At 54.9% G+C, this 57,671-nt stretch carries 52 protein-coding genes, 3 pseudogenes and 1 other annotated feature (1 of these 56 running past the window's edge); of the genes and pseudogenes, 34 read left to right on the top strand and 21 right to left on the bottom strand.

From position 1 onward, the window contains the following. The 4 genes and pseudogenes from purE to JJB97_RS10500 all read left to right on the top strand — a co-directional run. Positions 1 to 110 carry the 3' portion of a 5-(carboxyamino)imidazole ribonucleotide mutase gene (purE, locus tag JJB97_RS10515; protein ID WP_238713967.1) on the top strand. The gene continues 397 nt to the left of window position 1, outside the view, so 110 of the gene's 507 nt are visible here — the last part of the coding sequence; its start codon lies off the left edge, out of view; its stop codon occupies positions 108 to 110. Beyond that, positions 107 to 1,177: a 5-(carboxyamino)imidazole ribonucleotide synthase gene (gene purK, locus JJB97_RS10510; RefSeq protein ID WP_238713978.1), complete on the top strand. Its 1,071-nt coding sequence runs from the start codon at positions 107 to 109 to the stop codon at positions 1,175 to 1,177. Before purE ends, purK begins: the two co-directional genes overlap by 4 nt. A 180-nt stretch (positions 1,178 to 1,357) precedes the next feature. Next, entirely contained in the window at positions 1,358 to 2,563 is a 1,206-nt protein-coding gene (gene mnmH, locus JJB97_RS10505; RefSeq protein WP_238713966.1) for a tRNA 2-selenouridine(34) synthase MnmH, read from the top strand. Between the two features lie 236 nt (positions 2,564 to 2,799). Continuing rightward, positions 2,800 to 2,925: pseudogene (locus JJB97_RS10500) on the top strand (hypothetical protein); the annotation flags it as partial. 78 nt (positions 2,926 to 3,003) lie between these two features. Here JJB97_RS10500 and ybbP read toward each other — a convergent pair. Further along, positions 3,004 to 5,418: a putative ABC transporter permease subunit YbbP gene (gene ybbP, locus JJB97_RS10495; protein WP_238713965.1), complete on the bottom strand. Its 2,415-nt coding sequence runs from the start codon at positions 5,416 to 5,418 to the stop codon at positions 3,004 to 3,006. Continuing rightward, on the bottom strand, positions 5,418 to 6,101 hold the full coding sequence (ybbA, locus tag JJB97_RS10490) for a putative ABC transporter ATP-binding protein YbbA (protein WP_238713964.1): 684 nt from the start codon (positions 6,099 to 6,101) through the stop codon (positions 5,418 to 5,420). The genes ybbP and ybbA overlap by 1 nt, the downstream gene beginning before the upstream one ends. Between ybbA and tesA the strand changes: the two genes are divergently transcribed. From tesA to JJB97_RS10465, 5 genes are all read left to right on the top strand, one after another. Beyond that, positions 6,069 to 6,695 carry a multifunctional acyl-CoA thioesterase I/protease I/lysophospholipase L1 gene (gene tesA, locus JJB97_RS10485; RefSeq protein ID WP_238713963.1) on the top strand — a complete coding sequence of 209 codons (627 nt, stop codon included), beginning with the start codon at positions 6,069 to 6,071 and terminating at the stop codon, positions 6,693 to 6,695. The two genes, ybbA and tesA, sit on opposite strands and share 33 nt — an antisense overlap. Before the next feature lie 28 nt (positions 6,696 to 6,723). Continuing rightward, complete coding sequence (locus tag JJB97_RS10480; RefSeq protein ID WP_238713962.1) at positions 6,724 to 7,494, top strand: SDR family oxidoreductase; 771 nt, start codon at positions 6,724 to 6,726, stop codon at positions 7,492 to 7,494. 66 nt (positions 7,495 to 7,560) lie between these two features. After that, the gene (locus tag JJB97_RS10475) at positions 7,561 to 8,415 is read left to right on the top strand and encodes a co-chaperone YbbN (RefSeq protein ID WP_238713961.1); all 855 of its coding nucleotides are present in this window, start codon (positions 7,561 to 7,563) and stop codon (positions 8,413 to 8,415) included. Positions 8,416 to 8,517: 102 nt separating this feature from the next. Next, positions 8,518 to 9,435 carry an SPFH domain-containing protein gene (locus JJB97_RS10470; RefSeq protein WP_238713960.1) on the top strand — a complete coding sequence of 306 codons (918 nt, stop codon included), beginning with the start codon at positions 8,518 to 8,520 and terminating at the stop codon, positions 9,433 to 9,435. Next, the gene (locus tag JJB97_RS10465) at positions 9,432 to 9,881 is read left to right on the top strand and encodes an NfeD family protein (protein ID WP_238713959.1); all 450 of its coding nucleotides are present in this window, start codon (positions 9,432 to 9,434) and stop codon (positions 9,879 to 9,881) included. Before JJB97_RS10470 ends, JJB97_RS10465 begins: the two co-directional genes overlap by 4 nt. Before the next feature lie 147 nt (positions 9,882 to 10,028). Here JJB97_RS10465 and JJB97_RS10460 read toward each other — a convergent pair whose 3' ends face one another. Together JJB97_RS10460 and JJB97_RS10455 are read right to left on the bottom strand one after the other, a co-directional pair. Then, positions 10,029 to 10,655, bottom strand: a complete 627-nt coding sequence (locus JJB97_RS10460; RefSeq protein WP_238713958.1) for a zinc-dependent alcohol dehydrogenase family protein — start codon at positions 10,653 to 10,655, stop codon at positions 10,029 to 10,031. 105 nt (positions 10,656 to 10,760) lie between these two features. After that, on the bottom strand, positions 10,761 to 11,036 hold the full coding sequence (locus JJB97_RS10455; protein WP_238713957.1) for an alcohol dehydrogenase catalytic domain-containing protein: 276 nt from the start codon (positions 11,034 to 11,036) through the stop codon (positions 10,761 to 10,763). Between the two features lie 75 nt (positions 11,037 to 11,111). On the opposite strand from JJB97_RS10455, the gene JJB97_RS10450 reads away from it, so the two are divergent. After that, entirely contained in the window at positions 11,112 to 11,504 is a 393-nt protein-coding gene (locus JJB97_RS10450; RefSeq protein WP_238713956.1) for a winged helix-turn-helix transcriptional regulator, read from the top strand. A 466-nt stretch (positions 11,505 to 11,970) separates the two neighbouring features. Here JJB97_RS10450 and cueR read toward each other — a convergent pair whose 3' ends face one another. Next, entirely contained in the window at positions 11,971 to 12,375 is a 405-nt protein-coding gene (gene cueR / locus JJB97_RS10445; RefSeq protein WP_238713977.1) for a Cu(I)-responsive transcriptional regulator, read from the bottom strand. Positions 12,376 to 12,683: 308 nt separating this feature from the next. Between cueR and JJB97_RS10440 the strand changes: the two genes are divergently transcribed. Together JJB97_RS10440 and JJB97_RS10435 are read left to right on the top strand one after the other, a co-directional pair. Further along, positions 12,684 to 12,899, top strand: a complete 216-nt coding sequence (locus tag JJB97_RS10440) for a transport protein (RefSeq protein ID WP_238713955.1) — start codon at positions 12,684 to 12,686, stop codon at positions 12,897 to 12,899. Positions 12,900 to 12,934: 35 nt separating this feature from the next. Further along, positions 12,935 to 13,260 (top strand): annotated as a pseudogene (locus JJB97_RS10435) (heavy-metal-associated domain-containing protein). A gap of 1 nt (position 13,261) precedes the next feature. On the opposite strand, the gene JJB97_RS10430 reads toward JJB97_RS10435, so the two are convergent. Continuing rightward, positions 13,262 to 14,149: an aldo/keto reductase gene (locus JJB97_RS10430; RefSeq protein WP_238713953.1), complete on the bottom strand. Its 888-nt coding sequence runs from the start codon at positions 14,147 to 14,149 to the stop codon at positions 13,262 to 13,264. 227 nt (positions 14,150 to 14,376) lie between these two features. On the opposite strand from JJB97_RS10430, the gene copA reads away from it, so the two are divergent. Then, positions 14,377 to 16,878 (top strand): copper-exporting P-type ATPase CopA, encoded by a 2,502-nt coding sequence (copA, locus tag JJB97_RS10425; RefSeq protein WP_238713952.1) that lies wholly within the window; start codon positions 14,377 to 14,379, stop codon positions 16,876 to 16,878. A gap of 778 nt (positions 16,879 to 17,656) precedes the next feature. On the opposite strand, the gene JJB97_RS10420 is transcribed toward copA, so the two are convergent. Continuing rightward, a complete protein-coding gene (locus tag JJB97_RS10420) occupies positions 17,657 to 18,034 on the bottom strand; it encodes a nitrogen fixation protein NifS (protein WP_238713951.1) in 378 nt (125 codons plus the stop codon). A 677-nt stretch (positions 18,035 to 18,711) separates the two neighbouring features. On the opposite strand from JJB97_RS10420, the gene JJB97_RS10415 reads away from it, so the two are divergent. Both JJB97_RS10415 and ybaK read left to right on the top strand, forming a co-directional pair. After that, positions 18,712 to 19,512, top strand: coding sequence for a TraB/GumN family protein (locus JJB97_RS10415; RefSeq protein WP_238713950.1), 801 nt, complete (start codon positions 18,712 to 18,714; stop codon positions 19,510 to 19,512). 193 nt (positions 19,513 to 19,705) lie between these two features. After that, positions 19,706 to 20,185 carry a Cys-tRNA(Pro)/Cys-tRNA(Cys) deacylase YbaK gene (gene ybaK / locus JJB97_RS10410; protein WP_238713948.1) on the top strand — a complete coding sequence of 160 codons (480 nt, stop codon included), beginning with the start codon at positions 19,706 to 19,708 and terminating at the stop codon, positions 20,183 to 20,185. Between the two features lies 1 nt (position 20,186). Here ybaK and ushA read toward each other — a convergent pair whose 3' ends face one another. Next, entirely contained in the window at positions 20,187 to 21,839 is a 1,653-nt protein-coding gene (gene ushA / locus JJB97_RS10405; RefSeq protein WP_238713947.1) for a bifunctional UDP-sugar hydrolase/5'-nucleotidase UshA, read from the bottom strand. 205 nt (positions 21,840 to 22,044) lie between these two features. Here ushA and JJB97_RS10400 point away from each other — a divergent pair, with 205 nt between their 5' ends. Beyond that, positions 22,045 to 23,262, top strand: a complete 1,218-nt coding sequence (locus JJB97_RS10400; protein WP_238713946.1) for an MFS transporter — start codon at positions 22,045 to 22,047, stop codon at positions 23,260 to 23,262. 240 nt (positions 23,263 to 23,502) lie between these two features. Then, on the top strand, positions 23,503 to 25,182 hold the full coding sequence (gene ybaL, locus JJB97_RS10395) for a YbaL family putative K(+) efflux transporter (protein WP_238713945.1): 1,680 nt from the start codon (positions 23,503 to 23,505) through the stop codon (positions 25,180 to 25,182). A gap of 410 nt (positions 25,183 to 25,592) precedes the next feature. Here the strand turns inward: ybaL and hemH are convergent, their stop codons facing one another. From hemH to JJB97_RS10355, 8 genes are all read right to left on the bottom strand, one after another. Beyond that, positions 25,593 to 26,555, bottom strand: coding sequence for a ferrochelatase (gene hemH / locus JJB97_RS10390; RefSeq protein ID WP_238713976.1), 963 nt, complete (start codon positions 26,553 to 26,555; stop codon positions 25,593 to 25,595). A gap of 190 nt (positions 26,556 to 26,745) precedes the next feature. Continuing rightward, on the bottom strand, positions 26,746 to 27,390 hold the full coding sequence (adk, locus tag JJB97_RS10385) for an adenylate kinase (RefSeq protein ID WP_238713944.1): 645 nt from the start codon (positions 27,388 to 27,390) through the stop codon (positions 26,746 to 26,748). A 438-nt stretch (positions 27,391 to 27,828) separates the two neighbouring features. Further along, complete coding sequence (htpG, locus tag JJB97_RS10380; protein ID WP_238713943.1) at positions 27,829 to 29,703, bottom strand: molecular chaperone HtpG; 1,875 nt, start codon at positions 29,701 to 29,703, stop codon at positions 27,829 to 27,831. A gap of 146 nt (positions 29,704 to 29,849) precedes the next feature. Further along, complete coding sequence (gene recR / locus JJB97_RS10375; RefSeq protein ID WP_238713942.1) at positions 29,850 to 30,455, bottom strand: recombination mediator RecR; 606 nt, start codon at positions 30,453 to 30,455, stop codon at positions 29,850 to 29,852. Then, positions 30,455 to 30,784 carry a YbaB/EbfC family nucleoid-associated protein gene (locus tag JJB97_RS10370; protein ID WP_238713941.1) on the bottom strand — a complete coding sequence of 110 codons (330 nt, stop codon included), beginning with the start codon at positions 30,782 to 30,784 and terminating at the stop codon, positions 30,455 to 30,457. The genes recR and JJB97_RS10370 overlap by 1 nt, the downstream gene beginning before the upstream one ends. Before the next feature lie 89 nt (positions 30,785 to 30,873). After that, a complete protein-coding gene (gene dnaX, locus JJB97_RS10365; protein WP_238713940.1) occupies positions 30,874 to 32,862 on the bottom strand; it encodes a DNA polymerase III subunit gamma/tau in 1,989 nt (662 codons plus the stop codon). Continuing rightward, positions 31,477 to 31,541, bottom strand: a sequence feature (DnaX frameshifting element). Its footprint overlaps the gene before it by 65 nt. Positions 32,863 to 32,950: 88 nt before the next feature. Beyond that, positions 32,951 to 33,502, bottom strand: coding sequence for an adenine phosphoribosyltransferase (apt, locus tag JJB97_RS10360; RefSeq protein WP_238713939.1), 552 nt, complete (start codon positions 33,500 to 33,502; stop codon positions 32,951 to 32,953). 147 nt (positions 33,503 to 33,649) lie between these two features. Further along, the gene (locus tag JJB97_RS10355; protein ID WP_238713938.1) at positions 33,650 to 34,027 is read right to left on the bottom strand and encodes a DUF454 family protein; all 378 of its coding nucleotides are present in this window, start codon (positions 34,025 to 34,027) and stop codon (positions 33,650 to 33,652) included. A gap of 66 nt (positions 34,028 to 34,093) precedes the next feature. Between JJB97_RS10355 and priC the strand changes: the two genes are divergently transcribed. Both priC and rsmS read left to right on the top strand, forming a co-directional pair. After that, positions 34,094 to 34,621: a primosomal replication protein PriC gene (gene priC / locus JJB97_RS10350; RefSeq protein ID WP_238713937.1), complete on the top strand. Its 528-nt coding sequence runs from the start codon at positions 34,094 to 34,096 to the stop codon at positions 34,619 to 34,621. 14 nt (positions 34,622 to 34,635) lie between these two features. Then, entirely contained in the window at positions 34,636 to 34,791 is a 156-nt protein-coding gene (gene rsmS / locus JJB97_RS10345) for a pleiotropic regulatory protein RsmS (protein WP_238713936.1), read from the top strand. Here rsmS and mscK read toward each other — a convergent pair. Beyond that, a complete protein-coding gene (gene mscK, locus JJB97_RS10340) occupies positions 34,783 to 38,157 on the bottom strand; it encodes a mechanosensitive channel MscK (RefSeq protein WP_238713935.1) in 3,375 nt (1,124 codons plus the stop codon). The genes rsmS and mscK overlap by 9 nt on opposite strands. Positions 38,158 to 38,272: 115 nt before the next feature. After that, positions 38,273 to 38,914: a multidrug efflux transporter transcriptional repressor AcrR gene (gene acrR, locus JJB97_RS10335; RefSeq protein ID WP_238713934.1), complete on the bottom strand. Its 642-nt coding sequence runs from the start codon at positions 38,912 to 38,914 to the stop codon at positions 38,273 to 38,275. Between the two features lie 143 nt (positions 38,915 to 39,057). Here acrR and JJB97_RS10330 point away from each other — a divergent pair, with 143 nt between their 5' ends. From JJB97_RS10330 to JJB97_RS10310, 5 genes are all read left to right on the top strand, one after another. Beyond that, positions 39,058 to 40,251 (top strand): efflux RND transporter periplasmic adaptor subunit, encoded by a 1,194-nt coding sequence (locus tag JJB97_RS10330; protein ID WP_238713933.1) that lies wholly within the window; start codon positions 39,058 to 39,060, stop codon positions 40,249 to 40,251. A 22-nt stretch (positions 40,252 to 40,273) separates the two neighbouring features. Next, positions 40,274 to 43,423, top strand: coding sequence for a multidrug efflux RND transporter permease subunit AcrB (acrB, locus tag JJB97_RS10325; protein WP_238713932.1), 3,150 nt, complete (start codon positions 40,274 to 40,276; stop codon positions 43,421 to 43,423). Between the two features lie 702 nt (positions 43,424 to 44,125). Beyond that, a complete protein-coding gene (gene tomB, locus JJB97_RS10320) occupies positions 44,126 to 44,500 on the top strand; it encodes an Hha toxicity modulator TomB (protein WP_238713931.1) in 375 nt (124 codons plus the stop codon). A 27-nt stretch (positions 44,501 to 44,527) separates the two neighbouring features. Further along, positions 44,528 to 44,746, top strand: a complete 219-nt coding sequence (locus JJB97_RS10315; RefSeq protein ID WP_017371453.1) for an HHA domain-containing protein — start codon at positions 44,528 to 44,530, stop codon at positions 44,744 to 44,746. 667 nt (positions 44,747 to 45,413) lie between these two features. Next, entirely contained in the window at positions 45,414 to 45,923 is a 510-nt protein-coding gene (locus JJB97_RS10310; RefSeq protein ID WP_238713930.1) for a YlaC family protein, read from the top strand. A gap of 247 nt (positions 45,924 to 46,170) precedes the next feature. On the opposite strand, the gene JJB97_RS10305 is transcribed toward JJB97_RS10310, so the two are convergent. Further along, complete coding sequence (locus JJB97_RS10305) at positions 46,171 to 46,449, bottom strand: hypothetical protein (RefSeq protein ID WP_238713929.1); 279 nt, start codon at positions 46,447 to 46,449, stop codon at positions 46,171 to 46,173. Here JJB97_RS10305 and JJB97_RS10300 point away from each other — a divergent pair. Together JJB97_RS10300 and JJB97_RS10295 are read left to right on the top strand one after the other, a co-directional pair. Continuing rightward, positions 46,337 to 46,654, top strand: a complete 318-nt coding sequence (locus JJB97_RS10300; RefSeq protein ID WP_317981144.1) for a flavin reductase family protein — start codon at positions 46,337 to 46,339, stop codon at positions 46,652 to 46,654. The two genes, JJB97_RS10305 and JJB97_RS10300, sit on opposite strands and share 113 nt — an antisense overlap. 147 nt (positions 46,655 to 46,801) lie before the next feature. After that, positions 46,802 to 47,068, top strand: a complete 267-nt coding sequence (locus tag JJB97_RS10295; protein ID WP_238713928.1) for a hypothetical protein — start codon at positions 46,802 to 46,804, stop codon at positions 47,066 to 47,068. 200 nt (positions 47,069 to 47,268) lie between these two features. On the opposite strand, the gene JJB97_RS10290 is transcribed toward JJB97_RS10295, so the two are convergent. After that, positions 47,269 to 48,762 (bottom strand): SmvA family efflux MFS transporter, encoded by a 1,494-nt coding sequence (locus tag JJB97_RS10290; protein WP_238713927.1) that lies wholly within the window; start codon positions 48,760 to 48,762, stop codon positions 47,269 to 47,271. Positions 48,763 to 48,882: 120 nt separating this feature from the next. On the opposite strand from JJB97_RS10290, the gene JJB97_RS10285 reads away from it, so the two are divergent. After that, positions 48,883 to 49,479 (top strand): TetR family transcriptional regulator, encoded by a 597-nt coding sequence (locus tag JJB97_RS10285; protein WP_238713926.1) that lies wholly within the window; start codon positions 48,883 to 48,885, stop codon positions 49,477 to 49,479. A gap of 83 nt (positions 49,480 to 49,562) precedes the next feature. On the opposite strand, the gene JJB97_RS10280 is transcribed toward JJB97_RS10285, so the two are convergent. After that, entirely contained in the window at positions 49,563 to 50,333 is a 771-nt protein-coding gene (locus tag JJB97_RS10280) for an IclR family transcriptional regulator (RefSeq protein WP_238713925.1), read from the bottom strand. A 250-nt stretch (positions 50,334 to 50,583) separates the two neighbouring features. On the opposite strand from JJB97_RS10280, the gene JJB97_RS10275 reads away from it, so the two are divergent. The 7 genes and pseudogenes from JJB97_RS10275 to JJB97_RS10245 form a co-directional block, all read left to right on the top strand. Further along, entirely contained in the window at positions 50,584 to 51,621 is a 1,038-nt protein-coding gene (locus tag JJB97_RS10275; RefSeq protein WP_238713924.1) for a 2-dehydro-3-deoxygalactonokinase, read from the top strand. Next, positions 51,618 to 52,259, top strand: coding sequence for a 2-dehydro-3-deoxy-6-phosphogalactonate aldolase (locus JJB97_RS10270; protein WP_238713923.1), 642 nt, complete (start codon positions 51,618 to 51,620; stop codon positions 52,257 to 52,259). The genes JJB97_RS10275 and JJB97_RS10270 overlap by 4 nt, the downstream gene beginning before the upstream one ends. Continuing rightward, a complete protein-coding gene (locus JJB97_RS10265) occupies positions 52,256 to 53,695 on the top strand; it encodes an N-acyl-D-amino-acid deacylase family protein (RefSeq protein ID WP_238713922.1) in 1,440 nt (479 codons plus the stop codon). The genes JJB97_RS10270 and JJB97_RS10265 overlap by 4 nt, the downstream gene beginning before the upstream one ends. 13 nt (positions 53,696 to 53,708) lie before the next feature. Then, positions 53,709 to 54,101 carry a RidA family protein gene (locus JJB97_RS10260; protein ID WP_238713921.1) on the top strand — a complete coding sequence of 131 codons (393 nt, stop codon included), beginning with the start codon at positions 53,709 to 53,711 and terminating at the stop codon, positions 54,099 to 54,101. A gap of 35 nt (positions 54,102 to 54,136) precedes the next feature. Further along, on the top strand, positions 54,137 to 55,621 hold the full coding sequence (locus JJB97_RS10255; RefSeq protein ID WP_238713920.1) for a sodium:solute symporter family protein: 1,485 nt from the start codon (positions 54,137 to 54,139) through the stop codon (positions 55,619 to 55,621). Then, positions 55,618 to 56,835 carry an amino acid deaminase gene (locus tag JJB97_RS10250; RefSeq protein ID WP_238713919.1) on the top strand — a complete coding sequence of 406 codons (1,218 nt, stop codon included), beginning with the start codon at positions 55,618 to 55,620 and terminating at the stop codon, positions 56,833 to 56,835. Before JJB97_RS10255 ends, JJB97_RS10250 begins: the two co-directional genes overlap by 4 nt. Before the next feature lie 161 nt (positions 56,836 to 56,996). Then, positions 56,997 to 57,671, top strand: a pseudogene (locus JJB97_RS10245) (transposase); the annotation flags it as partial.

Raw genomic sequence — 57,671 nt, 5'->3', positions numbered from 1 at the left:
CACAGATCCTCGCACAGCATGACGCGGCGCTACGCCAGCGTCTGGTAACCTGGCGTCAGCGGCAAACCGATGACGTACTGAACAACCCCGACCCGCGGGAGGGCGCCTGATGCAGGTTTGCGTACTGGGCAACGGCCAGCTCGGACGTATGCTGCGCCAGGCTGGGGAACCGCTGGGTATTGCAGTCTATCCCGTTGGGCTGGACGCACAGCCGCAAGATGTCCCTTTTCAGCAAAGCGTGATCACCGCCGAAATCGAACGCTGGCCGGAAACCGCCCTTACCCGGGAACTGGCAGGCCATTGCGCTTTCGTAAACCGCGATGTCTTCCCCATTATCGCCGACCGCCTCACTCAGAAACAGCTATTCGACACGCTCGGCCTCGCCACAGCGCCGTGGCAACTGCTGGAAACCCCACAGCAGTGGCCGGAGATTTTTTCACGCCTGGGCGAGCCTGTCATCGTAAAACGCCGTACTGGCGGCTACGACGGCCGCGGTCAGTGGCGCCTGCGCCCCACAGAAGAAGCGCAACTGCCTGACAACGGCTATGGGGAAAGTATTGTCGAACAATGCATTAATTTCTCAGGTGAAGTATCGCTTATTGGCGCGCGCGGCTACGATGGGCGCTGCGTATTTTATCCACTCACTCACAACCTGCATCAGGACGGCATTTTGCGCGCAAGCGTTGCCTTCCCGCAGGCGGACGTCGGATTGCAACACCAGGCTGAAGCGATGTTAAGCGCCATTATGCAGGCGCTGAACTACACTGGCGTCATGGCAATGGAGTGCTTTGTCACGCCTGGCGGCCTGCTGATAAACGAGCTGGCGCCGCGCGTACACAACAGCGGCCACTGGACGCAAAACGGCGCCTCCGTCAGCCAGTTCGAAATGCACCTGCGCGCCATACTTAACCTGCCGCTGCCAGGGCCGGTAGTTAACAGCCCGTCGATTATGGTGAATTTGATCGGTACGGAACTTAGCTACGACTGGCTCAGGCTGCCGCTGGTGCGCCTGCACTGGTATGACAAAGCGGTGCGCCCCGGGCGTAAAGTCGGCCATCTGAATATCAACGATAGCGATACCGACCGACTGTCGGCAACGCTGGAAACGCTGGCGCCGCTGCTGACGCCGGACTACGTTAACGGTATCGCCTGGGCCCAGATGCGCCTCGGGGCCTGATTCTGGCAGGCGGCGAGCGCCGCCTGCGCGCATTTTTCGTCCTCTGGCGCGCTGCCTGCCCCGGCGCCCGCGTTTAATCGCGCCTGAAAGATTGCGCTGCGCCGCATACAGCCCGTAAAATTTCCCCCTCTTTCTGTAAAGCCATGCGGTTAAACAACTGTACGGCGACAAGGTTTAAACATGGCGACGTTTTCTTATCGTCCCGATAGCCGGGATTATTCATCTTTGCTGCTGGCAGGAGTTCCATTACTCGATGTCCGCGCGCCGGTAGAGTTCGCTCAGGGCGCACTGCCTGCGGCCAGCAACCTGCCGCTGATGAATAATCAGGAGCGCGCCGCAGTAGGCGCCTGCTATAAAGCGTCCGGCCAACCGGCGGCGCTGGCGTTAGGTCACAGCCTGGTCAGCGGTAGCGTACGGGAAGCGCGTCTGGCGGCCTGGCAGACGTGGTGCGAAGCCAACCCCAACGGCTATCTTTACTGCGCGCGCGGCGGGCTGCGTTCGCACCTTGTTCAGCAGTGGCTCAGGGAGCGCCACATTAATTTTCCGCTGGTGGAAGGCGGCTATCGCGCCCTGCGCCAGTACGCGCTGCGGGAAATGGACGCGCTGGCCAAACGCCCAATGTTTATTATCAGCGGCAATACCGGCTGCGGTAAAACCCTTCTGGTGCGAGAACTGGCATACGGTGTGGATCTGGAAGGCATTGCCCGCCACCGCGGATCTTCATTCGGACGCACGCTGTCTCCGCAACCCTCGCAAGCCAGTTTTGAAAATCAGCTTGCCGTTACGCTACTTCAGAAAGCGACGGCATTTGGCGACAGGCCCGGGTTTCGCTGGATCCTGGAAGATGAGGGCGCGTCCATCGGCTCGCGCCATCTTCCACTGTCGCTGCGCGAGGGGATGCAGCGCGCGGATATTGTGGTTATTAACGATCCTTTTGAACGTCGCCTTGCCCGGCTGGAAGAGGAGTATTTCCGCCATATGGCCGCCGCATTTATCAGCCGCCTGGGCGAAGAAAACGGATGGCAGGCGTTTTCCGGTTATCTGCGTCAGGGATTATACGCCATACGCCGCAGGCTGGGGCTGGAAAACGCTCTGCGCCTGAATGCGCTGCTGGAGCAGGCGCTGTTACGCCATCGCAGCCACAACGATCCCGGCGCTCACCTGAGCTGGCTGGCGCCTCTGTTGCGTGATTATTATGACCCGATGTATCGCTATCAATTGTCTAAAAAGATACAGAGCGTTTGTTTTGAAGGCACTTTCGAGGAGGTTACGGCCTGGCTTTTAGAGCAGGGCGTACACCGAATCGATGCTACCCTGGCTGCGCCCGGTCAACCTAAAGCCCAAAGATGCGCTTTCCCCGTTACGCGTAAAAAGCTGCCTTCATAAAGGCAGCCTGAGACTGCTGATAAACCCTATCCAGTCGCAGACAGGATGGTTGGAACACAATAAAAAACCAGGAAAATCAACGTATTGATTTTTGCCTGCTTACTACAAAGAAGGGAAAAATTTTTTTACCTTCTTTGTCAACAACCTGAAGCTGCCTTCATAGATGGCTGCTTTGGCAAAAGCCGTAGCCCGAACGCGCGCATATGCCTATAAGGAATCGTAGCAAACGCATCAGTTACTTTGCCGGAAGTTGTAGCGGCGCGCCAGTATCTATCCTTCGTCAGCATATTGAGCAGCAGCAAACGCCAGGCCAGACAGAAAACCGCGCCCTTTCGTTAACGATTTATACGCTTAACCACTAAAGCAAACATGAAAAAATGTTTCGATAATGTGGCATACGCGCCGTCCTGTGACGGCGCATGCCCTGCAAGCAGGCCGACTTATTCCTGAAAACGGCGAAACAGCGCCTGCCCTTTCAGCAATCCCGCCCCCACCCCGCCTGCGCATACCAGCAACAGCGCCGCGCCGCATAACGGCAGCGCAAGCCACAGCCGCCAGTCCGGCTGCCACGCAAAGTCAAAGACGCGCGTTTGCAAAAGCGCCAGCGCAGTCTCAGCGCCAATGGCCGCCACCAGCCCGGCAACCGCTCCCAGAGCGGCAAACTCGCACCACAGCGTCCGACGCAGCAGCATTTTACTCGCGCCCAATGTGCGGCAAACCGCCATCTCCTGATGACGCTGGCGCATGCCCACCTGCACCTGGGCAAACAGCAACAGCAAACCGCAAACGGTAACCAGCATTACCATTACCTCCAGCGCCCGGCTTACCTGCCCAAGCACCTGGCCTATCTGTTGCAAAATGGCGCCAATATCCAGCAAAGTCACGGTTGGAAATTCGCGGTTAAGCTGCGTCAGCATAGCCATATCGCCATCCCAGCGCAGGCTGGTAAGCCAGCTCTGCGGTTGCCCATCAAGCGCCCCCGGCGGGAAGATAAAGTAAAAATTAGGCCGCAGGCTTTCCCAGTCTACTTTGCGCAGGCTGGACACAGTAGCGCTGAAAGTTTGCGTATCGCCGGTAAATGTGAGGCGCTGCCCCGGGTGAATGTTCAGTCGCTTAGCCAGCCCCTCCTCTATTGACACCTCGCCTTCACGCGGCGGCCAGCTTCCAGCCACAATTGGGTTATGGGCCGGTTTACTGCTCTGCCATGTCAGGTTCAACTCGCGATTGAGCGCTTCGTCGCGGTTGCCTTCGGTAGACCGGGCGCCAATTTGCGTCAGACGGGCGCGCACCACCGGATACCAGGCATCCGGGATTATCTGATACTCAGCCAGAAACGCCTTCAGCGGCGCTACCTGCGCAGGCAATATATTAACCAAAAAATAGTTCGGGCTTTCTGGCGGCAACTGCTGGCGCCAGCGGTCGAGCAAATCGCCGCGCAGCATCAGCAACAGCGCCAGCAGCATAAAGGACAGAGAAAACGCCGCCAGTTGGCTCAGGGTAACCCACGGCTGGCGCAGCAGGCGGTTAACGGCCAGGCGCAGCGGCAGCCAGTCGATAGCTGCGCGCTTAAGCAGGCTTAGCAACAGCCAACCGATCGCGCCGCACAGCGCCGCCAGCATCAGCACGCCAGCCAGCACCGCCCACAGAAGCGTTCTGTTCCCTGGCAGGCACGTCAGCAGCGCAACCACGACAAAGGTCGCCAGCGGCAGCCAGAGCTTCAGCGGCCAGACGTTTGCTACCGCATCGCGGCGCAACACACGCACCGGCTGCGTTGCCAGCAGCCGCCGCCAGGGCCTCAGCCCTACCAGCAACGAAATCATTACCATACCGCCAACGGACCACAGCCAGGGCCACAGGCTGGCTGCAGGCAGATCAGCGGGCAGCACAGGCCTGAGCAGATAGATTAACGCCGCCTCGAAGCCCAGCCCCGCCAGCCCGCCGGTAACGGCAGCCAGCGCCAGCACCAGCAACCACTGACCAGGGATAAGCCTACGCAGCGCCTTACGCCCGGCGCCCAGGGTTTTTAGCAACGCCACCAAATCGTAACGGCTATGGCAGTAATGGCTCATCGCCACGGCAACGGCAGCGCCGGACAATAGCAGCGTCAGCAGCGCGCTCAATAGCAGAAACTGTTGCGAACGCGCAAGGGATTTGCCCAGCGCGCCGTTATCCTGCGCCGCGCCCGTCCAGCGCTGCCCCGCCTTAAGCCGCGCCAGCAGCCAGGATTCGTAGCTCGCCAACTGCGCTTCGCCGCCGCCAAATTTATAGCGCCACGTCAGGCGGCTGCCGGGCTGTACTGCGCCGGTTTTTTCCACATCCGCCATATTCATCAGAAGGCGCGGCGCCATACGAAATGGGTTAAAACCGCTGTCCGGTTCCCGGAGCAGTTCACCGGCAATGCGCAATGTTGCATCGCCAACCTCAATCTTATCGCCAGGCTTTAATGCCAGCAGCGCCAACAGCCCTGGCTCCGCCAGCACCGCGCCCGGCTGCGGCTTCAGCCCCGGCGGGCGCGTAACCAACTCGCCGTATAGCGGATAGAGAGAATCCACCGCCTTCACGCTCGCCAACTGTGGTCTGTCGCCGGCAAAAGTCATAGTGGAAAAAGTAAGCTGACGCCCCACTTTCAGCCCCTCCTGTCGCGCCTTATTCAGCCAGGCCTCCGGTACCGCGCGCGCGGCGCGCAGTGTGCGATCGCCTGCCATGAGTTCACGCGTTTGTTGGCTCAGGCCCTGCGCCATACGATCGCTAATGTTGCCCAGCGCCAGTACGCAGGCCACCGCAAGGCTCAGGGCCAGCCAGACAATGAGCAGCGAAGGCGAACGCCATTCGCGCCAGAACCAGCGAGCAATCATTATTCCTCCCAAAGCCTGCCATCAACCAGGCGCAGCCGCCGATCGCAGCGCGCCGCCAGTTGTTCGTCATGCGTCACCAGTATCAGGGTTGTGGCGTAGTTGCGGTTAAGAGAAAAGAGCAAATCGGCAATGCGCTCGCCAGTCTGGCGGTCGAGATTGCCGGTAGGTTCATCGGCAAACAAAATCGCCGGACGGCCGTTAAACGCGCGCGCCAGCGCCACGCGCTGCTGCTCGCCGCCGGAAAGTTGGGCAGGCAGATGAGCAAGACGCAGGCCAAGGCCAAGCTCTTCCAGCAGCGCCCGTGCCTGAACGCGGCTATCGGCATCCCGTTCGCCGCGCAACAACGCAGGCAATTGCACATTTTCCAGCGCATTAAGCGTCGGAACCAGCATAAACGACTGGAAAACGAAGCCGACATGCTTCGCTCGCAGCGCGGCCCGGGCTTCTTCGTCCATTGCGTGAAGCGGCTGGCCCAGCAGTTTTACTTCTCCGCTGGTGCCATCATCCAGACCTGCCAGGATAGAGAGCAAGGTGGATTTTCCCGAGCCGGACTCGCCAATCAGGGCAATTGTCTGCGCCGGTTTGACAAGCAGTTCAACTCCGGTAAGGATGGACAGTTCATGTTCTCCCTCACCGACGGATTTCTTAAGATGATGAACTTCAACTATGTTTTCCGCTGGCATTTTCCTTTCCTGTTGCTGGCGTTGCTAACCTGTCGCGCCGCAGCGGCGGACACATTGTTAATTCTGGGTGACAGTCTCAGCGCAGGTTACCGCATGTCCGCCAGTGTTGCCTGGCCGGCGCTGCTTAATGAGAAATGGCAGCCGGGTACGCGCGTTGTCAATGGAAGCATCAGCGGCGATACCACAGCCCAGGCGTTGGCTCGCCTGCCGGGATTGCTCAAACAACATCGGCCTCGCTGGGTACTGATTGAGCTGGGCGGCAACGACGGCCTGCGCGGTTTTCCGCCTGCCGATATTGAAGCGACGCTGCGCAAAACCATTGATGCGGTCAAAGCAGCCGGCGCTCGGCCGCTGCTCATGCAGATTAAACTGCCTGCAAACTATGGTCGGCGTTACAACACGGCGTTTAACGCCATCTATCCTCAGCTTTCCGGGCGCTATGCTATTCCTCTGCTGCCTTTTTTTATGGAAGAGATCTATCTCAAGCCGGAATGGATGCAGGAGGATGGGATTCACCCAGGCCCGGCCGCTCAGCCGTTTATCGCCGACTGGATGGCCGAAAAACTGGCTCCGTTAGTTAACCACGACTCCTGATAAAACAGGGAATATCTGGCGTAAAGTTATGCAAAAAAGCATTTTAATTACAGGCTGTTCCAGCGGAATTGGCCTTGCCAGCGCACAGGCGCTGCGCGATCGCGGCTGGCGAGTGCTGGCCGCCTGCCGCAGACCCGAAGACGTAGCGCGCATGAACGCGCAGGGTTTTACCGGCATAGAGCTGGATCTCGACGCCCCCGAAAGCGTAGCACGCGCCGCCGCACGCGTAATTGAACTGACCAATAACCGTCTTTATGGGCTGTTCAACAATGCAGGCTACGGCGTTTACGGCCCGCTTGTTAACGTCAGCCGCCAGCAGATGGAGCAGCAGTTTGCCACTAATTTTTTCGGCGCGCACCAGCTCACCCTGCTGCTACTGCCCGCCATGCTACCACACCGCGAAGGGCGAATTATCATGACCAGCTCGGTCATGGGGCTGGTTTCCACACCGGGTCGAGGCGCGTACGCAGCAAGTAAGTATGCGCTTGAGGCCTGGTCGGACGCGCTACGCATGGAGTTGCGCCACAGCGGTATCCGCGTAAGCCTGATTGAACCCGGGCCGATTCATACCCGCTTTAGCGAAAATGTTGACCAGACGCGCAGCGACAGGCCAGTGGAAAATCCCGGTATCGCCGCGCGCTTTACCCTCGGGCCGCAAGCCGTCGTGGCGAAAGTGCGCCACGCGCTGGAAAGCCCCAGACCGCGCCTGCGCTATCCGGTCACGCTGGTGACCCACGTCGTTGGCGCGCTCAAACGCCTGCTACCTGCGCGCCTGATGGATAAAATATTACAGGCCTGAGTTGAAGCCGCACGCACAAGCCCCTATATAACAGGCATATGCCCAAAAACAGACAGAGAGTGACTCATGTCCGCACAGAATATTATTGATATTAGCGAAGCGAACCTGCCCCAGGTGCTGGATCAGTCCATGACTGTGCCAGTTCTGTTCTATTTCTGGTCCACGCGCAGCCAGCACTGTGAGCAGCTCACGCCAGTGCTCGAAGGGCTGGCAAGTCAGTACAACGGGCAGTTTATCCTGGCGAAGGTGGACTGTGATGCCGAACAAATGGTGGCCGCCCAGTTTGGCCTGCGCGCTATCCCCACGGTGTACCTGTTTCACAATGGGCAGCCGGTAGACGGCTTCCAGGGGCCGCAGCCGGAAGAAGCTGTTCGCGCCCTTCTTGATAAAGTGCTGCCGCGCGAAGAAGAGCTTAAAGCCCAGCAGGCAAAGCAGCTTATGCAGGAAGGTAAACACGCCGAGGCGTTAGCGCTGCTCAAGGACGCCTGGCAGATATCGAACCAGGACAGCGAAATCGGGCTTATGCTGGCGGAAACCCAAATCGCCCTGAACCGACCCGACGACGCCGAAGCGGTGCTAAAAACCATTCCATTACAGGATCAGGATACCCGTTATCAGGGGCTGGTGGCGCAAATCGATTTGCTGCGCCAGGCGGCCGATACGCCGGAAATTCAGCAACTGCTGGAGCAGGTGGAGCGGAACCCACAGGACGCGGCGCTGGCCGTACAGCTCGCGCTGCAACTGCATCAGGTGGGGCGTAACGAAGAAGCGCTGGAAAAACTGTTCAGCCATCTGCGTCAGGATCTGGGCGCCGCCGACGGGCAGGCGCGCAAAACCTTCCAGGAGATTCTCTCTGCGTTGGGGACTGGCGATGCGCTGGCCTCCAAATACCGCCGTCAGCTCTACTCGCTGCTCTATTGATTGCGGTAAAAATCCGGGAGCGTGTTCTCAACAAAGCGTGGAAAGACGAGCTTCTTTCCACGTTCACCGCTAAGATAGCCGCCAAAAACGCAAGGAGATGTTATGTTAGTGGTGATTGCCGTTCTTATTGTCGTTGCGCTGGTTATCGTCAGCGCAGGCGTCAAAATTGTTCCCCAGGGTTATCAGTGGACCGTTGAACGCTTCGGGCGTTACACCCGTACGCTGCAGCCGGGCCTTAATATTGTTGTGCCGTTTATGGATCGCATCGGCCGCAAGATTAATATGATGGAACAAGTGCTTGATATCCCATCTCAGGAAGTTATCTCTAAAGATAACGCCAATGTCACCATAGACGCGGTGTGCTTTATTCAGGTTATCGATTCAGCGAAAGCCGCCTATGAGGTCAGTAACCTCGAGCTGGCTATCGTTAACCTTACTATGACGAATATTCGTACCGTGCTTGGCTCAATGGAGCTTGACGAGATGCTCTCACAGCGTGACCGCATCAACAGCCGCCTGCTGCACATCGTCGATGAAGCCACCAATCCGTGGGGCGTAAAAGTGACGCGTATTGAAATTCGCGACGTGCGCCCGCCGGAAGAGCTAATCAATTCAATGAACGCGCAGATGAAGGCTGAGCGTACTAAGCGCGCCTACATACTGGAAGCAGAAGGCGTACGCCAGGCTGAAATACTTAAGGCTGAAGGGGAGAAACAGTCGCAGATCCTCAAGGCCGAAGGTGAACGGCAGTCCGCATTTTTGCAGGCCGAAGCGCGCGAGCGCTCCGCCGAAGCCGAAGCGCAGGCGACCAAAATGGTGTCTGAGGCCATCGCCGCAGGCGATATCCAGGCCGTGAACTACTTTGTAGCCCAGAAATATACCGACGCGCTACAGCAAATCGGCGCAGCCAATAACAGCAAAGTAGTGCTGATGCCGCTGGATGCCAGCAGCCTGATGGGATCGATTGCGGGCATCAGCGAACTGATTGGCGAAAGCAAAAGCGGGCGTAAACTTACATGATTGCCGCTATTTCCGCCCACCCATACCTTTTCTGGCTTACTCTGGGCGGGGTGTTGCTGGTAGCTGAAATGCTCGGTACCGGCGGCTGGCTTCTGTGGTGCGCCGTGGCGGCGGTTATAACGGGCGTGGCGTCCTGGGTTGCGCCGCTGTCCATCGAGTGGCAGGGCGTCTGTTTTGCCGTACTAACGGTGCTAAGCGCGTTCCTGTGGTGGCGCTGGCTAACGCGCCGCAACAGCGTGAACCGCCCCGCTAACGCGCTCAACCAGCGCGGCCAGGCGTTAATTGGCCGCGAACTGGTGCTTGATGAAGCGCTGGTGGACGGCCGGGGCAACGCCCGCGTGGGCGACAGCCGCTGGCCTGTGGTAGCTGATACCAGTCTCCCTGCAGGCAGCCGCGTGGTGGTTATCGCAATTGAAGGCATTACGCTTAGAGTGAAAGCGCGCTAAAAAGCCTGTCTGCTTCTCTGCGGCCCGGCGCCTGTTACGCTTTCGCCTGCCGGGCGAAGCGATACGCCCGGCAACGCCGTTTGTCATACGCGCCCGGCAGGCGCGAGTATTTGCCCCTGTCTGCTAACGCTAAATACGTTACGTTAGCTATAATTCAAGGCAAATTTTACCAATATGGCGATTGCCAATTTGGTGTTCAAAAGCGGCGGTAATCTCTTCAAACGGGAAGATACAGTCAATAACAGGGCGAATGTTCGTTGCGTTCAATGCCTTGATCATATCGCACTGATGAGCGCGGTTTCCGACTGCAACGCCCTTTATCTTCAACTGCTTAGCAATAATTTCGCCGGTAGGGACATCGCCTGTTACTCCGGTAAATACGCCTATCAGCGAAATATGGCCGCCAATACGCGCAGCAGCAATGGACTGAGAAAGCGTACCCGGGCCGCCGATTTCGATAACGTGATCAACGCCACGCCCGCCCGTCATGTCGAAGATTTTTTTCCCCCACTCCGCCTCGGTACGGTAATTAACGACGCCGGCGACGCCCTTTTTGAGCAGCCACTGCGCTTTTTCATCACTGGATGTCGTCGCCCATACCCGGGCGCCAGCCATAAGAGCAAACTGTAGGGCAAAAATAGATACCCCGCCCGTACCGAGTATCAGAACATCATCGCCTGCTTTGATTTTCCCGTTTACCACAAGCGCGCGCCATGCCGTCAGCCCGGCGGTAGGGAGCGTGGCGGCTTCACTGTGCGTCCAGCCTTTGGGCATGTGAGTAAACCAGCCCGCAGGGCGTACAACCCGGCTTACGGCATAGCCATCAATCCCGTCGCCCGGCGTACGGCTGAAGTTTGCAACGGTCGCCTCGCCCTCGCGTCAGTCAGGAAAGAAAAGCGAAACAACATTATCCCCTGGCGCGAATTCGGTCACGCCTTCGCCCACTTCCTCAACCACGCCCGCGCCATCAGACAGCAAAATACGGCCAGCCGCTGCAGGCAGAACGCCTACTGCAACGTTAAAATCGTGAAAATTAAGCGAGTTGCTGGCTATTCTTACGCGTATTTCCCCGTAAGCAGGTTTACCCGGATCTGAAATAACCACTCGTTGAATATGATTTATTCCCGGCATTGCGCCAAGTATCGCTGCTTTCATTATTTTCACCTGATTTTAGGACTCAATGTTGTAGACTGTAACCTTTACTGAGCTTCCCGATAAGTACGAACAAAAATGTCAGTATCCCAAATACCCGGTAAGAAAAAGCACCAGAAGCATATACTCTTTGCCTTGCTCAACGGCGAAAAACCCATCGATCCGTCGTGCCGCTCCCGACAATTGCTCAGTCATATCACCAGCCGCTGGGGCGTATTAACGCTGATAGCGCTGCAGCGCGGTACGCTACGGTTTGGCGAGATGAGACAGTTGCTCAACGGCGTCAGCGAACGCATGCTGATAAAAGTGCTTAAAGATTTTGAAAAAGATGGGCTTGTTTTGCGTAAATCCTTCCCCGTTATTCCTCCCCATACGGAATATTCGCTAACGCCCGCAGGCTTGCAGGCGGCCGATTTGGTGACTCAGTTAACCGACTGGGTGAGTAATTACCAGTCGGCGCGTGAGCCGTAACATGCCATATTGTTGCTCTGCAACACCGCATAATTTAGACAGACGCCTGACAAGCTATATACGCCAGCTCACGGCTATTCAACAAAACAATTCGCTATTATTACTTAATATTACGATGCAAATTTTTATTAAATTTAACGGGCGATGAAACATACACAATACAGAGGCCTGAATAAAAACATTAACGCTAAAGACGAATTTACCTGCCGCTTTACGCCAGCGACTTCACCTATACCGCACAGCGCTGCCTGCGCTACTTACGCAGCCTCGCGGGTGGGCAGAGGCAGGGGATAGCGTACCGGTATTTAAGACTGCTGACAAACCCCATCCTGTCGCGGACAAGATGAATGAAATACAATAAAAAAATAAGTAAAATCAAGGCATAGATTTTCACCTGCTTACCACAAAGAAGGAAAAACCCCATTTTTTCCTTCTTTGTCAACAATCCGGGATACCGTACCGGTATTTATTTCCCGCCATAGCAGCAGCCCGAAAGATTATTAATGATAGGACAGTCCGCGCTGTCATCCCCAGGGCAGCTTTCTGCCAGCGACATTAGCTTCTCACGCATCTTCCTGAGTTCGGCAATATGGCGCTCGATATCCGCCACTTTTTTCAGCGTGCGCGCCTTCACGTCAGCGCTATGGCGAGCCGGGTTGTTAAACAGCGCCACCAGCTCACCGCACTCTTCAAGGGTAAACCCCACCTGCCGGGCCTGGCGCAACAGCGTTAGCTCTTCCAGATGCTTTTGCCCGTAGCTACGATAGCCGTTTTCCGCTCGCAGCGGCGGCGTTACCAGCCCTTTTTCTTCATAAAAACGTATCGCCTTACGGGTAAGGCCGGTACGCTTCGCCACATCGCTGATATTCATCATCCCTCCTGCACGGCGATAGACGCCGGTGAATAGCCCTATTTTACCCTGCCGCCACAAAAAGGGGACGAAAGATTGGCGCCTTTGCAAGACAGACACATAATACGTCCCGATGTCCGCAGTTGCGGCGTTAAGCTCCTGCTTTCTCTGGACATAAGGTAAGACGCCAATTCCTTAGAGGCGTAGCCGCGTTATCCGCCCCGGGGCTGGTCACGCCCGCCCTGGCACAGAACAGCGCTAAAGGGCCGCTTATAACGCTGGCTGCGGCGCTGGCCTCGTCTTTTTACTGTATCGGCCCGCTGCTTTATTTGCTGTTCGGCCTGTCCGCCGCCGGGCTAACCAACCTGCCTGCGCTCGCCTGGCTGCAAATGCCGTTGATTGCGCTGGCCGCCGGAATGATGGCGCGCGAGTTCTGGCGGATTTACCTGTCGCCACGCCCGTTATGCCTCAACGCTATCAGCCTGCGCATGCTGCGCGCCCTGTACTGGCTGGCGCTACCGCTTATCATTACGCTTGCAACGTAGCCTTATGCGCTGGCGTGGCTGTGGGGAGGAACAGAATGAAAAAACCGCTGAGCCTGGCGCTGCTGTTTATGCCGCTGGCCTGGGCCAATAAACAGGTCACGATTGTTATCAAACAAATGACCTGTTCACTGTGCGTCATTTCCGTCAACCAGGCGCTGCGCGCTACCGGTGGCGTCATTAAGGTAAAATCATCGTTGAAAACACGCCAGGCTGTGGCCTTTGTCCGAATGATTTTGATAACCAGAAGTTGCTTGCCGCCATCGCTCGAACCGGCAACGGCAACATCAACAACGTAACCGTGGTGAAGTCAGCCCTACGTTATCCGGCGCCCCGGTTAAGCCTGCGGGGCGCGTTCTTTTAACTTACCGGCTGGCTGCATCCAGCTTATCAATATCCTCCTGCGTCAGATTCAGGCCAGTTGCGTCTGCCAGGTCGTCTACCTGCGCCAGGGTCGCCTGGCGCGCCTTAGCGACCGCGTCCAGCGCATCAAGGATAGCCATCCCTCGCGGGTTAACATACTGCGTCACTACTTTTTCTCCGCGCGCGCTTTTCCCGGCGTCCGCTTTGCTGCGGTATTTGCCGCTCAAAAAGCCGCTCGCCAGCGAATAATAGCTAATGACGCCCACTTTCGCCCGTATCGCCGCTTTTTCCAGGCCGGCCTCGTATTCTTTACGATCGTAGAGGTTGTATTGCGGCTGCAGACTTTCATAGCGCGCCAGGCCATCGCGCCTGCTGATATCAAGCGCTTCCTGAAAACGCGCGGCGCTATAATTAGATGCGCCAATAGCGCGCACTTTTCCTTCTTTTATTAATGTATTAAAAGCGGCAAGCGTCTCCGCCAGCGGCGTATCTTCATCGTCGCAGTGCGCCTGATACAGATCGAGATAGTCCGTTTTCAGGCGCCGCAGCGACTCTTCCACGGCCTGACGAATGTAGTGCCGTTTCAGGCCGCTTTTTCCAGGCGACATCTCCATGCCGACTTTGGTCGCCAGCACAATACAATCGCGTTTACCTGAACGTCTGAGCCATTTGCCGATAATCGTTTCAGATTCGCCGCCCTGATTACCCGCCGCCCAGCGCGAGTAGACATCAGCCGTGTCGATAAACCACAGCCCCCTCTCTACCAGCGCGTCCAACAGCGAAAACGACTGTTTTTCATCTACCGTCCAGCCAAAAACATTGCCGCCAAAGGTTAATTTTGGCACCTGAATACCGCTTTTCCCCAGTTCACGGGTGTCTTCATGGCGCATCGTTGACTCCTTTTGGGTCATAAAATCAGGTCAGCCACAACTATAGCACCCGCCGGCCGCGCCATTTGACGCAATAAATTACCGTTCTGTATAAAAAAATAACCGCTTGTGCTGTTTTTTTTACGCGTAGCGGAACAACGTCTTGACCTTCCCCTTGCTGGAAGGTCTATGCTTGAACACGATTATTTCCCGGGCCGGTCCTGGCCCGTTCACTCAAGGAGTCCGGTATGTCCCGTACTATCGAGCTCGCGCTGGATGGCCTTTCCTGCGGCCACTGCGTGAAACGTGTTAAAGAGAGCCTGGAACAGCGCCCGGACGTGGAGAGCGCTGAGGTCACAATTGAAAAAGCCCTGGTTACCGGTAGCGCCAGCGCAGACGATCTGATCGCAACCGTAAAGCAAGCCGGTTACGGCGCGGCGCTCAGCCACCCAAAAACTGAACCGCTGACGGAGTCAACAAACCCGTCGGAAGCGCCGACAGCGGTCTTCTGCGAGCTTCCGGCAGCCGACGTTGACGACGACAGCCAGCAGTTGTTAATCGGCGGCATGAGCTGCGCCAGTTGTGTGACCCGGGTGCAAAACGCGCTGCAGCGCGTTCCGGGCGTCAGCCAGGCACGGGTAAATCTGGCAGAGCGCACGGCGCTGGTTACGGGCAGCGCCCCCGCCAGCGCATTAGTGAAATCCGTAGAAGACGCAGGCTACAGCGCCGAGGCCATTGAGAACGACGCCGAGCGCCGCGAGCGCCAGCAGCAAACCGCCCGGGCAGCCATCGCACGCTTTCGCTGGCAGGCGATTCTGGCGCTGGCGGTCGGTATCCCGGTGATGATCTGGGGCATGATGGGCGACAACATGATGCTCAGCGCCGATAACCACGCCGCCTGGCTTGGCATCGGCCTTCTGACGCTGTTCGTGATGATTATCGCTGGCGGCCACTTTTACCGCAGCGCCTGGAAAAGCCTGCTTAACCGCAGCGCGACTATGGATACGCTGGTTGCGCTCGGCACCGGCGCCGCCTGGCTTTATTCTATTGCAGTGAACCTGTGGCCGCAGTTGTTCCCGGCTGCCGCACGTCATCTGTATTACGAAGCCAGCACAATGATTATCGGCCTGATTAATCTCGGCCATATGCTGGAGGCGCGCGCGCGCGCGCGTTCATCCAGCGCGCTGGAACGTCTGCTTGATCTGACGCCGCCTACCGCCCGTATTGTCACTGACGACGGCGAACGCGTCGTGCCGCTTGCGGAGGTCGGCGTCGGTATGACGCTGCGCCTGGCCACAGGCGATCGCGTCCCGGTCGATGGCGATATTATCCAGGGCGATGCCTGGTTTGATGAAGCAATGTTGACGGGCGAACCCGTGCCGCAGCAAAAAGGCGTCGATCAGCCCATCCACGCCGGGACAACCGTGCAGGACGGCAGCGTGCTGTTTCGCGCCAGCCGTACCGGCAGCCACACCACGCTTGCGCGCATTATCCGCCTGGTGCGCCAGGCCCAGAGCAGCAAGCCGGAAATCGGCCAACTGGCCGATCGCATCTCAGCGGTATTTGTACCTGTGGTGGTGCTCATCGCGCTGGTTGCGGCAGCGGTATGGTATTTCCTCGGTCCAGCCCCACAGGCGGCTTATGCCCTGGCTGTGGCTACGACGGTATTAATTATCGCCTGCCCGTGCGCGCTTGGGCTGGCTACGCCCATGTCGATTATCTCCGGGGTTGGCCGCGCCGCCGAGTTTGGCGTGCTGGTGCGTGACGCAGACGCGTTGGAGCGCGCCAGCGCGCTGGATACGCTGGTATTTGATAAAACCGGCACACTGACTGAAGGCAAACCACAGGTTACCGCCGTGGAAACCGCCGGCGGTGTGGACGCAGCACAGGCGCTAAGGCTTGCGGCGGCGCTGGAACAAGGATCCAGCCATCCGCTGGCGCGGGCGATACGGGAAAAAGCCGCTGACGCTACGCTGGCGCAGGTTGACGACTTTCGTACCCTGCGCGGGCTTGGCGTTAGCGGCAATGCCGAAGGTCACGCCCTGCTGCTGGGCAACCGGGCGCTGCTGATGGAGCAAGGCATTGACTGCGCCTCCCTGGAGGCGCGGATTGAAGCTCACGCCGCGCAGGGCGCCACGCCAGTGCTGCTGGCGGTAGACGGCCAGGCGGCAGCGCTGTTCGCCGTACGCGATCCGCTGCGGGCCGACAGCGTGGCTGCGCTAGAGCGACTGCACGGCGAAGGCTACCGGCTTGTTATGCTCACCGGCGATAATCCGACCACCGCAGCCGCCATTGCAAAAGAAGCGGGTATTGATGAGGTGATTGCCGGCGTGCTGCCGGACGGCAAAGCCGACGCCATCAAATCCTTACAGAAGCAAGGCCATTACGTGGCGATGGTGGGCGACGGCATCAACGACGCGCCGGCGCTGGCGCAGGCCGAGGTGGGCATCGCTATGGGCGGCGGCAGCGACGTGGCGATTGAAACGGCAGCCATTACGCTGATGCGCCACAGCCTGGCCGGGGTTGCCGACGCGCTGGCAATCTCCCGCGCTACGCTGCGCAACATGAAACAAAACCTGTTCGGCGCGTTTATCTACAACGCATTCGGTATTCCGATTGCCGCCGGCATCCTGTGGCCGCTGACCGGCACGCTGCTTAACCCTGTGGTGGCCGGCGCGGCAATGGCGCTGTCATCCATTACGGTAGTCAGTAATGCCAACCGCCTGCTGCGCTTCACGCCAAAAGCCTGATACGTTATCTGCCCCGCCGGGGCAGAGTTACCATAAACACAACTATTCAGCCTTTATGGTCATCTACAGACCGGCCGGCCAGCGGCTGTTGACGCGCAGCCCAACGTTCATGCGGCGCTATATCATTTTTAATTGCATTAATATATGGTTAATCCTGATAAGTTTGATTTCTGCCCGCATATTAAGCGCGAGAAATTAGCAGCGGCGGAGAAATATTTTCCTTGTGAGCTATTTCCCTGCGCCCGATACGTACAACGACTTGTTTAATATACATAAGCGCTCAGAAGCCGTAATGATACTGCTAAAGCAAGCATTGCCGCACAATTAGCGAATTATGATTTACTCCTTTCCTGAGCCGGTATGGTTTAGAATTCCGGGCAAACGCGTTTAGCGCAGCCAGCCCGGATAGCGTAGAATCATGCCAGCCCATTTTATATTCTACTGGAATAAAGCAGGCTTTCTGACATACTCCAATCATATCAATATCAAAAAGAATATATATCAGTAACAGACATCGTTATCGTTGAAGGGATCAAAATTACAATATCTTCCTTCTTTTATATTCCAGCCTCCTCCGACACATACGCCTGAACCTGTTGGCGTCGGGTTTCCTGGCCCGTAGAACCCGCCAGGCCAGGAACAGTTCTTGCTGGTTAGCGCTCCAACAACTGTGCTCCAGATTATATGCGCGCCTGTATACCAGCCCCTGCTGCCCGCGCTACCGGACACCATTGCCAGCGCCAGCTCATCAGTAATTTCTTTCAATACAACTTTATAGCTAACTTTCATTATCAATCTCCTTTATCAGTTTTATTACAGGGTTCACGTCGTTTGACGAATATTCCATTGTACTCAGATGAATAATCTTTTTTTTATTGAAGCCATTTGTATAAAACTGTAGTTTAAGCCCTGGTGCGCAAACAAGTATCTCCGCCCCCTGCGCCATAAGCTTCTCAATATCAGATTCAGTATTATCTCGCTCCACACGCCAGCCAGCATGATGAGAAGCAACGTAATTCTTAAGCGTGGCAATATATTTTTCTTCAGAGCCTATGCCAAATAAATTCCCCCAAATACCTGCGCCATTTACCCCCTGAAGTGGAAATCTGCCTAAAATTGGGCCTGGCATGTAGATAAAGTATATACATTTCATCATTATTGACGCTCGCGCTGAGTTAATTTATTAATATATTTACTCATCAGATCTGAGCAAACACGCAACAACAACACTCATTCCGCCAAATAAATTGAGGTTGCTGCTTGTATAACTTGCTATACAGCATTTCCCATTTACTGTATATAAAGAATAACTCCGCCAAATTGCAAATGATAATCATTACCAATATTTTGTGACGCATATCTCCTCTCGCAAGAAAAAATGCTTTCTGCACAGGCAATTAATCAGCAGCGACGCTTTACTTTCCTGGTACGCCACAGTTTATGCTGCATCAATCCGCGTCTCTTTGCCCAAAATCGCTGTGGTTTCCTCTACCTGCGCCAGCCCATACTTCCAGGCTCGCGCGATAAAGCCCAAAGCGCATGGGCCTGTCTTAGGCTGTGCCCCTTAATCCTGCATGGATGCCGCCGGGGCGCGTGCGAAAACTCCGCTGACTGCGTTGTTGGGCCTGAACAGAGGGTCACTCTGCCCTGCGCCTTGCCAGCAGGGTTTTCACTCAGCGCCAGCAGCATGAGGATTAAGGGACACAGCCTGGTAATTAACGACGGTTATTGTTTTACAGCGAAAGCCAGGGTAAGCCTGCTACAGTGCAAAAACTGCCATTTGCGCCTCGTCGCACCGCGCGCTAGCATGATCTTTTCAGTCTGGAAATGCGTATGGGTATGTTAAACCGTCTCCGTATACTGGTTTCCCGCTTTTTCACCGCCACCTATCCCTGGCCCGCGCTGGACGTCATTTTGCCCGGCGGCCGCTACCTGCACCTGGTGGGCAGCATACATATGGGAACGCCCGATATGGCCCCCCTCTCTGCGCGCCTGCTGCAAAAACTGCAGCAGTCAGACGCGCTCATCGTTGAAGCGGATATCAGCGACAGCGGTTCGCCCTTTCCGGCTGGCGGCAGCGAACTACCGCTCCACGCCCGCCTGAGCGCTGAGGAGGGGCGGCGTATCGACAGGCATCTGCAGGCGCTGGCGCTTGATGTAGCCAGCATTGACAACTTGCCATACTGGCAAATCGCGCTGATGCTTCAGGCCCAGCAGGCTCAGCGGCTGGGGCTACGTCCGGATTACGGCATTGATTTTCAGCTACTGCAAAGCGCGCACCTTCGGCAAAAGCATGTCATCGAACTGGAGGGCGCGCAAAGCCAGGTGGATTTACTCAAGGCGCTGCCGGATGGCGGGCTAACGCTGCTCAACGATACCCTTGAACACTGGCATACCAACGCCCGGTTACTGCAAACAATGGTAAGCTGGTGGCTGGAATCAACGCCCGGCATACAGCATGCGACACTGCCAAATACCTTCAGCGGTGAACTTTATGATGTGATGATGACGCAACGCAACTACCGCTGGCGCGACTTTTTGCGCACGCTGCCGCCGGGGCGCTACGTCGTTGCGGTTGGAGCGCTACACCTCTATGGCGAAGACAGCCTGCCGGAATTACTAAAAAAAGATTAAAAAAATGGCCAATATCGCTATTGGCCCGTCAAAGAGGAATGTATTTATTATTGTCATTATCCCGGCGGCCGCGACCGCCGAAGCCAGTATTGTCGCCTGGTAAGGCAGTCAATGTCACGACAGTTATGAATTTTCCTGGTCAGCGCTTGCCTGGCCCCGGTACGATGCCCTTTGATAAACATGAGTAAAAAGTATGACGCCCGCAGTAAAATTATTGGAAAAGCATAAGATAAACTTCCAGCTTCACGCCTACGACCACGATCCCAACGACACCCGCTTTGGCGAAGAGGCCGTGGAAAAACTGGGGCTGGATGCCAGCCGGGTTTATAAAACGCTACTGGTGGCGCTGGGCGGCGATATGAAGCAACTGGCCGTGGCGGTAACGCCGGTCGCCAGCCAGTTGGATTTGAAAAAGGTCGCTAAAGCGCTGGGGGTGAAAAAGGTGGATATGGCCGATCCGATAGTCGCACAACGCACTACCGGCTATCTGGTCGGCGGGATAAGCCCGCTGGGGCAGAAAAAACGCCTGCCAACGGTGATAGACGCCCCGGCGCGCGAATTCCCGTCCATTTATATTTCCGGCGGTAAACGCGGGCTGGATATCGAACTGGCGGCAAGCGATCTGGCGACGCTGCTAAAGGCGCAGTTTGCCGATATCGCCCGCCGCGACTGAGTTATTTCAGGTTAACCTCGCCCTTTGGCGCTAGCGTTGCTGCGTCAATGGGCGAGTTTTTCTGGATATATTCTTTGAGCACTTCGGCATCAATAAACCCGGTATTCACATAACCCGCGTGTTCATCAATTTTTGGCCAGCCATCGCCGCCTGCCGCGTTAAAACTCAACGTGGCCAGACGGTAGATTTTAGTCGGGTCGACAGGTTCGCCTTTAATGCGCAGCGCCGACAGTTTTCCCCCTTTCGCAACAAAGCTGACGTTTGCAAACTGCGGATATGCGCCGGAATCAGGCTTTTTCTGCGCAACCGCCGTCAGGTATGCCTGCAACGCTTTACCTGTAAAATCGATATAAGCCAGCGTGTTGCCAAACGGCTGCACCTGCAAAACGTCTTTATAGGTAATATCGCCCGGTTCAATACTGGCGCGTATACCGCCGCCGCTCATGGCGGCCACGTCTGCCTTACTTCTCGCCATCAGCGCGTTGAGAATCAGCCGCGCCATATTGGTTTGCTCAAAACGAACCTTATTGCGATCGCCTTCCAGCCTCTGGTTAACGCTACCGATTTTTACCATTACCCGGGCGCGGCCTTTTTTCTGAAACGGCGACAGCATCGCCAGCATCTGCTGGTTTTCAGGGATAGCGGGCATGTACAGCACCCATTCGCTTTTGCCGTTGTCCCATTTAAGCGCTTTTTTGAGATTAACCGGCAGCAGGCGATAGCGCTTAAGCGTCATGACGCCATTGCGAAATTCAAAATCAGCGCGCCCAACGTATTTGCCCCATTCGTGCGCCTGCACAATCCAGGTGCCGTTTTGCACATCCGGCGTACACGGCGTGCCGGGAATGTAATCCTGCATTTTATGGTTATTTTTCGCCATACAGACCGGGTTCTGCGAATGACCGCCAACAATCATCGTCAGCGCCCCCTTCGGCAGGCTACGCGCAAGCTCGACATCCCCTGGCGCGTTAGAGCCGTGATCGCCATTGTCATAGTGGCCCATATGGGTGACTGCAATAATGACATCCGGCTTTTCCGTCTGCTGCAGTTCCTGAATAACCAGTTTCGCCTCATCCGCCGGTTTACGAAATTCGATATCGGTAAAATATTCCGGGTTGCCGATTTTCGCCGTATCGTCAGTAGTCAGGCCAATTACTGCCACTTTAATGCCCTGTGGTTTAAACAACGCCCAGGGTTTAAACAGCCGCTCACCGGTGCTTTTGTGATAAATATTGGCCGACAGAAACGGAAATTTCGCCAGTTTTTCCTGCTGGCGCAGCACCGACAGCGGATTATCAAATTCATGATTGCCTACCGCCATCGCGTTATAACCAATCAGGTTCATACCGCGAAAATCAGGTTCGGCATCCAGCAGATCTGATTCCGGCACGCCCGTATTGATATCGCCGCCTGACAGCAGCAGTACGCTGCCGCCCTGAGCGGCCACCTCATTGCGCACCCGGTCAACCAGCGTTTTTTGGGCCGCCAGACCATATTCGCCGCGTTCGCTGCGCCAGAAGTGACCGTGATGATCGTTGGTGTGCAAAATGGTAATTTTATAGGTTTTGTCCCTCTCCCAGCCATACGCGCCGCCGCTTGCCAGCGCATATATAGCCACCAGCGCCGCTGCCAGCGCCTTTACCCCAGAATACATCGTTTACTCTCCCTGGTTTTACCAAACGAAAATCACTGCTTTATGCAAAGCATATACTGATTTAAGGTGTGCGCCGCGGGGCGATAAAATCCTTTTCCCGGCTTTTCACGCCGCTTGCGGGGGCGTATGTTAACAGAGTATCCGGCTTCACCGGAGCTTTCCCTGCATTATTCGCCCAACTATAAATCATAAATTTCAGGTAACTATGGCAATGAGTCAACAAAACCCGGCGTTGTCTGGCACGCCGCCGTCGCAAAAAGCCCGAACATCTTTTGGCATCCTTGGCGCTATCAGCCTTTCTCATCTGCTCAACGATATGATCCAGTCGCTGCTGCTGGCGCTGTATCCGTTATTGCAGGCAGAATTTACCCTCAGTTTTGTGCAGGTGGGGCTGATTACGCTGACCTTCCAGCTCGCCTCTTCCCTGCTGCAGCCGGTGGTTGGCTACTATACCGATAAATATCCCATGCCCTGGTCCCTGCCTGTCGGTATGTGCTTCACGCTATGCGGCCTGGTGCTGCTGGCGCTGGCAGGCAGCTTTCCGATGGTGTTGCTGGCAGCAGCGCTGGTGGGTACCGGCTCTTCGGTATTCCATCCCGAATCCTCGCGCGTGGCGCGTATGGCCTCCGGCGGACGTCATGGGCTGGCCCAGTCGTTGTTCCAGGTAGGCGGCAATTTCGGAAGCTCTCTCGGCCCCCTGCTGGCAGCGGTAATTATCGCGCCTTATGGTAAAGGCAACGTCGCCTGGTTCGTGCTGGCAGCGCTGCTGGCGATTATCGTGCTGATGCAGGTAAGCCGCTGGTATGCCGCGCAGCACCGCATCGCCAAAAGCAGACCGGCCCAGCCTGTCTCCAGCCCGCTGCCGCGCAATAAAGTGGCGTTGGCTATCGGCATTTTGCTGGTGCTGATTTTCTCCAAATACTTTTATATGGCGAGCATCAGTAGTTACTACACGTTTTATCTGATGCAAAAATTCGGCCTCTCAGTGCAAAACGCCCAAATACATCTGTTCGCCTTTTTGTTTGCGGTCGCGGCAGGAACCGTGATTGGCGGCCCGGTAGGCGACAAAATTGGTCGAAAATACGTCATATGGGGTTCAATCCTCGGCGTTGCGCCATTTACGCTTCTTTTGCCGTGGGCAACCCTGTGGTGGACGGGTATTTTGACCGTCATTATCGGTTTTATCCTCGCCTCCGCCTTCTCCGCCATCCTTGTTTACGCCCAGGAGCTGCTGCCAGGGCGCATCGGCATGGTTTCAGGGCTGTTTTTTGGCTTTGCTTTCGGTATGGGCGGTCTCGGCGCCGCCGTGCTGGGCCTGATTGCCGACCATACAAGTATTGAGCTGGTGTATAAAATCTGCGCCTTCCTGCCGCTACTTGGCATTTTCACGGTATTCCTCCCTGATAACCGCGTAAAAGGCTGACCTTTTTTCGGCCAGAGGCTTACTCTGGCCGGTTCTTATTCCCACATTCTTTCACGCTTTCACAGAGATAAGCGGCTAATTTGGCGCGTTATAACTTTTTTTTGAGGTAAGCGCTGGTTTTTAACGTAATTCAACGTTTATTCTTAAACGTAGTTTAAAAAAGTGTTTTAAACTATGAATACGCCAGTCGCCCCATTTCGGCGCCGATACCCGGTTTCACCCAGCCCAGAAGGAGACGGAATGCATCACGCCACCCCGCTTATCACCACCATTGTTGGCGGCCTTGTGCTCGCTTTTCTGCTCGGTATGCTGGCGAACAGGCTACGTATATCGCCCCTGGTGGGATATCTGATTGCGGGTGTGCTGGTAGGGCCTTTTACGCCAGGCTTTGTGGCCGACACCAAACTGGCGCCGGAGCTGGCGGAGCTTGGCGTTATCCTGCTGATGTTTGGGGTAGGGTTACACTTCTCGCTTAAAGATTTAATGGCGGTAAAGGCCATCGCTATTCCCGGCGCGGTGTTGCAGATTGCGGTGGCAACGCTGCTCGGCATGGGGCTGTCCGCCCTGCTGGGCTGGTCGTTGATGACCGGTATCGTATTCGGCCTGTGTTTATCCACCGCCAGTACCGTCGTGCTGCTCAGGGCGCTGGAAGAACGCCAGCTCATTGATAGCCAGCGCGGCCAAATCGCCATCGGCTGGCTGATTGTTGAAGATCTGGTCATGGTCTTAACGCTGGTTCTGTTGCCCGCCATCGCTGACATGCTGGAAAAAGGCAACGTTGGCCTTGCTTCGCTAACGCTGGATATGGGTTTGACCCTCGGCAAAGTCGTGGCGTTTATCGCGCTAATGATGCTGGTTGGCCGCCGCCTGGTGCCGTGGATCCTGTCACGCAGCGCCGCGACCGGCTCGCGTGAACTGTTTACGCTGTCGGTGCTGGCCCTGGCGCTTGGCATCGCGATGGGCGCCGTAGAACTGTTCGATGTTTCATTCGCGCTGGGCGCCTTTTTCGCCGGTATGGTGCTCAATGAATCTGAACTTAGCCACCGCGCCGCGCATGATACGCTGCCGCTGCGCGACGCGTTTGCCGTACTGTTTTTTGTTTCTGTAGGAATGCTGTTCGACCCGAGAATACTCATGAATCAGCCGCTGGCGGTACTCGCTACGCTGGCCATTATTATTTTTGGCAAATCAGTTGCGGCCTTTCTGCTGGTGCGGATGTTCGGTCACTCTCAGCGCACCGCGCTCACCATCGCCGCCAGCCTGGCGCAAATTGGCGAATTCGCCTTTATCCTGGCAGGCCTTGGAATGTCGATTGGGCTGTTGCCGCAGGCCGGTCAGAACCTTGTGTTGGCCGGCGCCATCCTCTCTATCATGTTAAACCCGGTGGTATTTGCTTTGCTGGAGCGCTTCCTGAAGAAAAACGAGACGCTGGAAGAGCAGACGCTGGAAGAAGCGATAGAAGACGAAAAACAGGTACCTGTGGATATCTGCAATCATGCGCTGCTGGTCGGCTTTGGCCGCGTGGGAAGTCTGTTGGGCCAGCGTTTGATTGACCAGGGCGTACCGCTGGTGGTTATTGAAACCTCGCGCAACCGGGTTGATGAGCTGCGCGAGCGCGGAATACGCGCAGTGCTTGGCAATGCCGCCAATGAGGAAATTATGACGCTGGCGCATCTCGACTGCGCGCGCTGGCTGCTGCTGACCATACCAAATGGCTACGAGGCCGGTGAAATTGTGGCCGCCGCGCGCGAGAAGAACCCACACATTGAAATTATCGCCCGCGCCCATTACGACGATGAGGTAAATTATATTACCGAACGCGGCGCTAATCAGGTAGTAATGGGTGAACGTGAAATCGCCAATACTATGTTGACATTGCTGGAAACGCCGCCGGTCGCAGACGCGATGCCAACCGGTTAAACCTGTTTATGAATAACGTTTTTTGTTAGTGCAAAAAAACCATGCCATGCCGTGACCCGAATGAGTGGGCCTCTTATCGTTTATTGACTGTCAGCAAGCCTGTTCGTTTTAACGCCTACTGGCTTACAGAGTGGCGCGCTGACGCCCGCTGATACCGGTAAAACGCAGGCGAAGGCCAGATAAGACGCCCAGGGTGGGGGCTGAGTGCAAAACGAGACAGAACGTCGGGCCGACCGAAGCGCGCTGTTTTCCCGGCACATCCCGGGCGTTTGAACAGTCGATCGCTCAGCGCTTGCGTCCGGGCTTTATTCACTGCCGGAATCGAGACGCGCTCTTTGAGAAAATCGCACCGCCATTTCAGCCTGTCGGCAATCCCAAATTTCGCGCCAGACGGCGTAAGGCTCTTACGGTTAACGGTAACGCGCCACCAGGCGCGCCATCATGGCGATATGCTCATCCTCATCGTTAAGCGCGGGAATATATTCATACTTCCCGCCTCCCGCATGCCGGAAGATTTCACGGTTTTGAACAGCGATTTCCTCCAGCGTTTCCAGACAATCGCAGGCGAAACCAGGACACATAACCTGTATATGCTTCACCCCCTGCTCACCCAGCATTTTCACGGTTTCATCGGTATAAGGCGTAAGCCACGGCTCTTTGCCAAAGCGAGACTGAAACGACATCATTACGTTTTCCGGCGCAAGGCCCAGCGCGCTCACAAGCTCGCGAGTCGTGTCCCGACAGCGCTGCGGATAGTCATCGCCTTCATCGGCATAGCGCTGTGGGATGCCATGATAGGAGAGCAGCAGTAAATCCGGCTCGCCGTGCTGCGTAAAGGCGCGCCGCGCCGTTGCGGCCAGCGCCTGAATGTAATCCGGGTTAGTCGCATAATCGCGTATAAACGTCACGCCGGGCACGCTGCGCGTTTTCGCCAGCACGCGCGCCAGTTCATCCCACGCCGCCGCCACGGTAGAGCAGGAATACTGCGGGTAGAGCGACAGAACCACAATGTGGCCTACCCCCTGATCCAGCAGCTCATCCACCGCGTTTTGTATCGACGGCGCGCCGTAGCTCATGCCAAGCGCCACGGGCATATCGGGCAGCCGCGCCTGTAGCTTTTGCTGCTGGCTACGGCTGTAGACCATCAGCGGCGAGCCGCCTTCACGCCACACCGACTGGTATAGCTTCGCCACGCGCGGCGCACGCAGGGGGAGTACAATACCGCGCAAAATGCACCACCATATAAGCCGTGGCGCGTCCACCACGCGTCTGTCGCTGAGAAACTGACGCAGATAACGCTTAACGGCAGCAGGCGTTGGGGCCTGCGGCGTACCGAGGTTCACCAGCAGCACGCCTGTTTTTTCCTGACGCAACATTCCACTCCTTCTTGACTGCGTAACGGGCAGAAGATTCTGGCTGAAAAGCCTTCACGAAAAGCTAATGACAATAACAGACGCGGTACGCGTGAATAAGATTACAAGGATAAACCGGGTAGCGATATATGAGGAGATCCCTGGAGAAAAGGGTAACCGGGGAAGCATTCCCCGGTGCAGGCAACGGTGCTTAGCCGAGAATTTTCACCAGTTCAGCACGCACGTCGTCAACGGCCTGGGTGCCGTCGATTTTCGCATAACGCGTATTACCCGCCTGCGCTTCTTTCTGATAGTAGCCAATCAGCGGTTCAGTCAGGGTATGGTACTCCACCAGGCGTTTGCGCACGGTTTCTTCCTGATCGTCTTTACGGGTGCTTAGCGCTTCGCCGGTCACATCATCTTTGCCTTCCACTCTGGGCGGATTGTATTTGATATGGTAAACGCGGCCAGAGGCGGCGTGTACGCGGCGACCTACAATGCGGTCAACAATGATGTCGTCCGGCACATCAAACTCCAGCACAAAATCCACACTGATGCCGGCATCTTTCATGGCGTCAGCCTGCGGGATAGTGCGCGGAAAGCCGTCCAGCAGAAAACCGTTGCGACAGTCTTCCTGCGCGATGCGCTCTTTCACCAGTGCGATGACCAGTTCATCAGTAACCAGTTTACCGGCATCCATGATATCTTTGGCCTGTTTGCCCAGCTCGGAGCCGGATTTAACCGCGGCGCGCAGCATATCACCGGTGGAGATCTGCGGAATACCGTATTTCTCCATGATGAACTGAGCCTGTGTTCCCTTACCAGCGCCGGGTGCGCCGAGCAGAATCATACGCATTGCGTAATTCCCCTTACGTTTATAAATATTTTCCGCCATGCAGCCGGGTATCGCCAAACGCGTTTCGCGAGGCACTCCGTTGTCACAGAGGGTATACGTTGAGGGATAAGACCTTACCATTAAGCCCACACCATCACAAGAAAGCCCAACGTAACGCCCGTTTCTGTCCCGGCTAAGCCATGCTACATCGGCCCGCGCTGTTTCATCCAGGTAGCGTTATGCCTGCGTAAAAAACCGCCTGCGTCAGGCGGGCGGGTTGAGGCTGATGACAAGTGCCGGGCAAAACAAACTCAGCCCGCCATATCTGTAAAATAAACCATGAAAATCAACGCGTTGATTTTCAACTGTTAACCACAAAGCGGGCGAAACTCCGGTTTCGCCCGCTTTGACTCCGATCGCTAAGCGCCCCTATAAAAACGGCTACACGTCCAGCGCGGTTTAACCCAACAGCAGTTGGTTAACGCGGCGAATAAACAGGTTCGGATCGTCCAGCGTCCCTTTCTCAGCCAGCAGCGCCTGATCGAGCAACAACTCAATCCATTCGCCAAAACGCGCATCGTCAGTGGTATCAGCGGTACGTTTCACCAGCGGATGATCCGGGTTCAGTTCAAAAATGTACTTCACCTCCGGCACCGTCTGGCCTGCCGCGGCAAACAGCTTCGCCATCTGGGTGGTCATTTCATCACCGTCGGTCGTCACAATCGCCGGGGTGTCGGTAAGGCGGTGGGTCAGGCGCACCTCTTTTACGCGCTCGCCCAGCAGCGTTTTCACACGTTCAACGAACGGCTCCAGCGCTTTATCGGCTTCTTTCGCGCTTTCATCCACATCATCGGCCAGTTTTTCCAGCGATGCGTCCGCTTTTGCTACCGACTGGAACGCTTTACCGTCGAACTCAGTAAGATAGCTCATCATCCACTCGTCAATGCGATCGGACAGCAGCAGCACTTCAATGCCTTTTTTACGCAGCAGCTCCAGGTGCGGGCTGCTTTTCGCCGCCGCATAGCTATCGGCGGTGATGTAATAAATCTTTTCCTGCCCTTCTTTCATGCGGCTGACATACGCTTCCAGAGAGACGTTTTGCACAGAAGAATCGTTGTGTGTTGATGCAAAACGCAGCAGTTTGGCAATAGCCTGCTGGTTAGCCTGATCTTCCGCCGGACCTTCTTTAAGCACAAGGCCAAACTGGTCCCAGAAAGTCTGGTACTTGTCGGCGTCGTCTTTCGCCAGTTTATCCAGCATTTGCAGCGCGCGCTTGCTCAGGGCGTTACGCAGATTGCGGGTAACGGTGCTGTCCTGAAGAATCTCACGCGATACGTTAAGCGGCAGGTCGTTTGAATCAATCAGGCCGCGCACAAAGCGCAGGTAGTTCGGCATAAACTGCTCGGCGTCATCCATGATGAACACACGTTGCACGTACAGCTTAAGGCCATGTTTATGATCGCGATTCCACATATCCCACGGCGCCTGCGCCGGGATATACAGCAGGCTGGTGTACTCCTGCTTCCCTTCCACGCGGTTGTGACTCCAGATCAACGGGTCGGTAAAGTCATGGGCGATATGCTTATAAAACGCTTTATAATCATCATCGCTGATTTCCGCTCGGTTACGGGTCCACAACGCCTGGGCTTTGTTGATTTTCTCCCAGCTTACAACGGTTTCGCCGTCTTTTTCTTCGCTTTGCTCAATCTCAACCGGCAGCGCGATATGGTCGGAATATTTACTGATGATAGAACGCACGCGCCACGGGTCGAGGAATTCATCTTCGCCCTCGCGCAGATGCAGCGTGATATCGGTGCCACGCTCATCTTTCGTGATATCGGCAACGGTATACTCGCCTTCGCCAGCCGACTCCCAGAACACGCCCTTATCCGCGCTATCGCCCGCAGCGCGGGTGCGAACGGTCACTTTATCTGCAACAATAAACGCGGAATAAAAACCTACGCCGAACTGCCCAATCAACTGGCTGTCTTTTGCCTGATCGGAGCCCATAGATTCGAGAAACGCTTTAGTGCCAGATTTTGCGATAGTGCCGAGATGATCAATCACATCATCACGGTTCATGCCGATGCCGTTATCAGAAATCGTCAACGTGCGGGCTTCTTTATCAAACGCTACGCGCACGCGCAGTTCGCCGTCGCCTTCATAAAGCTCAGGCTTTGACAACGCGCGAAAGCGCAGCTTGTCAGCGGCATCGGATGCGTTGGAGATAAGCTCACGCAGGAAGATTTCTTTATTTGAATAGAGAGAATGGATCATCAGGTGCAGAAGCTGTTTTACTTCTGACTGGAAGCCACGAGTCTCTTGTCCTTTCATTTAGCGATACCTCAACTATCCCCTTGTTTTTGCACATTTCAGGCAAAAGCAGTCGGGTCTGTACGGTTACGGGAAACAGGTTGAGAGGTTATGGGGTTACGGAAAAGGGATTTCAAGCGGGAGCGGCAAAACCGGCTCCCGATTGATTAAAATATAATCTTATGACGCCCAACCAGTGAATGCGACAGCGTGGTGCCGTCAACCATTTCCAGTTCGCCGCCCACCGGCACGCCATGAGCGATGCGGCTGGCCTGCACGCCGTACTGAGCGCAAAGCTCGGCAATATAGTTGGCGGTCGCCTCCCCCTCCACGGTTGGATTGGTCGCGAGGATCACTTCCTGCATCGACTCCATTTCCAGGCGTTGCTCAAGCCTGTCGAGGCCAATATCGTTTGGACCAATACCATCAAGCGGCGACAGGTGGCCCATCAGCACAAAATAACGTCCGGAAAATTGCCCTGTTTGCTCAATAGCATAGATGTCCGCCGGGCTTTCCACTACGCAGATCTGGCCGTTTTCACGGCGGCGCGGATTTGCGCAGATATTGCAAACATCCTGCTCGGTGAAGGTGCGGCAATCGGCGCAGTGGCCAATTTCCGACATAGCTCGCTGTAACGACTGCGCCAGGCGCATACCGCCGCTGCGGTCACGCTGCAACAGGGAAAACGCCATACGTTGGGCCGATTTCGGCCCAACGCCTGGCAGGCAGCGCAGCGCTTCCATAAGCTGCGTGAGCAGCGGGCTGGTTTGCATCAGAACGGCATCTTAAAGCCCGGCGGCAACTGCATGCCGGCGGAAACGGAGGCCATTTTCTCTTTCTGGGTTTCTTCAATGCGGCGCGCGGCGTCGTTGAACGCCGCAGCCACTAAATCTTCCAGCATCTCTTTATCATCTTCGAGCAGGCTCGGAGCTATCTCTACACGGCGGCAGTTGTGCGCGCCATTAATAGTGACTTTGACCAGACCCGCGCCAGATTCGCCGGTGACCTCAAGGGTGGCGATCTCTTCCTGCATTTTCTGCATTTTGTCCTGCATCTGCTGGGCCTGCTTCATCAGGTTGCCCAGTCCGCCTTTACCAAACATACTCTTCTCTCTATTGCTCGGGCCGCGTAACCGTCACTACGCTTAGCGGCATGTGATTAACAACGTGCAGCGCGGCTGCGGGCTGCGCGTCAAACGGGACGAATACTCTCTTCATCCAAATCCGCGTCAAAAAAACGCCGCAGAGTCTGAATATTATTATCTGCGATAATCGACGCCCGCGCCTGCTCAAGCTTTTCTTCATAGATAGCCTGCCGCCACTCCAGCGGCGTGCGCTGTGCGGGATTATCGTCTTCAACAATGGTCAGTTCAACCGGCGCGCCGTGCAGCTCACTTAGCGCCAGCGCCAGCGCCTGCTGCGCGCCGGGCGAATTAAGATGCCGCTGCGCCGGGCGCAGATGCAGGCAAACCGCGCTGCCGTTCTGCTCTTTCCAGGCATTAAGCGCGACCTGCTCTACCAGTTTTGACACCTGTAGACGGCTAACCTCCCGCGCCCAGGGATCGCGCGCCAGGGCCTCCTCAGCCAGTTTCGCCGCCAGTTCCGGCGTTTTTTCATGCTCAAGCGCGCGCTTAAGCGCTTTCGGCGTCGCTATTGCGTCCACCGCTGGCGCCTGCGGGTTCAGCGCCTTCCAACGGTAGGCCTCTTTTTTTGCTGGCTTATCCTGCGCCTGCGGCGCCGTCTGGCGCGCCTGTACGCGCTCAGTCACCGACGCCAGGCGCTCAAGCGCGGAGTTGGCTACCGGCCGCGCCGATCGCTGCGCCGCCGGTTCATTCTTTTTTGTTCTGGAATCTCCTTTCTGGCGCTGAAGCTGGCTACGGGCCTGCAACACCTGGCTTATCGCATCCGGCAGCGGCGCGCTTGCCTGCGGCTCGCTATGCGCGACCGGCGCGCTCTGCTGGGTCGGCGGCGTAAACTGCGCCGCCGGATCCGGCGGCGGGTGCGACAGCGCCGGCGCTGAGGCCGCCTGCGGCGGTTCTGACGCCGCCTGACGCGGCGCAGCGTTATGCGGCAACGCCGGTTCCGGCAGCGGCTGCTGGGGGTGGAAGGCCAGCGCGCGCAGCAGCGTCATTTCAACGCCCATACGACGATCCGGCGCCCAGGGCAGCTCTTTGCGACCAATAAGCAATGTCTGGTAGTAAAGCTGTATATCCGCCGGCGGCACGGTGCGCGCCAGCTCGCGCAGGCGCGCCTCTTGCGTCCCCGCGCCAGTATCGAAAAGCGCGGGCGAAAGCTGCGCCATTGCAATTTGATGCAACAGGCTAAGCATTTCAATCAACAGCGCCTCCCACGCTACCCCGCGGGCGGCGGCCTCGTCCACCAGCGCCATAGTACGCTGGCCGTCGGCCTGGGTAAGCGCCTCTATTAGCGTTAAAGCCTGGTCGTCATCCAGCGTGCCAAGCATTGCGCTAACCGCCAGAGCGCTGACCTGGCCGTCTCCGCTGGCAATAGCCTGATCGGTCAGGCTCAGCGCATCGCGCAGGCTGCCTTCGGCGGCTCGCGCCAGCAAATGCAGCGCGCGCGATTCAAATGAAATTTTTTCCTGGCCGAGCACATATTCAAGCTGCGCGGCTATCTGCGTGACGTCCAGCGCCCTGAGATGAAACTGTAGGCATCGCGAGAGAATGGTCACCGGCAGCTTTTGCGGATCGGTGGTCGCCAGCAAAAACTTAACGTGCTCAGGCGGCTCTTCCAGCGTTTTGAGCAGCGCGTTGAAGCTGTGGCGCGAAAGCATGTGAACTTCGTCGATAAGGTAAACCTTAAAACGCCCGCGCGCCGGGGCATACTGCACGTTGTCGAGCAGTTCGCGGGTATCTTCGACTTTGGTGCGCGAAGCCGCGTCTATTTCAATCAGATCGACAAAACGCCCCTGCTCGATCTCCCGGCAGTTATCACATTTGCCGCAAGGAGTCGCGGTGATGCCGGTTTCGCAGTTCAGCCCTTTTGCCAACAGGCGGGCGATGGAAGTTTTGCCTACGCCGCGCGTGCCGGAGAACAGATAAGCGTGGTGAATACGGCCAAGATTCAGGCCATTAGCCAGCGCGGTCAGGACATGCTCCTGGCCAACGACCTCGGCAAAGGTTTGTGGACGCCATTTACGGGCCAGCACCTGGTAGCTCATCGGCAATAGGCTCTCAGATCGGGAGAAAGGACATTAAGATAGTCATGCTAACACAGCCCCACCCAATGGGCGAGGCTGCCTGCAGAACTCAGTGGCCTGGAAAAGAGACCAGGCTGTAGCAGTGTATCCCCTGCTGCTCCAGGCGCTGTTCGCCGCCAAGATCGAACAGGTTAATGATAAAGGCCGCATCCGCCACGTTGCCGCCAAGCCGGCGAATCAGCTTCACGGTAGCTTCGATGGTCCCGCCGGTCGCCAGCAGATCGTCCACAACCAGCACCTTATCGCCTGGTTTAATGGCGTCAACGTGGATCTCAAGCCGATCTTCGCCATACTCCAGCTCATAGTTTTCGCTGATAGTCGCTCGCGGCAGCTTGCGCGGCTTACGGACCGGCACAAAACCTACGTTCAGACCCAGCGCAACCGGCGCGCCGAACAGGAAACCGCGCGCTTCAGTGCCCACTACTTTAGTGATGCCGGCATCTGCGTAGCGCGCCACCAGCAATTCAATGCTGAGCGCGTAGGCCTTTGGATCTTCCAGCAGGCTGGTCACGTCACGGAACAGAATGCCCGGCTTCGGATAATCCTGAACGCTTTTAATACTGTCTTTGATAAACTCAAGCTGCTGCGCGGTTACGGTCATAGTTACGTGCCTGAAAATTACGATGTCACTCCCAGCGCGCGGCGTTCAACACATCAACTTTCGCTTATTTTACCGGCGGCGCGCTGCGCTCGAAAACGCCAAAATTTACTGGCTGCAGGCGGTAAATGCAACCACAGTCGTCTGCCATTACGGCTTTTCTTGCTCTGGCGCAACCACCGGAACACGCCACAGAAAAAGCAGCAGCGCCGCCAGACAAACCAGTAATAAAATACGCGCCCAGGCAAGTTCGACCAGCCATAGCGAAACGGCAAACGTTACCAGTATAAGCACAACCGCGCGCGGTTTAGCCCCCGGCGGCATCGCGCGGTAGGCTTGCCAATAGCGCAGATAACCGCCAAACCATGAGCGGTGCATTAACCAGCCGTGAAAGCGCGGCGACGAGCGGGCAAAACACCAGGCCGCCAGCAGGATAAACGGCGTCGTGGGTAAAAGCGGCAATACCACGCCCAGCGCGCCGAGCACTATCGCTAACCAGCCCGTCATGATTAAAATGATCTTACCCATATGTCGCTTCCATACCGTGACGCCGCCACTGTAGCATAATCATCGGCCGCCGCCGCAGGGAGATTCATGAAGACCCGGCAACTTATCGAAACCCTTGAGGCTCGCATAGCGCAACTGACGGCGCTGATTACGCCCTTTGGCGCGCACTGCGCCGTGTCCTCTCGTTTCAATCGCCAGCTTTTTCACGGGCGCAGTACGCGAATGGGCGACTGTTTGCATGAAGTGGAAGCAAACTGGCGGCAGTTAAAGACGCTGATTGAACAAAATCGCGTGCAACAGGCGGCATGGCTGGCGGACCGCCTGGTTGCGCAAATCACGGCGTTAACCCGCGAAGCGGCAACCGGCGAACTGCGTCGCTACGACGCCGCACAGCCTTCTCTGGCCCGGCTTAATGCAAACCTGTTAAGACATCAGGATTACGAGCGGCGACTGCTGGCGATGAAAAACGCCCGCATCACGCAGCTTACAGCAGAGCAAACGCTGGCGGGACAACAGCGGCTGGCGCGTGAACTGGAAGCGCTTGATGGGCGGTTAGCCCGCTGTCGCGAAGCCCTGGCAAATATTACCCGCGCGGTTGAACGCCGCACGCGCTGAGATGAGGAGAGAGTATGTCGCTGGAACAAGCCCCGGATGAAGTCAAGCTGGCGGTAGATTTAATTATGTTGCTGGAGCAAAACGCCCTCCCGACACAAACCGTGCTGGCCGCGCTGGAAATAGTGCGTCAGGATTTTTTACATAAGCAGGCGCTACAGGCTTCAGAGTGAGGGGGGCGTGTCGCCCTGCCCCTCCCGGGATAGGTCGCGCGCCACCTCGGTAATTTCATCCCCTTTCGCGTTACGCAGGCGCACTTCAAGCGTATTGAACGCGATATCAATACTATTTTCGCGGCACAGGCGGTCGATAGTGCGGTTTACCGCATCCTGCGTTAAGCCGCGATCGCCCAGTTCACGCACGTAGAACTGCAGTTCATGGTCGAGCGAGCTCTGGCCAAACGCCAGAAAGAAGACCTGCGGATACGGCTCATGCATCACTTTCGGATGTCCGGTGGCAGCTTTAAGCAGCACGGCCTGCACTTTATCAAGATCCGAACCGTACGCTACGCCAAGCTTCACCACTACGCGGGTTATCGTATCACTGAGCGACCAGTTGATAAGCCGCTCGGTAACAAATGCCTTGTTCGGCACGATTATCTCTTTATGATCAAAGTCAATGATGGTCGTAGCGCGAATGCGGATTCGGCTCACTGAACCGGAATAAGTGCCGATGGTAATGGTATCCCCGATGCGAATTGGGCGCTCAAACAAAATAATCAGGCCTGCAATAAAATTCCCGAAGATTTCCTGCAAACCAAAACCAAGGCCAACTGACAGACCGGCGGCCATCCACTGAAGTTTATCCCACGAAACCCCCAGCGAACCCAACACCGCAATGGCGCCTGCGGCAATTATCACATAGTTAAGGATTGTCGTGATGGCGTATGACGACCCCTGTCGCATCTTCAGGCGCGACAGCACCAGCACCTCCAGCAGACCCGGCAGGTTGCGAATCAATGCCCAGGCGAGCATAAAAGCGACGACAGCGAACAGCAGGCTGCCCATTGTGACGCTTTTCGTTACCGACGCTCCCGCCTCGGTAACGCTGTAATGCCATAGCGTAATGCTGTCGAGATACGAGAAGACCGTAATCAAATCGGACCATATTGCCCAGAAGATCAGCCCGAACAGCGCAAACATCACCAGCGTGGTAATGCGCAGCGTTTGTTGATTTACCTGCTCCAGCCCAAGCGGCGGCTCTTCCACCGGCTCATTGCTTCCTTGCGCGCCCTCTTTTTCCAAAGCTTCGCGCCGCGCCAGCGCACGGCGCCAGGCAATACGCCGCGCCGCCACGCTAAGCCCGCGCAGGACCGTCTGGTAAAGCAGGTTCCAGATAATCGTCAGGTATACGGTGTCTATCCAGCGGTGCGCAAGGCGCAACGTAGTGTAAAAATAGCCAAGCGCCGTCAGTATCAGCAAACCGACAGGCACCAGCGACAGCACGGTTATCGTGACCAGGCGTACGGTATGAGATTCTTTATCACGCCAGGCGTCGCGGCACATTGGCCACATCAGCCCCGTAATCACCAGCAAATTAACAAAAACCATAAACTGCCCAAGCACATCATTCATCAGATGCAGCGGAGAGTGCGCCCCCACTACGGCCCAGCACAGCATGGGCAGCAGTGCGATGCTGATGCGTACAATCTGGCGGCGATAGTGACGCACCCGGGTCGGCGGGATCATAAAGTGATGCTCCGCCACGCCCTTTTGTTCCAGAACACGCCAGCAGACGCCGAAAATCAGCCCAAACAACGCCAGCTCTTTGCCAAAACTCCACATCAATTCGCTGACGTTCAACCTCATAAACCGCAGAAGAAGCCCGGCCGCCAGCAGCATCAGGCACACCGGCAGCGCGCGCACGAGATCAATTAACAGCGCTTTGGGCGTATGGGTCTGGCTGTCTTTATGAAGCAGCCCCACATCGGCCGATAGCGCGTCAAGGCGCGCCTTCAGCCAGCGAAAGCGCCAGCACGTCAGGCCCGCAAGCATAAGTAGCGCCAGCGCGGCCGCCAGCGTCAGCCCAAACGAATGGCGTGCCCCCCCCCAGTTGCCGACTATCTCCATCGACGACAACTGATCCTTTAGCGCCTGCGGGAAAGCGGTGATCCACGCCCAGTCCATTGGTTTATTGGACGTTACCCAAAAAATCTGCTGGGTCAGCGTTTGTTGCAGCCGCTGGCTGGAGCTTATCAACTGCTGCTGATTCATTTGCAGGTTAATCGCCAACATAAGCTGGCCGCCAAGCTGTTTATTTAGCTGTTCGAGCAACTCACGGCGCATATCAATCACTTCCAGCAACGCATCCCGGACATCATCCTCGTCGGCCGATTGCCGCTGCTCTTTTGGCTGGCTTTGAAGCAGATGGTTGACGAAATCCTCTCCCCTGAACAGCGCATCGCGCTGTTGGTTAAGTTCAAACTGCTCAAGCCGCAGGTCGGCAATGCGGTTGGTCATATCATCCATATCATCCGCAGACGGCAAATTTTGTTGTTGCTGATAAAGGATACGAGACAGCAACAGACTGCCCTTGAGCATCGCAATCTGTTCTTTAAGATTGCGTTCGGACTGGAGCGTGCGATCGAGCCAGGTTTTCACCTGGATATTGCGCTGCACCAGCTCATTGCCGCGTCGGGTAGCGTCAATCAGGCGTTCGCTAATCTGGTGGTTGACGTCCAGCTCCTGGCGCACCAGCGGGATATTCTGAATCGCCGCGCCTTCCTCCGGCGTTACGGCTTCCTGCGCCGTTTTTTTTGTCAGCGTCAGGCGCTTTTTGCTGAGTGTGGCCTGCATCAGCTCAAGCCGACGCTCAAGGCGAGAAATATGCGCCGTGGTGTAATCCCGCTGCTTTTGCAGAGAATCCTGAAGCATTGTATTGCCTTCAAGACTGCCGCGTTGCTGCTCAAGCTGCGCATTAAGCAACGCCTGCTGGGCCAGTAGCAGCGATTGCTGGCTTGCGCGCAGCGGCGCGCCTGTGTTCACGCCGCTCAGACGAGAGCGAATCTGCTGAAGCTGTTCGGTGGCCGCATACATGGCATTCTGCACCCGCTCCGGCTGCGTTTGCAGTGAAACCAGTTGGCTGTTGAGCGTGGAAAGAGCGCTTTGCGCCGTTTGCAGCTCGTCAAACGTTTGTGAAACCTGCTGTTCAAGCTGGCGCAACGATAGAGAAGAAAGCGTTTTGCTATAGGCAGCCTCATCCAGTTTCTCGCTGCCGTAAGCCTCCAGCGCTTCGGTCGCCCGCCGGGTCTTCTCCGGCGCGTCATTAATTCGCTTGTGCTGTTCAGCCGCTTCGTTTTCCACACGCTCAATTTTATCCAACACCTCCAGCGTCTGATTAAGATCCTGTTGTATCAGCCTGGCTTGCGAGGAGAGGTTTTTCTGTTTATCAAGAGCATCAAGCTGGCGTTGTATATCGGACCGCGACGGAACATCGCTGTTAGCGCGCGCCTGAACCGCAAGGGATTGAAAGAGCGAAACAAATATGATTACAACAGCGAAGGCGGTTTTCCGCAGGCGTAAAGCATGTTGTAGAGTCATGATGATTATCGCGCCCGCGCCGCAGGGGGAGTGTGGATGAATTCAATAAATCAGGATAGCACCCCGATATAAGGGCCACAAACATCACACGCGCCAGAGCGCTCTTAAAGCGCGCTTACGGGGCAGGCGAACGCAAGGTGGGGCAAAGCTGAAACATTTCCAGAAGGATGGCGACATAGTCACGCGCTTCACGCTGTAGATCAAACGTCTCCGGCGCAAACAGCCAGCTTTCAATAATGCCTGCGATATAACAGCGCATTAATATTGCCGCACGGCGGGAGAGTAAGTTTTCAGGCAACATGCCCGCGGCGCGGCACCGATCGAGCGCGCTTTCAATGCGTTCGTACCCTTCCATATAAAGGCTGCGCTGCGCTTGCTGAACCGCCACCATCTCCCCTACAAATTCACATTTATGGAAGATGATTTCCATCATCAGGCGTCGCCTTTCTTCTGTTACCGTGGTTTCCAGAATATGAACCAGCAATTCGCGAAGTGCGGAAAGTGGATCGCGAGGATATTTTGCCCGATACTCAATCTCTAAATCGCCGATATCGGAATCTGAAAGTACCCAGATTTCATTGAATAAATCTGACTTATTGCGAAAATGCCAGTAGATGGCGCCGCGCGTAACGCCCGCAGCCTGGGCGATATCCGCAAGCGATGTTGCCGAAACGCCCTTTTGCGAGAAAAGGCGTAGCGCGGTATCCAGAATATGCTTGCGCGTCTCTAACGCTTGCTGTTTAGTTTTTCGTGCCATCAGTTAAAGGATTTTCAGGTGCCAGATTTACATACATTTATGTACGTATGTACTATAGCACGATGTTAATATTAACGCAGCAATGGGCTTGTAGACATTTGACCATTGATCAAATTTTGAAACTGGACACTCGAGGTTTATATATGAACAAAAACAGAGGATTTGCGCCTCTGGCGGTCGTTCTGATGCTCTCAGGCAGCTTTGCGCTTACAGGATGTAATGATGAACAACAGCAACAACAAGGCTCACAGGCTCAGGCCGTTGGCATTGTCACACTGAAAAGCGAAGCGCTTCAGATGACAACCGAGCTGCCTGGGCGCACCAGCGCGTATCGCGTAGCGGAAGTTCGTCCCCAGGTCAGCGGCATCATTCTGAAGCGTAATTTTGTGGAAGGCAGCGATGTAAAGGCAGGCGTTTCGCTTTATCAAATAGACCCGGCCATCTATCAGGCTTCTTATGAAAGCGCGAAAGGCGATTTGGCAAAGGCGCAGGCAAGCGCCAACATTTCACGCGTAACGTTAAACCGCTATAAAAAACTGCTTGGCACCAATTACATCAGCCAACAGGATTACGACACCGCTCAGGCTGACCTGCGTCAGGCCGAAGCGGCAGTGGTGGCGGCAAAAGCCGCTGTTGAAAACGCGCGCATCAACCTCGCCTATACCAAAGTCACCTCTCCTATCAGCGGCCGTATTGGTAAATCCGCCGTCACCGAAGGGGCGCTGGTGCAAAACGGACAGGCTACGGCGCTGGCCACAGTGCAACAGCTTGACCCTATTTATGTTGACGTAACGCAGTCAAGCAACGACTTTCTGCGCCTGAAACAGGAACTGGCAAACGGCACGCTAAAACAGGAAAACGGTAAAGCCAGGGTCACACTGACTACGGCTGAAGGCATCGCTTATCCGCAGACCGGTACGCTGGAATTCTCTGACGTTACCGTAGACCAGACCACCGGTTCCATTACGCTGCGCGCGATTTTCCCGAATCCGGACGGCACGCTGTTGCCAGGCATGTTTGTACGCGCTCGCCTTGAAGAAGGCACCAACCCGAACGCTCTACTGGTTCCTCAGCAGGGCGTGGCTCGTACGCCGCGCGGTGAAGCCACTGTAATGATTGTGGGTAAAGACGAAAAAGTGGAAGTGCGCCAGATCGCCGTCACGCAGGCTATCGGGGACAAATGGCTGGTCACTAAAGGATTACAGAGTGGCGATCGCGTTATCGTTACCGGCCTTCAGAAAGTTCGCCCTGGCGTTCAGGTGAAAGCCGAAGAACAAAAGCCGGATGACAAAGCGCAAAGTGAAGCTGCCGCTCAGTCCGAACAGAAACAGTCTTAACTTAAACAGGAGCCGTTAAGACATGGCTAAGTTTTTTATCGATCGCCCCATTTTTGCCTGGGTTATCGCGATCATCATCATGCTGGCAGGGGGATTGGCTATCCTGAAGCTGCCCGTGGCGCAATATCCAACGATTGCCCCGCCGGCTGTGCAGGTTTCAGCAGTCTACCCCGGCGCCGATGCGAAAACGGTTCAGGATACCGTTACGCAGGTTATCGAACAGAACATGAACGGTATCGATAACCTGATGTATATGTCGTCCAGTAGCGACTCATCCGGCGCAGTGGGAATCACGCTGACATTTGAATCCGGCACCGATGCCGATATTGCCCAGGTGCAGGTGCAAAACAAGCTGCAATTGGCAATGCCGCTTCTGCCGCAGGAAGTGCAGCAGCAAGGCATCAGCGTGAAAAAGTCTTCCAGCAGCTTCCTGATGGTGCTGGGCTTTATCAACACTGACGGCACCATGAACCAGGATGATATTGCCGATTTTGTAGGCTCGACTATCAAAGATCCCATCAGCCGGGCAACGGGCGTGGGCGACGTTCAGCTATTTGGTTCGCAATATGCCATGCGCATCTGGCTTGATCCTAACAAGCTCAATAACTATGCCCTCACCCCTGGCGATATTGCTACGGCGATTAAAGCCCAGAACGCCCAGATGGCCGCAGGCCAGCTTGGCGGCACTCCGCCGGTAAAAGGCCAGCAGCTTAACGCCTCTATCGTGGCGCAAACCCGCCTGACGTCCACTGACGAATTTGGCAATATTCTGCTTAAGGTCAATCAGGACGGTTCTCAGGTGCGTCTGAAAGACGTAGCAAAAATCGAGCTTGGCGGCGAAAACTACGACGTTATCGCTCGCTTCAACGGCCACCCTGCTTCCGGCCTTGGCATCAAACTCGCCACCGGCGCAAACGCGCTCGATGCCGCAGCGGCGGTGCAGGCTGAAGTCGAAAAACTAAAACCCTACTTCCCGCGCGGGCTGGAAGTGGTTTACCCGTACGATACAACGCCGTTTGTTAAAATTTCCATCTTTGAAGTGGTGAAAACCCTGGTGGAAGCTATCGTGCTGGTGTTTATCGTGATGTATTTGTTCCTGCAAAACTTCCGCGCCACGCTCATCCCGACTATCGCGGTACCGGTTGTGCTGCTTGGCACCTTCGCCGTACTGGCCGCGTTTGGTTATTCGATAAACACGCTAACTATGTTTGCGATGGTGCTGGCGATAGGCCTGCTGGTGGATGACGCTATCGTGGTAGTAGAAAACGTCGAGCGCGTAATGGTGGAAGAAGGACTACCGCCGAAAGAAGCCACCCGTAAATCAATGGGGCAAATTCAGGGCGCGCTGGTGGGTATCGCGCTGGTGCTGTCGGCGGTGTTTATTCCGATGGCCTTTTTCGGCGGTTCCACCGGGGCGATCTATCGCCAGTTCTCTATCACTATTGTTTCTGCAATGGCGCTGTCGGTACTGGTGGCAATGATTCTGACGCCGGCATTGTGCGCCACTATGCTTAAACCTATTGCTAAAGGCGACCACGGCGAAGGCAAAAAGGGGTTTTTCGGCTGGTTTAACCGCGTATTCGATAAGAGCACGCATCACTATACCGACAGCATAGGCAACATCCTTCGCAGCACCGGCCGATACTTACTGCTCTATCTGCTGATTGTTGTCGGCATGGCTTTGCTGTTTCTTCGCCTGCCCAGCTCGTTCCTGCCAAGCGAGGATCAGGGCGTCTTCCTCGCCCAGGTTCAGTTACCAACAGGCGCAACGCAGGAGCGCACCCAAAAAGTGCTTGATCAGGTTAGCGATTATTTCCTGACCAAAGAAAAAGCGAATGTAAAATCGGTGTTTACCGTTAACGGCTTCGGCTTTGCAGGGCGCGGACAAAATACCGGTCTGGCGTTTGTAAGCCTGAAAGACTGGGGCGATCGTCCCGGCGCGGAAAACAAGGTTGAAGCCATTACTGGTCGCGCGATGGGTACTTTCTCGCAGATAAAAGATGCGATGGTATTCGCCTTTAACCTCCCTGCTATCGTTGAACTGGGTAACGCAACCGGATTTGATTTTCAACTTATCGACCAGGCGAACCACGGCCACGATAAGCTGATGCAGGCGCGTAACCAGTTGCTGGGTATGACGATGCAACATCCCGATGTGCTGATGCAGGTGCGTCCTAACGGGCTGGAAGATACACCACAGTACAAAATTGAAATCGACCAGGAGAAGGCGCGATCGCTTGGCGTCACGCTTACTGATATCAATACCACGCTGGGCGCAGCCTGGGGCGGCAGTTATGTAAATGACTTCATTGACCGCGGTCGTGTGAAGAAAGTCTACATTATGGGCGAAGCAGAATACCGCATGCTGCCGGGCGACATCGCCAAATGGTACGTGCGCGGCGCCAGCGGTCAGATGGTGCCGTTCAGCGCCTTCGCTACCGGCCACTGGGAATATGGCTCACCGCGGCTGGAGCGCTATAACGGCCTGCCCGCGATGGAGATTATGGGCGAGGCCGCGCCAGGTAAAAGTACCGGCGAAGCTATGGCGCTGATGGAACAGTTGGCCAGTAAGCTGCCTGCGGGCATTGGTTATGACTGGACGGGGCTCTCCTATCAGGAACGTTTATCCGGCAACCAGGCGCCATCGCTTTATGCTATTTCGCTTATCGTGGTGTTCCTGTGCCTTGCCGCGCTGTATGAAAGCTGGTCGATACCGTTCTCTGTCATGCTGGTGGTGCCGCTCGGCGTTATCGGCGCGCTGCTGGCCGCCACGCTACGTGGGCTAACAAACGATGTTTACTTCCAGGTCGGCCTGTTGACCACAATTGGTTTGTCAGCGAAAAACGCCATATTGATTGTCGAATTCGCAAAAGACCTGATGGAAAAAGAAGGTAAAGGCCTGGTGGAAGCCACGCTGGAAGCGGTACGTATGCGTCTGCGCCCGATACTGATGACTTCCCTGGCGTTTATCCTTGGGGTCCTGCCGCTGGTGCTCAGTTCAGGCGCAGGCTCCGGTGCGCAGAATGCTGTCGGTACCGGCGTAATGGGCGGGATGATAACGGCAACCGTACTGGCTATCTTCTTTGTGCCGGTCTTCTTTGTGGTGGTGCGACGCCGCTTCGGCCGCCATAAAGGTGACGAAAATACGGCCACTGTAGAGCATAAACAGTAACCCCGTTACGCATTATCAGTATAAAAGGCCGCTTTTGCGGCCTTTGAGACTTNCGTTACGCATTATCAGTATAAAAGGCCGCTTTTGCGGCCTTTGAGACTTCTGACAAACCCCATCCTGTCGCAGACAGGATGGATGAAATACAATAAAATATAAGGAAAATCAATGCATTGATTTTCGCCTGATTACCACGAAGAAGGAAAAACCCCGTTTTTTCCTTCTTTGTCAACAAACTGAAAGGCCGCTTTTGCGGCCTTTTTTCTTTATTATTCAGAATACTTAATAATGAGAAGGGTTAATATTTTTACGCTTTATATCTTCGCAATACTTTTTTCACGCTGCAATTTAAGAATCAATTTAAACACACCCCTTCCAACTTAAGAGTTATCCTAATATATAAAGGAATTTACTCATATTTTATTTCCGTCTCCCCCTGGACAAGTACAAAATCTCAACTAGCTGATTATAAGAAAAAAAAGCCTAATCGCCTTGCAATAACACGTAACTGGGTCTATTAAGTATCGGCGGTATTCTATATTTACAGGGCAATTGTAATTTTTCGTAATAGTCCAGGGAAAAAAGTGATTGAATGTTTTATAATTTAAACAAACAGGCTGAATGTTCATTAAATACCCATTTCACGCGGTGTGTTCATCCCACCTGAGTCTTTATCTTTTTTTTATGATAAAAAGGCGATAGCATATGGACGAATACTCACCAAAACGGCATGATATAGCCCAGCTCAAATTTCTTTGTGAATGCCTGTACCATGATTGTTTAACCAGTTTGGGGGAGCGTAAGCAGGGCTGGACCAATGATCCAACGTCAGCCATCAATTTACAATTGCATGACTTGATCGAACACATTGCTACTTTTGCGCTTAATTATAAAATTAAGCATGACGATGACAGTAAATTGATTGAGCAAATCGACGAATATTTGGACGAAACTTTCATGCTGTTTAGCAACTATGGCATTAATGCCCAGGAGCTGCAAAAATGGCGAAAATCGGGCAATCGCCTGTTCCGTATTTTTGTTAATGCCAGCAAAGCTAACCCAGTAAGTCTTTCTTTTTAAAAAATTATGTATTATTTGAGGTGATTTATGACAACCAAAACGCTGACAAAGACTGATTATCTGATGCGTCTGAGGCGCTGCCAGACAATCGATACGCTTGAAAGGGTAATCGAAAAAAACAAATACGAATTACCGGACAGTGAGCTGGCGGTGTTTTATTCAGCCGCCGATCATCGCCTTGCTGAACTGACGATGAATAAGCTTTACGACAAAATCCCTTCTTCCGTATGGAAATTCGTTCGTTAAGTTGGTTATCACAATTGTAACAACCCGTAACGCAATAATGTAATGCCTTCCTGGCATAAAATATGTATCTCGCTGTATTGCACAGAAATATTTTTCGTCCGCTCTCAAACTCTCTGAGTGCGTTCATTAACAATTTTGAACTGAAAAGCAATGTACAACAAAAAACAGAAAATGCGCGCCAGTTAACTTTACCTCGCCCATGACGAAGCCTTTGCGCCAGCCTGCTTATCTGGCACGTCAGCAACCGCGCCCCGGGGGAGGTTTAACGCTGCGCTACGGTCTTCTTACCCGTAGCGGTTGAGCTGCGCTAACAGCCCAGCTATGTGTCGCCCTTTCGCCGACGCCATGCCGGTTGCACACAAACGACAGCGGTACGCTGCCTTCACCCTATCAACGCTTAAGGCGACAACGCGTAAGGCGGCTTAAAACCGGTAAGTCGCCCGGGCGGGGTTATCGTTACATCCTTATAACTCTCGCTAATAATGTGATTGTAGCGACAGTAACAGTGAAAATGGCGCAAACCATTTACTGGCGCATATGGCCCCGGACAAATGTTTAAACATCAACAGACCCGTTATTATTTTTCAGACTATATCTGTCTCTGCTCTGTTTCCATTCTGGCTCGCTCTGTAGTAAATTTTCTGCACAAATTTAGCGAAGGTTTATTATGAGTGAAATACAGCGTCTGCTTACTGCTGCAATAGAAAAAATTAATGTTGAAGAGAACAGAGATAATCGCCCTCGCTATAGTATTCGTTTTATCCGTAACCATCCTGGCCTGTTCATCGCCATGTACATCGGCTGGTTTGCCACCCTGGCCGTTATGTTGTGCTCTCCTGTGCTGAAAGATTCTGTCTGGCTATTGTTCGTCCTCTTCGCTCTGTTAAACGGTTTTTTCTTTTTCGATGTCAAACCACGGTATCGTTACAACGATATCGACGTCCTGGATCTGCGCGTTTGCTATAACGGAGAGTGGTACAATACCCGCTTTGCCCCGGCTTCATTAATTGATGCCATTCTGGCTTCGCCACGGGTTGCAGAGCACCAGAAAACCCAGTTACAGAGAATGCGGCTTAAAAAAGGTGAACTTTCTTTTTACGATATCTATTCACTTAATTATTGCGCAACCCGCGCTGTCAACAAGCCGCAAACCGTAGCGCTAAATCGCCGCTGCTAGTTTCCCTGTCGGGCGCTTGCCATCCCGCGCTGAGTCAGAAATGTCAGGTTTGGTCACTGTCTTCGAAAAACGCAGGGGGGAGATACACGCCATACTCTTTCGCTGCTGCGGCTATTCTGCCGCCATGCCCTTTATCTTCTATGTTGTTAAAAATGCCCGGATTTAAGGAAATGAAGGTGAAGGAAACCGTCTTTTCCGTCAGCGAGGCGCGCCACTACCTTAAGCCTGGCCGGTCGTATTTATCAGCTCACGCTGGCAGGACAAAAATAATATTATGACACTGGGCTGCCATACCGTTATGGCCTTTTTCCATCGCTGGTTGGCTGGATGTTTTCTGCTGAAAATGACAGTTTCGTTGCCATACGCAGCAGCGGTCAGTGCGTAATAAACCTACCTGAAAAAAGGTCTCGCGCATCGGCAACTGCAGCGACAGCGACAGCGACAGCGACAGCGACAGCGATATCAATAAATTTGCCGCCTTCGGGCTTACGCCGTCTCCCTCAAAGTTCGGTGGTTCGCCGGGCATCGCTGAATGTTATGCCTGTTTTGAATGTCAGATATATGACGATATTCCGGCTGACCGCTATAATTTTTTTATCTTCGAAGTGGTATATGCGCAGGTTTGTCGGAAACCGGCACTGCCGGATACACTGCACTATAGGGGGGATGGCCAGTTTCGTGGCGATGGTGAGCGCTATAATCTCAAACCGTGGTTCGCCAAAGTAACGTAAATTAAGCGCCGCGCCAACCACAGTAGCCGGGAACGCTGCCGTGCGACCAGACACAATACCGAAGCAAAGGTTGTACGGCAGAGTAAGAAGTGGACAAATAAGAAACCTGGCTGCCATAGCCGTTCTTGTCATACAAGGGACTGAACCGTGAACAATAACGTTACGACCAAACTTGCTGTCGTTGTCGCGCTGGTATTGGTTTTATTTATCGGCATCATTTTTATCATTGTGGGCTACTTTACAGCCCAAAACAGCACGATTGTGGCCGGTGAACTGCTGATTATGGTCGGCACCATCGCTTCGATCGTCGAATGCAGTAAAGAAAATGCGCTACTGGCCGTCAACAAAAGGAAAACATCTGGCAATTACCTGCGCCGCCGGGCAAAAAAAACAGGCAAAACAACTAAAGTGTAACGCTTATATACGCCTCGCGCAGGCTGGTAGCGTTACAGTGCTTTTTTACTACAGCATTGCAACAATACATAAGCGTTTTTTATATTCCCCCTGCCATACTGTACGTTCTGTAGAGCCGCCCACGCCGTTATAATTTTGATTACTCGTTTCCTGACGCCCCCTTTTCACTGGCTGTCAATAACAGGGCGATGCCCTGCTATTTACTCGCTGACCGGGTTAGCGTTTTTTAGCGTAAACCACACAATCAAAGCTAAAGATGACATCAACAGGCTCGCCAACCCCAGCACTACGCTGTGAGAATGGCTAAATGCTTGCGCCGCTGCCGACATTACGCGCGTTGCCTGTTCGCTATCAAGGCTTAATGCGACCTGCGCGGCTTCTCCAACAGAAGATCCTGCTCGCTGCGCCGCCCCGGAGGAAAGCCCCTGGGGCAGATCAATGGCGGCACGATAGCTTCGCGTCAGCAGCAGACCAGCAAACGCAACGCCCAACCCTGCGCCCAGCTCATAGGCCATTGTTTCAATTGCGCCCGCCGCCGCCGCCTTTTTCTGCGGCACGGCAGACATAATCGCCGATGTCCCCGAAAGCAGCGCCGTGGCGACGCTTAGTCCCAACAGCGTCATCCAGCCCCATGCCAGCCACGGCTGACGGGCAAAGTCGGTATGCGCAAGGCCGTAAAAACCTATCGCGCTAAGCGCTACGCCGGCCGCGGCTACCTGCCGCAGGCCAAACCGGGCAACCAGCAACCCGGCAAAGGGGCCACACAGGCTACTTGCCAGCATAATCGGCAGCATAAACATGCCCGCCTGGAGCGGCGTTTTACCCTGAACAAACTGCAATTCCTGCGCCATCAACAATTCAAACCCAACCAGCGCGACCATAGAGATCAACGCCATTACCGCGCCGGTAAGTATGGTGCGATGCGTGAGCAGTTCAATATCCAGAAGCGGCGACATGCTTCGGCGCTGTAGCCGCACAAACAACAGCAGCAGGAACAGCCCCGATGCCAGCATCATCAGCACAGTCAGCCACTCACTTTCCGGCTGGATGGCATATTTTATCGACCATACCAGCGCGAGTACCGCGACCACCAGCATTAGCGAATGCGAAAAGTTCAAACGCTGGCAGGCATTGCCCGCCTGCTTCGGCACACCGCGCCAGGCAAGCAATAACACCAGCGCCACCATCGGCAGATTAATCAGAAAGACCATATTCCAGGAAAAATGGGCCAGTAAGATCCCCCCAACCAGCGGCCCAAACGCCGCGCCCCCGGCGCCGACCGCCGCCCAGATACCGAGTGCAACGTTACGTTCATGCCCGTTACCAAACGTATTGCGAATTCCTGCTAATGTCGCAGGGAGGATCATCGAAGCGCCGACCCCAAGCAATGCGCGGGCCGCAATCAACATAGCAGCATCCGGTGCAAGGGCCGCGCCCACAGATGCCGCGCCAAACAACATAACGCCCAATATCAACAGCCGCTTAAAGCCCAACCGATCGCCAAGCGCGCCCATCGGTAGCACCATGCCCGCCATCACCAGCGAATAAATATCTATAATCCAGAGCAGTTCGCTCCCGCTCGCCCCCAGCGCCACGCTGAGCGTAGGGGCCGCCACGTGCAGCACCGTAGCGTCAATCGCCACAGGCACATAAGCGAAAACGATAACCAATAAAACAAACCACGCACGATACATTCCTTAACCTCACAGCTTTATCCAAATTTGAACATGTGTTCATTTTCCAATGCTCACCTAAATTTGAACACTTGTCCAGCTTAGCGTTACACTGCTCAGCACGAAAAATGGAGAGTTAAAATGTCGTATATGAGCAAAGAGGCGCGCCGTAAGACAATTCTTGCGGCAGCCATGCGTGTAGCGCTTGCAGAAGGTTTATCGGCAATGACGGTCAGGCGCGTCGCCGCTGAAGCAGAGATCGCCACAGGACAAATGCATCATCACTTTTCCTCCGCCGGCGCGCTCAGAGCAGAAGCGTTTTTACAACTGGTGCGTGAATCGCTGGACACAACGTCGCTTACGGCCTCAGCAAGCTGGCGCGAACGGTTATTTGATATGCTGGGAGCACAGGATGAAAGCCTGGAGCCGTATATTCGCCTGTGGCGCGAAGCACAACTGTTGTCCGAACATGACGATCGTATCCGGCAGGCCTGGGTCCACGGCATGGCGTTATGGCACGCAGAGACGGTAAACATTTTGCGCAAGGGCGCGGCCGCGCAGGCATTCACTTTGCGGGAGGATCCGGTAGATATCGCGTGGCGCCTGATTGCGCTGGTATGCGGGCTGGACGGTTTGCTTACGCTTGGCCTGCCAGCGATGACGCCGCAAAGCCTGACGCTGCATCTCAACCGGGTGATTGACGCCGAAACCGGCATGAACGTAGCGCAGAATGTATAAAGCGCAGGCAGCTAAAGGTTCAGTCTACAGCGCGTTGGAATATCGCCTGCCGTAAGTAGATATACCTTATCAGACAGGTTGCGTTAACGGTTAATAAACCCAAGCCTGCGTGAGATAAGGTTGCAGACCAGGTCAAGTTCCTCACTGACATGGCTAATTTTGCGCTGCATGCGGTGTGTGGGACCCGCAACGCTCAGCGCGCCAATGACAGTACCGGTATAATTGAAAACCGCACGGGCCACGCAGGTTAATCCCTCTTCGTTTTCTTCATTATCGAGTGCGAAACCTTTCAGACGAATATCTGCCAGCGTTTCATACAAAGCAACACGGTCAACCACTGTGTTCTCGGTAAACGCAATCAGTGGTTCACTCAGCACCCGATCAATCTCTTCCAGCGGCTGAAAAGCCAGCAACGCTTTGCCTATTCCGGTGCAATACGCCGGTAATCGGGCACCAAGACGAGCGTTAGTCTGGATAGAAAGCGTTCCCTCATTTTTATACAGATAGACCACGTGCCCACGATTATAAACACCCAGAAAACAGGTTTCTGACGTTTTTGCTGATAGCGTTTTCAGATACGGAATAGAGACTTCCACCAGATTCACATTCATCAGCCCCTTGATACCGAGTTCAAGGCTCTTCAAATCCAGGTGATAACGCTCTGTTCCGTTATCCTGCATAACGTATTGCCGCGCCCTGAGCGTTTCCAGGGTACGAAACACTGTTGTCTTCGCGATCCCGGTCCGTTTGACTAACTCCACCAAAGATATACCGTCAGAATGCTCGCTAATCTCTTCCAGGATCGTCAGGACCTTATCAATGCCGGAAGAATTTGCATTTTCGCCGTTAGACATTCATTCAACCCCAATCAAAAAAGTCCAGCTATTGTAACTGCAATGGCATAGCCCGCAAAACTTATTCATTTTTAAACAGTTACGTCAATTCGCAACATTAATTATTCCTGCATTGCTGCAACACACGCCATTGCTGTTCTGTGAATCCTATCACCAAATTAGAAAAACTGGAATGACATTCCCATATATGATCAATAACCTTTAAAAAACGGAACGATATTCCATATAAAAACCAAGCAGAGGAAACGGCATGCTGATTGTCACTATCGACGCCGGTACGACCAATACGCGAGTACGCGTCTGGCGGGATAACAGGGTAATAGCACAGACCAGTGAAGCCGTTGGCGTGCGCGATACGGCGATAACGGGAAACCGCAACAAGCTGATTACTGGGGTAAAAAACGCGCTGGATCGCGCCCTGAGGGGTATCAGCGAACGCTATGCAATCGTGGCTTGCGGCATGATCACGTCTGAAGTTGGACTTTATTGTGTGCCGCACCTGCAAGCCCCGGTCGCCTTCAACGATTTGGTGAAAGGCGCTGTCGCTCATACGATCCCCGAAATCTCCCCTCAGCCCATCTGGTTCATCCCCGGGGTGAAAAACAATGCCTCGCAGGTGGATGCCGAAAACATAGACGCCATGGATATCATGCGTGGCGAAGAAGTCGAAACATTCGGTCTGCTGATGCAGCACAATATGCAGGGGCCAGCGCTGATTGTGCTGCCCGGTTCCCATTCAAAATTTGTCCTGACTGACGAGAAAAAACAGATTGTCAGTTGCGTCACCACAATGGCGGGTGAATTACTGGATGTCCTCACTCATCACACCATTCTTGCTCATTCGCTTAATAGCAATTTTGTCGCGGAACTGGATAACGACTATCTACTGAAAGGCGCAGCATCCTGCCGCAAAGTGGGGCTGGCACGCAGTTGCTTTACCGTGCGCCTTCTGGATCTGTTTACCCAGGCAACCCATAACCAAAGAGCCAGCTATTTACTGGGCGCGACACTTTACTCCGACCTCCAGGCGATGAAACAGAGCATGGCGCTCAATCTGCCTGCGGACATCACCATCATCATCAGCGGTAAAACCGTTCTTAAACAGGCGCTGGCATCGCTGATCTCTGCCGACCCCTTTTTCACTGGCGGCATTGTACTGGCAGATGACGATCCGCTGCGCCCGCTTTCCGGCGTGGGCGCCGTTGCGCTGATGGAGAAAATTCTCTCGCGTCCTCCTGTCAGCAAGCTGCCTCTTTCCAGCGCTAACCATCAGGGAACTCCAACATGAACAGTAAAACAGCGCCTCTGGTCGCAATTCTGCGCGGCATCAGGCCAGAAGAGATCGATAACCATATTCCTTTGCTAATCGAGGCCGGTTTTCGCGCCATTGAAATCCCAATGAACTCGCCACAGTGGGAAATCAGCGTTGCTCAGGCCGTCAGCAAATACAGCAAGCAGGCCACTATCGGCGCCGGTACCGTACTCAACGTGGAAAGCGTCGACCAACTGGCGACGCTGGGCTGTCAGCTCATTGTCACGCCAAATACCCGACCCGACGTGATTCGATGCGCGCTGGATCGTCGGATGCAGGTTCTTCCGGGCTGTGCGACACCAACAGAAGCCTTCAGCGCCATTGATACCGGGGCGCAGCAAATCAAGCTGTTTCCCGCCAGCCAGTTCGGACCTGGCTATATCCGGGCGCTGAAATCGGTGCTTCCCGCACATATCGCCGTATACGCCGTGGGCGGCATCACGCCGGAAAATTTACCCCTTTACCTTGACGCGGGCTGTTCCGGCGCCGGGCTCGGCAACGATCTGTACCGTGCCGGGCAAACGCCTGCACGAACCCGGGAACAGGCACACGCGTTTATCACGGCTTATCAGCTATTTATCACTCACGCCTCCCGGGATAAGGAGCACCTATGAAAATGGACTGGTTGTTCAAAAACGCCACCGTCATTGATGGTTCCGGTAATGCGGCATATCACGCAGATGTAGCCGTAGAGGGGAACAGAATTGTCCGGATCGCGCCAACTATCCATGACGTCGCAGAAAACACGGTTGACTGTCAGGGGCGGGTGTTATCACCGGGTTTTATTGATGTCCATACCCATGACGATCTGGTCGTCCTCAGGCGGCCAGATTACATCGAAAAAACGTCGCAGGGCGTCACCAGTATCATCGTGGGTAACTGCGGCATCAGTGCCGCCTGCGCGGTGCTGAAAGATGAAGTACCAGACCCGATCAATTTACTGGGGGAACTGAACGAATTTCACTACCCGGATGTCGCGCGTTACCGCGAACAGATCAACACCGTCACCCCTTCAGTGAATGTCGCCACGCTGATTGGCCATACCACCCTGCGCAACAACTGCGTGGAATCACTGCTGGAACCCGCCAGTGAAGCCAACATTCGCACCATGCGCGATGCGCTTCGCCTGGCGCTCGAACAAGGTGCGCTGGGGCTGAGTACCGGTCTTTCCTATGGTAATGCGGTAAACGCATCAACAGAGGAGATCTGCGCGCTGGCCGAGCTACTTGCTGAACATCAGGGTATCTACACCACCCATATGCGCACAGAGTACGACGGCATTATTGATGCCATGCTTGAGGCATTTCACGTTGGTCGTCATGGCCGGGTACCGGTTCAGATCTCTCATCATAAATGTGCCGGGGCCAAAAACTGGGGCCGAACGACACAAACGCTGGCGCTGATTGAGAAATATCAGCAGCATCAGGAAATTAACTGCGATGTCTACCCCTACCGCGCCGGTTCCTCAAATCTCGATCTGAAACAGGTTACTGAGGATTACGACATTCTGATCACCTGGTCCACGCCGCATCCGGAGATGGCAGGCAAAACCCTGCAGGCGATCGCCGCAGAATGGGGAACCGATGTTCATTGCGCCGCTGCCCGCTTACAGCCCGCAGGGGCAATCTATTTTCAGATGCATGAAGAGGATGTGCGCCGCGTTCTGCAACACCCTTCTTCTATGGTGGGCTCCGATGGCCTGCCCTGCGATCCGAATCCGCACCCACGCTTGTGGGGTACTTTTCCACGGGTTCTTGGCTACTACAGTCGTGATGAGAAGCTGTTCCCGCTGACCACCGCCATCCACAAAATGACCGGCATGTCTGCCTGGCGTTTTGGGCTGGAAAAGCGCGGTCTGATTCGCGAAGGCAACTTTGCCGATCTGGTCATTTTTGATCCGCAAAATATCAACGAAACCGGCACCTTCCAGAACCCTAAGCAGACGGCAGACGGGATTGAACACGTCTTTGTTAACGGCGTTCTGACCTGGAGCCAGCAGCAAATGACAGGCCTGCGCGCAGGCAAATTCTTAAGCAGAAAAGAACAATAACAGGAGAACAACCATGATTAAGCGATACGGAATTGAAGGATCTGAAGGAACTGGCGGACAGGCTTTACCGTTTGCAAAGGCCGTTGCCGCCGATGGCTGGCTGTATGTTTCCGGTCAGACGCCGATGGTTGACGGCGAGATTATTGATGGCGGCATTGTGGCCCAGTCAACGCAGGCTATCCAGAACTGCCTCGACATCATGACTGAAGCCGGATTCGGCAAGGAAGACATTGTGCATATGAAGGTATTTCTGACCGACGCGCGCTACTTCCAGTCATTCAATAAGGTGTTCAAAAGTTTCTTTGCCGCCCATCCGCCTGCGCGCGTGTGCTGCGTTGCCGACCTGGTCGTCGACTGCATGGTGGAAGTGGACATTACCTGTTTCAACCCAAAATTCAAAAGCTGACTGTTGGTCGTTATCAGCAGTAACAAGGATAAATTATGCTACACGAAAATTTCCTGATGTGGTTTTTGATCTATGCCTTCGCCATGATGGTTGTTGGCTGGTACGTCACCCGCCATCAGAAAACCGGGGAAGATTTTATTCTGGGCGGTCGAAAACTACCGATGTTGTTAACGCTGGGTTCGACTGTGGGCACGATGGTTGGCACTGGTTCGAGTATCGGCGCAGTCAGTTTTGGTTACAGCAATGGCTGGGCAGGAATGCTGTACGGCATCGGCGGCGCGACGGGGATTCTGCTTACGGCCTGGCTGTTTGCTCCGGTGCGCAAGATGCGCTTTATGACCATGAGCGAAGAGATCTGCTACTACACCGGCGGCAGTCGGATTGTCAAAAACCTGGTGGCGCTGCTGATTTTTCTCGCGTCCATTGGCTGGCTGGGCGCCCATATCCTCGGTGGCGGCCTGTATCTGGCGTGGGCAGCAAACATTGATATTACGACCGCTAAAATTATTATCGCCGTTGGCTTTATTTTCTACGTCGGTATTGGCGGCTACAAAGCGGTATCCTGGATAGACACGCTGCAATCCATCGTTCTGTTCCTTGGTTTTATCGTACTGGCAGTGGTGTCCGTCAGTTACGTTGGCGGATGGGATACGATCGTGGCGAAAACCGATCCGCAGGCATTCACACTGTTTGGTATCGGCAAACTGGGGCTGTTACCCGCGATCTCACTGTCAATCGTGATCGGGATTGGCGTGCTGGCAACGCCGTCGTATCGCCAGCGTATCTACTCAGCGGCGTCCACCCGCGCGATTCGTCAGTCCTTTGTCATTACCGGCCTGCTGTATATGGGATTTTCCTTCCTGCCAGCGATCATTGGTATGGCAACCCGGGTCATGGATCCGACTCTTGATAACCCGAGCTTCGCCTTTCTCTATGCGACCAACGCCCTGCCCTATGTTCTGGCGATGGTAGTGCTGATTGCGGGGATGTCTGCCAACCTGTCATCCGGCAGTTCGGATGCCATTGCCGGGGTTTCCATTATTCTGCGCGATATTTACACCATGGTAACGGGTAAAATGCCGCCGCCAGAAAAAGCGATTAATCTGTCACGTGTCTTCTTGCTGTGCGTCATCACGCTGGCGTTGATTTTTGCCCTGACGTCCAACGACATCATCGGTTACATCACCAAAATGATCTCAATGATCATGTCCGGCATGTGCGTCACCGTGTTGCTGGGTAAATTCTGGCTGCGCTTTAACTGGCAGGGCTGCATCGCGGCATTGCTCGGCGGTAGCCTGACGTCGCTGGCGGTGATCCTGTCGCCGGAATGGTCGAAAGCGCTGGGGAATCCGGTTATTCCGGCACTGTCAGTCAGCCTGGTTGCAGCGGTAGTGGTAACGTTACTGACGCCGCAAAATAAGCTCTCCCGCGAAGAGGTGCTGAAAATAATCACTGATGAACGTGAGAACAGCAGCCACGCGCCACATTCTGAGATTACCCCTGTAAGGAGCGCAGAATGACAGCAGTTGCACATAAATCGGCCATCATGTTTGCTCCCGAAACGGGCTATGCCAACGTACTGCGCGAAGAGGCGTGCCTGCCCGCCGCCGTGATCAAAGCCAGTGCGCTGGAGAACAATATCTTATGGATGCAGCGTTACGCTGATAAACGAGGCGTGTCGCTGGCGCCTCACGGGAAAACATCCATGACTCCGTGGATATTCCGTCAACAGCAAAAGGCCGGCGCATGGGCGATTGGCGTGGGCAGCGCATGGCAGGCGCAGGCGGCGATGGCTTGCGGTATCAATCGGGTATTGATGGCCAATCAGTTGGTCGGCAAAGCCAACATGGCGTTGGTATCACAACTGAAAAAACAGTATCCGGACACCGATATTCTCTGCCTGGTAGACAGCCTGGACAATGCCAGAACACTTGCCGCCTTTTTCAGTGAACGTCAGCAAACGCTGGACGTACTGATTGAGCTTGGCGTTTCAGGTGGACGCTGTGGATGCCGGACGGCTGACGAAGCACTGGCGCTTGCTGGCAATGTTTCGCAGCTACCAGCATTGCGCCTGCGTGGGCTGGAGTTGTACGAAGGTGTTCTGCATGGTCACGATCCGCAGCCGCAAATCGAAACGCTGCTGCGCGAAGCGGCAGACCTGGCGTGTCGGATGGAAAAATATGTCGATGGCGAATTTATCCTGACCGGCGCGGGTACCGTCTGGTATGACGTAGTCTGTAACATCTGGCTGGCGGCAGAAAAACCCGCCCATTGCCGGATAGTGATTCGTCCAGGTTGCTATATCACACATGACAATGGTATCTACCAGCAGGCGCAAAATGAACTGATGGCGCGCGACAGTATCGCCTGCGACATTGGCGGTAATTTAGCGCCCGCTCTTGAGCTGGTTGCCATGGTGCAGTCTGTGCCAGAACCCTCGCTCGCCGTAGTCAATTTCGGTAAACGAGACGCTGCATTTGACGCCGGGTTGCCGCAACCGGTGGCCCATTACCGTGAAGGGAAGATGCTGGCGTTAAAATTCGGCGCGCTCACCAGCACAGGGATAATGGATCAACATTGTATGCTACAGCGGGAGCCAGAGAGTGATGTCAGCGTCGGAGACATTATCATCTTTGGCACTTCGCACCCATGTCTAACGTTTGATAAGTGGAAAACCCTGTATTTAGTTGATGAGAATTACAATATTCTGGAATCTCTGGATACCGTTTTTTAAAAAACAAAGGCTGGCCGGGCGCTTGCCCGGCCAGGTTCATACAGTGATAGTGTGTAAATAAACCGCGCTCTTCCTTATTTCGGTGTAAGGCTGGATTGATCTTACCCAGCAATAGTGCACACACAGCTAAGTGAGTAAACTCTCAACCAGAGGTGACTCACATGACAAAACCAGCGTCAACCACCAAAAAGCCACGCAAGCAGCACTCGCCTGAATTTCGTCAGGAAGCCCTGAAACTGGCTGAACGCACAGGTGTGGCCGCGGCCGCCCGCGAACTCAGCCTGTATGAATCACAACTCTACAACTGGCGAAGTAAACAGCAAAATCAGCTCTCTTCTTCTGAACGCGAACAGGAGATGTCCGCTGAGATCGTCCGTCTGAAGCGTCAACTGGCAGAACGGGATGAGGAACTGGCCATTCTCCAGAAGGCCGCGACATACTTCGCGAAGCGCCTGAAATGAAGTATGTCTTCATCGAAAAACATCAGGCTGAGTTCAGTATCAAGGCCATGTGCCGTGTACTTCAGGTTGCCCGTAGCGGCTGGTACGTCTGGCATCAGCGTCGTTATCATATAAACCGGCGTCAGCCGTTTCGCCTTGTCTGTGATAACGTCCTCCGGCAGGCATTCAGTAATGCAAAACAGCGCGATGGCGCGCCATGCCTGACGGATAAGCTTCGTGCTCAGGGACTGATGTATAACATAAAAACCGTCGCGGCCAGCCTGCGCCGGCAGGGACTACGGGCGTAAGCCTCACGCCGGTTCAGCCCGGTCAACTACCGCGCACACGCTCTGCCGATGTCTGAGAATCTGCTGAGGCAGGACTTCTGCGCCAGTG

Origin of the sequence: Tenebrionibacter intestinalis (genome assembly GCF_016632365.1) — a bacterium.
Taxonomy (GTDB): Bacteria; Pseudomonadota; Gammaproteobacteria; order Enterobacterales; family Enterobacteriaceae; genus Tenebrionibacter; species Tenebrionibacter intestinalis.
The sequence above is the reverse complement of the archived record's forward strand: the minus strand, read 5'-3'. Positions and strand labels throughout refer to the sequence as shown.

Coding starts and splice junctions, on each gene's coding strand:
- mnmH (WP_238713966.1), top strand. CDS start 1,358: ATGGCGACGTTTTCTTATCGTCCCGATAGCCGGGATTATTCATCTTTG.
- ybbP (WP_238713965.1), bottom strand. CDS start 5,418: ATGATTGCTCGCTGGTTCTGGCGCGAATGGCGTTCGCCTTCGCTGCTC.
- tesA (WP_238713963.1), top strand. CDS start 6,069: ATGATGAACTTCAACTATGTTTTCCGCTGGCATTTTCCTTTCCTGTTG.
- ybbA (WP_238713964.1), bottom strand. CDS start 6,101: ATGCCAGCGGAAAACATAGTTGAAGTTCATCATCTTAAGAAATCCGTC.
- JJB97_RS10480 (WP_238713962.1), top strand. CDS start 6,724: ATGCAAAAAAGCATTTTAATTACAGGCTGTTCCAGCGGAATTGGCCTT.
- JJB97_RS10475 (WP_238713961.1), top strand. CDS start 7,561: ATGTCCGCACAGAATATTATTGATATTAGCGAAGCGAACCTGCCCCAG.
- JJB97_RS10470 (WP_238713960.1), top strand. CDS start 8,518: ATGTTAGTGGTGATTGCCGTTCTTATTGTCGTTGCGCTGGTTATCGTC.
- JJB97_RS10465 (WP_238713959.1), top strand. CDS start 9,432: ATGATTGCCGCTATTTCCGCCCACCCATACCTTTTCTGGCTTACTCTG.
- JJB97_RS10460 (WP_238713958.1), bottom strand. CDS start 10,655: ATGCCCAAAGGCTGGACGCACAGTGAAGCCGCCACGCTCCCTACCGCC.
- JJB97_RS10455 (WP_238713957.1), bottom strand. CDS start 11,036: ATGAAAGCAGCGATACTTGGCGCAATGCCGGGAATAAATCATATTCAA.
- JJB97_RS10450 (WP_238713956.1), top strand. CDS start 11,112: ATGTCAGTATCCCAAATACCCGGTAAGAAAAAGCACCAGAAGCATATA.
- cueR (WP_238713977.1), bottom strand. CDS start 12,375: ATGAATATCAGCGATGTGGCGAAGCGTACCGGCCTTACCCGTAAGGCG.
- JJB97_RS10430 (WP_238713953.1), bottom strand. CDS start 14,149: ATGCGCCATGAAGACACCCGTGAACTGGGGAAAAGCGGTATTCAGGTG.
- copA (WP_238713952.1), top strand. CDS start 14,377: ATGTCCCGTACTATCGAGCTCGCGCTGGATGGCCTTTCCTGCGGCCAC.
- JJB97_RS10420 (WP_238713951.1), bottom strand. CDS start 18,034: ATGATGAAATGTATATACTTTATCTACATGCCAGGCCCAATTTTAGGC.
- JJB97_RS10415 (WP_238713950.1), top strand. CDS start 18,712: ATGGGTATGTTAAACCGTCTCCGTATACTGGTTTCCCGCTTTTTCACC.
- ybaK (WP_238713948.1), top strand. CDS start 19,706: ATGACGCCCGCAGTAAAATTATTGGAAAAGCATAAGATAAACTTCCAG.
- ushA (WP_238713947.1), bottom strand. CDS start 21,839: ATGTATTCTGGGGTAAAGGCGCTGGCAGCGGCGCTGGTGGCTATATAT.
- JJB97_RS10400 (WP_238713946.1), top strand. CDS start 22,045: ATGGCAATGAGTCAACAAAACCCGGCGTTGTCTGGCACGCCGCCGTCG.
- ybaL (WP_238713945.1), top strand. CDS start 23,503: ATGCATCACGCCACCCCGCTTATCACCACCATTGTTGGCGGCCTTGTG.
- adk (WP_238713944.1), bottom strand. CDS start 27,390: ATGCGTATGATTCTGCTCGGCGCACCCGGCGCTGGTAAGGGAACACAG.
- htpG (WP_238713943.1), bottom strand. CDS start 29,703: ATGAAAGGACAAGAGACTCGTGGCTTCCAGTCAGAAGTAAAACAGCTT.
- recR (WP_238713942.1), bottom strand. CDS start 30,455: ATGCAAACCAGCCCGCTGCTCACGCAGCTTATGGAAGCGCTGCGCTGC.
- JJB97_RS10370 (WP_238713941.1), bottom strand. CDS start 30,784: ATGTTTGGTAAAGGCGGACTGGGCAACCTGATGAAGCAGGCCCAGCAG.
- dnaX (WP_238713940.1), bottom strand. CDS start 32,862: ATGAGCTACCAGGTGCTGGCCCGTAAATGGCGTCCACAAACCTTTGCC.
- apt (WP_238713939.1), bottom strand. CDS start 33,502: ATGACCGTAACCGCGCAGCAGCTTGAGTTTATCAAAGACAGTATTAAA.
- JJB97_RS10355 (WP_238713938.1), bottom strand. CDS start 34,027: ATGGGTAAGATCATTTTAATCATGACGGGCTGGTTAGCGATAGTGCTC.
- priC (WP_238713937.1), top strand. CDS start 34,094: ATGAAGACCCGGCAACTTATCGAAACCCTTGAGGCTCGCATAGCGCAA.
- rsmS (WP_238713936.1), top strand. CDS start 34,636: ATGTCGCTGGAACAAGCCCCGGATGAAGTCAAGCTGGCGGTAGATTTA.
- mscK (WP_238713935.1), bottom strand. CDS start 38,157: ATGACTCTACAACATGCTTTACGCCTGCGGAAAACCGCCTTCGCTGTT.
- acrR (WP_238713934.1), bottom strand. CDS start 38,914: ATGGCACGAAAAACTAAACAGCAAGCGTTAGAGACGCGCAAGCATATT.
- JJB97_RS10330 (WP_238713933.1), top strand. CDS start 39,058: ATGAACAAAAACAGAGGATTTGCGCCTCTGGCGGTCGTTCTGATGCTC.
- acrB (WP_238713932.1), top strand. CDS start 40,274: ATGGCTAAGTTTTTTATCGATCGCCCCATTTTTGCCTGGGTTATCGCG.
- tomB (WP_238713931.1), top strand. CDS start 44,126: ATGGACGAATACTCACCAAAACGGCATGATATAGCCCAGCTCAAATTT.
- JJB97_RS10315 (WP_017371453.1), top strand. CDS start 44,528: ATGACAACCAAAACGCTGACAAAGACTGATTATCTGATGCGTCTGAGG.
- JJB97_RS10310 (WP_238713930.1), top strand. CDS start 45,414: ATGAGTGAAATACAGCGTCTGCTTACTGCTGCAATAGAAAAAATTAAT.
- JJB97_RS10305 (WP_238713929.1), bottom strand. CDS start 46,449: ATGCCCGGCGAACCACCGAACTTTGAGGGAGACGGCGTAAGCCCGAAG.
- JJB97_RS10290 (WP_238713927.1), bottom strand. CDS start 48,762: ATGTATCGTGCGTGGTTTGTTTTATTGGTTATCGTTTTCGCTTATGTG.
- JJB97_RS10285 (WP_238713926.1), top strand. CDS start 48,883: ATGTCGTATATGAGCAAAGAGGCGCGCCGTAAGACAATTCTTGCGGCA.
- JJB97_RS10280 (WP_238713925.1), bottom strand. CDS start 50,333: ATGTCTAACGGCGAAAATGCAAATTCTTCCGGCATTGATAAGGTCCTG.
- JJB97_RS10275 (WP_238713924.1), top strand. CDS start 50,584: ATGCTGATTGTCACTATCGACGCCGGTACGACCAATACGCGAGTACGC.
- JJB97_RS10270 (WP_238713923.1), top strand. CDS start 51,618: ATGAACAGTAAAACAGCGCCTCTGGTCGCAATTCTGCGCGGCATCAGG.
- JJB97_RS10265 (WP_238713922.1), top strand. CDS start 52,256: ATGAAAATGGACTGGTTGTTCAAAAACGCCACCGTCATTGATGGTTCC.
- JJB97_RS10260 (WP_238713921.1), top strand. CDS start 53,709: ATGATTAAGCGATACGGAATTGAAGGATCTGAAGGAACTGGCGGACAG.
- JJB97_RS10255 (WP_238713920.1), top strand. CDS start 54,137: ATGCTACACGAAAATTTCCTGATGTGGTTTTTGATCTATGCCTTCGCC.
- JJB97_RS10250 (WP_238713919.1), top strand. CDS start 55,618: ATGACAGCAGTTGCACATAAATCGGCCATCATGTTTGCTCCCGAAACG.